We start from the raw sequence: 57,671 nt of genomic DNA, 5'->3' as shown, positions 1-57,671 counted from the left end.
ATCGCTGACTCCACCAACATGTGTAGCATTATATACAGAGATGTTTTCGCGTCTGCCTTCATTGTTCAACAAGTTGTCTTCTAAATACTCAATGGATTGCGAACTAACTCCTTGGATAACTTCAAGATAAAAATCTTGTATAATATTATTGCCAAACTTATTGACTAATTGGGCAGTAATTTTAGTTTCTCCTTCGGGTAAAATATCGTATAGTCGACTCAAATATAGAGACAAGATAGCAGAATCAACGAAGATCGCTGGTCGTCCGTCTAATTCAAAATCTGTTTCACCAGTAATTTTTTCAATAATCAATTTGGCAACATCTTTATCAACAAGTCCTTGTCGAGGTTCCATGATGATAGTGGCTGCTTGTTCTTCATTGATAGGAAGCAAACAGTATCGGTTCAATTTGAGAGAAGGGATGTGAACGGTATTTCGCTCTAAATAGGATAAATAATCCTCGCGTAAAGTAAAAACTACATGAAATAGGTCTTCTGAAAGATAGGAGTTTTTAGTCCTTTGGCGTTCACGTAGTCCTTTAAAAAAGGCTTTTCTGTTGCCGGAATCCCCACAAAAAGACTCATTTTGGTTTTCATTATCAGACAGATAGTCTGGCATAATACCATTAAGAAGATCTGCTACTTGACAAAAAAAAGCAGTAACTCGATGGTGATCTTTTTCTAATGTGAATATTTCTTCAAATTGGTCAAACACCAAAAGAGGAACAATGGGTGTACTATGATCATCGTCCTTCCAGAAACGGTATCGATGCAGATATTCCCAAAGTGTTTCCTCGTGCCCTTCTTTATGTGGTACTATTTCCTCACTATGTCCTCCAGATGCTTGTAACTCATTTTCTATTGCTTGTTGTACCTGTTCAATATAAGGTGCCGTAGGATAGTCAAAGTTGGTAGTATGTTGTAGTCGAATACTTACAGGGAGCATTCCAGCTCGTCTTGCTTTAGGGAATATTCCAGCATTGATAATGGATGATTTACCAATACCAGAACGGCTATATACAACTGTCTGAATATTGTATTCAATACGACTGAACAGTAATTCTATTTCTTCATCTCGTCCATAAAGACGATCTGTTTCTTTATAGGAATCTAGCCCTTTCCATGGATTGTCATTTCTTTTGCTCATAATACGCTTGTAAAGTTCAATAAATGACTAAATATTTGCTAGAAGTTTCTGAATTTCATCAATAAATGGCTCAAAATCAGGATTGTCGGTATCGTAAAGATATGCATTGCATGCTTTCAGGGCATCAGGAATATTACTTCCGTAAAAATCGAAATCTTTTTCACTGATAGGCATAATAAATGTTCGTCCATACCCCGAAGCAAGATCAATGGCAGTCTTCCATTCTGTGCGATAAGGATGATATTCGTTATGTTGTTCTTGAATATTATGTGTCATAATAGGAACAAACAGTTTAGTAGATTTGATGCCTGCAATAATTTCATTCATAAAATTACCTCCCATGCTGATGCTGTTGCGATCGTACCACACATTTATTCCTCGTTCAGACATCGCCTCATAGAGTTTAGCAGTAATCTCTGCATCTGCACGAGAATAACTGATAAACACATCAGTACCCTGTTGTGGCATGTTGAAACGTGTTTTTTGCATTTCTGCCTCTTTTTCTGCGATCAAACTTTCTATTTTGTTAACTACTTCTTCTGCATCGCGTTGAGTGAATGCGTCAATACGTTTCATAAATTGTAGAAAACTATCTTCTGCTATAGGGTCGACAACCATTCCCATGGGTTGATTGTCTATCTTCCCCTTCAGTGAGAAACATATGAAACGGCTGAGCCAGTCAGAGAAACTATTACCTAAAAAGAGCAAGTATTTCGACTGAAGTTCAGCTGCAAGATTCTGTGGTCTTTCTGCCGAGCTGAGCCATGAACGACAAAAAGATAACATATCATAGTCTGTAACTACATATTTCTTTTCAGAGTGGCAAACCTTTCCAAACATATAGTATACTGTAGGCTTGTTGATGTCAGAACGAATACTAATATCATCATTGTGAGAGGGGTCATTCGTGAATTTCATCACACGTAAACAGTCGGCTCCCCAAATTTCCTTCATGGCGTCTTCAACAATGGGAGAAAAAGAGGTGGTGATAACAAAAGGAAATCGCTTGTTTCCCAATAATCGTTTCAATAATTTTGAGGGTTGAAAAAGCGGTTGACTAAAAGCATCACCAAGCATTGCATAGATGTTCTTACGGTCATTGGCATCAAAATCTTTGTCATACAATAGCTCAGAGAAAGACTTAGGATGAGAATTAATCTCGTAGGCCTCAGCCAAATCATCAATGAGTATTTGATGGGGGTTGCTTCCTTTTTCATCGTCCACGAGGAATTCTGGACCTATTACTGGAATAACGTTTCCTTCTAATAATCGTGTTATCAGCAAGTCCCATTGCCTTGTATTTTCGGAATCTTCTTTCCTTATTTTCGTAAATATAGCTGGCATACATTCATTGTATGTTTAGTTCTGATGCAAAATTAGTAAAAATATTATTAAAACAAAAGAAATCAAATATAAATTTTTATTTGGTTGTAGTCCCCGCCCTCTTTACAATGGAATCGTTTACCTGTGGTCCATTATTCTCCCATACGTTACCGGGTCCATTGGCATTCTTCAGGAATTTCTCCTCAGGAGTCCAGTTGTCACGTAAGGTGATGTTAGATGATCCCTCATCGGTATAGAGGTAGAACCAGTGATTGGGGTCGTGGACATATCCCGGTCTGGCAATGTCCCGTACCACATTCTCACTAATGACGGTACCGGGTTGGTTGCCGAGGGTATAGATCCCGGCACAGTCATACATGTGCTGCGCATAGTTGTAAATCAAGTTCGCATGCACCTTATTATCTTTCATGCATACAAGGTCGCGGTTCCAACCCCATCCCAAGGAGATACCTGTGTAACTGACATCATGGATGGTGTTATGCTCAATGGTGATTTCATTGACATAGCCGGCAGCGACGGCAACACATCCCCAGTCCTCGTTCGTCACGTCATAGAACTCCGACTGTGCGATGGTCTGTCCTGTACATACCTCCCGGAAATCGGTGGGCTGATAGGGGAGATGGGTCTCCAGTCCTTCTGGGGAGAAAGAGCCGCAGACATAGCCGTTCATGGCGATATCGGTAAACGTACAGTTCGTCGTCATTCCACGACGACATCCGATGACATAGTCCAGACCAGAGCCTCCTAAGTGCTCGAAGCGACAGCCGTCGAAGTTGATGGCTTCTGTATATCGTAACTCGATAGCAGCGTCGGCGCGTCCCAGCCATCCCTGATTGTCAAGCTTATGGTTGTTGGGACGGTCAATCTGCGGACGTAATTTATACGCCTCCGTCAGATACATGCCAGCCTGCAAGGGGACATGTCCTTTCTCAGAGGGACGCATCCATGTGGTGTGACTAAAAGTGATCCCTTTGAAGGTGATGTTACGGACAGGATGCTCGGCGGTGCCGATGAACTCCACCAGCGTTTCCATCACTGGTACGACAGCCTCTTTGACCGTCTCTCCTTGTTGTGGCAGATAGTAGAGCTTATGTGCTCGGATGTCATGATACCATTCCCCCGGCTCATCCAGTAATTCCTTGGCATTTGTCAGGTAGAAAGGGGAGGGGTGTCCTGTATTGGGTGTCATCGGAGAAGGCCAGGGATGCTCAAACTGTAACTTCGCCTCCGGGTTATGAAAACGGATGGCTGCGGAGTCACCTTGTATCCTGATACTCTTGATACGCAGATTGGAGGTACACCACATCTCGTGCAACACCATCTCTGCATAAGGAGCATTCAGGATTCTCTCCACAGCTTTCTTAGGAACCCATAGTATCTGTCCCTTCTTGTCGTAAGTACGGATACGGAACATCTTCTCAAAGTCACTGACATCGCGAGCTCTGGTAGCTTTCTTTCCATTGACCCATAGCTGGCGGAAGTCGATGGGACGACCGTTGAAGTCGGGGACATCAGCCACCAACAACTTCCCTTGTCGTTTCCATTCCAGGATTTTGATACCACCACTGATGACGGCATCAGTACCCTCGATGGTCAGTCCACTGTCTTCCGGACGCAGACGAAGGGGCTCATATAACCGGTAGACCCCTTTACTCAGATGAATGGTCACAGGTCCGCCTTGTCCCAGTCGTCGCATCTCACGTGCTTTACGTACCGCATCAGTGAGTGATGAATCGGGAGTGACATAAAAGTCTGATGGGGACGCATACGTTGATACGCCCCTCATCAATAAACCTAACAGGATGATGGTGATTTTTCTCATGATGTTATCGTGCTAATGGCAACCAGAGTGACATGTCCTGAATACCTCGGTTGTCCCAGGCATAGTAGGGGATGAGTCTTACCTTTACCTTCTTTGGGGTGACAGAGCGTATCTCCCGATAGAGTGTCTGGTTGTCCCATTGCTCTTGGTTGGTGAGTACAGCCTCTCCTTCCAGGGTCGTCATCTCATGACCGCAGAGGGTCATCTTCTGTTCCGTAAACTGGATATCGGCAGGAATGGCGATGTCGTTGATGCGGTAACCGTCTTCGATATCCTCACCTTCCAGACAATAGACGATGGGACCGCGCATGACGGCAATCTGATTCTTTGCCTCTTCCACCAATGGGTTTGCCTCTACGAGACGCGGATGCATGTCGAGGTTTAGCTCGATGATATCCCCCTTCTTCCATTTACGGGTGATGCGGAGGTCGGCATCCTCTCCATTGACTTTCACGTTATACTTGTCACACCAGTCGGGTCGATGCAGTTGGATTGTCTCTAGGTTCTTTGCCTTCTTGATGGTGAGAGTGATCTTTCCGTTCCAAGGATAATCCGTCATCTGTTCCACTTCCCATTCGTTGGTTTTCAAGTTGTTCTGTCCGTAGAGGTTGACATAGAGTGTTTGTCCATTGACGGCATAGGCATATTCCTGTGCCTGACAGAGAGTACGCAAAGTATTGGGAGGACAACAGAAGCAGGTGATGTAGTGCTGACGGTGTTTGGGCCATCGCATGGTATAAGGAAATTCCTTGGTGCGACGCAGAGCCTCTGTGTAGAAGAAGTCTTTGCCGTCGAGGGAGATACCAGAGAGGATTCCGTTATAAAGCTCGTTCTCGATATTGTCGATGTATTTAGCATCCCCCGTCGTCTGGAACATACGCCAGGAGAAGAGCATCATACCGATCTGTGCGCAGATCTCGTTATGGGCAGCCTCTTGTGGCAGTTGGAACTGTCTTCCGTAAGCCTGGTGGATCTGTTGGATGGAAGGCTGGTTATATGTAGTGCCATCAGGTGACACACCATCGTAGAGAGCCCCGCATCCTCCCATGATATAGATTTTATGCTGGATGATGTCGTCCCATATTGCCGAGAGGTTCTTCATCAACTGTGCCTCTCCCGTCTCCGCATAGAGATCGGCGACACCCGCATAGAGGTAGTTGGCACGGACGGCATGTCCCATCGCCTCATACTGGTCGCGGAACTTATGACGATCCTGGTTATGATCCTCGCCATTTGTCACACTGTCGCGGATAGCGATAAGTCCCTTTGCCAATGTCAGGTATTTCTCTTCCCCTGTCTCACGGTAGATCTCGGCAGCTCCCATATAATGAGAGGGACAGATGGCATTACGTGACAGTTCCGCGGCGTCATTGGTCAAGAAGTTATAAAGGAAGTCCGCTGCTTTCTTGCCACAGTTAAACAAGGTCGTCTTTCCTGTGGCACGCTTATGGATGATACCTGCGGTAATAAGGTGACCGAGGTTGTAGGTCTCGAAATTCAGACGAGAGGCAAAGGCATGCTTTTGGTCTTTACCGATCTCGATACCTGCGGCATTCTCCGTGATGGCATGAGTGTCGATACCAGCGTTGCGCTCAGAGATGACCACAGGGGTATGGATATATCCGTCGGCACGCTGAGCGAGAGCTACTTGCTCAATGAATTTGTCCATCAGCGCATCGAGTTTCGGGTCTTTGGTAATGGCATAAACCGTCGCACACGCTTCCAGCCACTTATACATGTCTCCGTCGTGGAAGGGAGGACCATGATGCTTGCCTTTCACAGTACCTGCGGCAATCTCGAAGTTGCGGAAACCATTACTGCCATGCAGTCCCATGTTATCGATGGTCTCCCAGGGTGTGTTCCAAGTGTCCCACATGTCCCAGATACCCGTTGTGGAGAGCATGTTAAAACGGTCGCCCCAGAAACCGCCAGTCCATCGGACAGCCCCCAGAGGGGTGTTGGTCATTTTCGCTTGCTGACTGTGACTCATGTCGGTGAGTCCGCCTTGTGCCATCACAGTGGTGGCACAACCTATCATGGTTGTAATCAGTAATTTCTTCATAATTGTCCTCCTCTTGCTTTAACACGCTCATACCATGCCTCACGCTCTTTAGTCAGGTCATATCCTCGTTTGGTCAGGTAGTTGTTGATACGTCCTTTGTATTTGCCGAACACCTCATGTTTCTTCTTCGAACTTTCTGCGTCGATAGCCAGTTCACGAGCCTCTTTCAACCAGGCTAGGATCTGTGCTTTCTCCTCATCCTTCAGAGTAGGGATCATGTCACACTGTGCCTCGTAGGTCACCTTCACCACGTTGAAGGTCATCACGTCCTTAACCCGCTCGATATGGTGAGGTTTCAGATACATCGACAAGTCAGTCTCGAAGCCGAAGTGTGAACGGTAGAGCTTGGAGTCACACAATGCCTCGGCGAGTTTCTTGTCCGTCTTCTTGATGGAGTCCCGTTCCGCGTAGATATCGTTAAGCTTGAAGTAGCGGTTGGCGATGATATTGACGACGTTCTGTCCCATGGGTGTCCATGTGATACTCAGTTCGTCAGTAGCTTTCTGGGAACGTCCGATGATGGTCTGTACATATTGAGGATCACGTCCTTCACTGTCGAGTTTGACGGCAGCCTCGGGGTAGGAGTTGAAGGTCTCTTTCAGACAGCGTACATTGGCGCCATAGTTCATCTTCACATTCCGTACCATCTTCACGTCACGGCTCCGTTCTACAAACAGCCATCCCTTCCAGTTCATCTCGTCAAGGGTCTGCTTGATGAGTGGCAGGTTGATAGCGGGATCCTTAGAGATCCACACACTGTCTGTGTTGGAGGCATGGATGGCACAGATGTTCTTGGCACCCAGTTTCTTCATATCCTTGGCGATGTCCCAACCGTTCTCGATGATGGTCTGCCACTTATAGAAGATGGCGATACCGTCGCTTTTGATCTCCTTCAACAGTTTGAGGTTGCCAGCGGCATCTAACGGAGTGTCGATACCAACGACCTTACCTCGTGCTTTTGCAGCCTCACCGATGGCATGCAGCCGACTGACGATCTCTTTCCGTTTCGACTTGTCCGTAGACCAGTCGTTACCACTTCCGCCCAAAGGCAGGAAGGCGACTTTGACATTCCCCATGATATCCATGGTGTTGAAACAGTCGTCCAACAAAGAGAGATAGTTGTCACGCTGAGTGAGGTCCTGTCCGTAGAAACCACTCATGGCAACAGCCCCCACACGGATGCCCAGACTGTCGGCGGTGTGTTTGAAGAGGGCGGCAGCTTCCGGCTCCCGCATCTTGTTGTCGAACATCTCACGCTTGCCCAGTCCTCCCATGTCCATCTCTATACCGTCACATCCTAAGTCCTTGGCGAGTTGGAACTCACCCAGTTTCTGACGTTTCAGTACCATCCAGTCACAGACTCCTACCTGATAACGCTCTTGAGCCATCAGGGAGTCAAGACATGACATACCGCATGTCAGGATAGATAAAAGTAAAATACGCAGTTTGCTCATATTTGATTTGTTATTTAATTCAGTGCTAACGACTGGTGTATAGCAACAAATATCCGCATCTTCAACTCATCCTTTTCTTCTTGGGAAAGGGGTTGGAGAGGCGGGATAATAGAATAAAGTCGTTCTTTCTTCTTGTTTTTTCCTTTTGTTGCCATTATCTTCCTTTTTAATAAGGACGGAATAATGGCAATGGTGTAACCATTGAGGGAGCAGGGGCTTTTATACCGCTTGTTTCATCTGTCCCGCATATTCGCGGAGCCGGCTGATACTACGATGCATCAGGTTACGCACACTCTGGTAGTTGATACCCATAATACGGCAGATATCCTCATATTTACGATGCTCGATATAATAGAGATTGATGATCTGCCGCTGGCGGGGTGACAGCTTCTCGAAGAATTTCTCCACGTTACTCGTGAGTTCCTGTTGCCGTTCCATCCGTTCCTGGTTGTACTCCTCGTATTCTGCGAAAACCTGTGTGTTAGTATCGTTGATCTCGTCGCCTGTCATCTTCCCGTTACGACGGAACTCGTCGTGGATACGGTTGCGCAGGGAGATGAACAAATAGTTGTCCACATTGTCTATCGGACCCAGGTTCTCCCGTCTGGTATATAACTTTACAAAGACATCCTGTATACAGTCTTTCAGCATCTCACGGTCTGTCGTGAAACGGGAACCGAAGGCAAACAACTGGTCAATATGTTTGTTATAGAGCTGTGAAAAGTCTATCATCTTAGTAGTTTGTATTTGAAAGTAGTTCGTTGTCAACTGCAAAATTAATAAATAATTTTGGTAAACAGCTATAAAACGGACATCTTTTTCTTTTTTTCTTAATATTTAATACATTTCACCTTTGTGCGGGATGGAGCCAATAGAGCTTATTCCCCTTGCTGTCATTAGGACGGAAAATGTCCTGTAAGCGTGTTCCTTTCTGCAGAAGGGAGATATCACCCGTCTGCATGTCAATGGTGTAGATATTGTATTTCCCAGATGCAATCGACAGACTCGTCTCTGAGGACGGTGCATATACAAGGTAACCTTTCTGTGGGGCACCCAAGGCGATACAGTTGCTGTCCTCAAGGGGTTTCATCTGACAGATGTCTTTCAAGAGTTGAGCGTTGAGCGTTGAGCGCTGGGCGTTAAGTGGGATGTTGGGAAGGGAACCGCCAGCCAGGAGGATAGCCCATCCGTAGGTGGGATATTGCTGGGAGAAGAAGGTCACTGCCTTCTCCGGGTAACGGTTACGATACTCGGTAACGGAACGGTAGGCTTCCTCAAATCCTGTCTTTCCCACCTTGACCTTACGCATCCACTGTCGTGGTGCCAGGTTACGGCCACCCTCAGGAGCCCATAGCTCTTTGGTGTTGTAATGCCAGTAACGGATATCGATGATGTCGACGACCTTGCGTAGCTTGGGGTCTGCAAGGATACTGTCCTGTACGTCTTTCGTACAGCTGAGGGCGATGAGGGGATGCTGTCCTGTCTCTTCCTCCCATTCCGCTATCATCTCTAGCCAAAAGCGGGTGAAGTGAAGCGGTCCTGTATATTCCGCACTGATGGAGTGTATCACGTTAGGTTGGTCTTTCATCTGTTCCAGACACATGCGGATATACTGTTTGTGCAGTGGACGGAGCACAGGGTTCTGCTCGTTATAGAACTGTTCCGCCATGAAGATACGCTTATCGCCAGCGAAGGGCACAGGCTCTGGGAAGTCCGTGTTATTGATATTGTTGACAGGTCGCCAGGGACAGTCTACCCAGTGGGCACCTGCCTCCAGGATGTTATGCTGGAAATAATGCTCGTTATAGAGGAGGATATACTGACTTGCCGCTTGATACGCAAAATTATTCAGACGGCTCCAGTACCAGCGGTTGGGTTTGGTTAGGTCATAGCGTGACAACCCGTCCCATGCTGTACCTTCACCAGAGCGGGAGAAAGGTTGTTCATAGAAAGGTGCCCATACGTCACCATCGGCACGACGGACACGCTCATGGTCTGTCCTGCGCAGGTCATACCAGAGTCCGTAATTATGATATAAAGAACTATAACGATTATTAGCTAAGTAGTTGACTACCGAGTCGATACGGTCGGTCCATCCCATCCCCTCGCGTCCTGGTACAAAACGTGTGACGGCAGGTTTCGCACCATGCTCTATGAAGTTGTCCTTCACTCTTCCGCTCCACCAAGGGATGGCATATTGGTTGCCTGTCACCAACATCCCGTCAGCAGTCAAATACCCGTTGACAATCGCATATCGCGTTTGGGTATGGGGATGGTTCTGTGGTGCTGTTGTCGTATGCCGGCTGTTAATGGAACCGTTTCCATGAGTATTGGCTGTAAACGGAATACTGTCGAGCCACATCTCCAAGGTGAGTCTCGGCTGGGTCAGTGATTCCTGTGCCAAAGCCATCGCCTGTTCTACTGTCGGCGAACTGGACGCATTGGTAGGACGGGGGAGGATATAAGGTTCGAAGGGTAGTTTCCCTAATCGTTTCTCCAACTGGTCGTAGAACAGACTGCGTGGTGTCACGTGGTCGTTACTGCTGGTCCATTCTCCATTACCAGTGAGAGTACCCCAACAGCCATGAGCACTGGAACGGTTGTCGGCATCCGGGGAGTAGCAGGAGAGGGTAGAGGCGGTACACTGCCACAGCATTGAGTTTGCCGTGTTCCATCCTGTCCCGAACTGAAACTGTTCCAGATTCGCGAAACGGATATCGCTGCCGTCGATATTGACGATGTCGAAGAGCAGTCCTGCCGCCCATGATCCGATACTGCCACTAAACCCCAAAGACTCCTCACCCTCACATTGTACGAAGGCGTTAGGACCTGCGGCACAGTAGCCTGCGGCAAAGTCGTGGATTCCCTGACGGGAGATACAACGCTGGAAAAGCGTCTGTTGTCCGCGAGTCAGGAACACCTGTCGTCGCCAGCCTCCTATCTCTGAGACGGGATGGTGGGCAAGACAGTCTTCTACTGTGATACGACTGGTCTGCTTCTGCAGGTTGACAGCAGAGCCTGCCAGGTGTTGGAATATCACCCTGCGTACCCATCCGTCGCGTACATTATTTATATAAATACCATCCCAGCAGTGGTCCTCATCCTTGGCATTCCAAGCAGCATGCTCAGCGTCGATCGTCAGGTTCTCCACACCACATTCTGTGATCTCTCCTTTGTTGTAGTCATTGACCACGAAAGCTCCTCCGTATGTCTGGGAGAGGGTCGTGGTGACAGGAGCGTCGATGGTGATCGTCGTCCCGTTGATGGCTGTGATGGTGCGATCCCAGATGATATCGATATCCGTTGCCTTCCAACCCGTATAGTCGAGTCCGCCACCGAAGTCATTCATCTTCAGCGACGCAATCCACTCGGTGGTACTGGGACGCTGGATGTTGATACGGCTGCCCACTTGCAGTCCTTTCGTAGACTTCAACGTGAGTTGCGTACTGCCAGCAGGAACTTTCTCGTTGATGACGGCAATGGCGTCACCCTCTGGTTTACCAGACATACCTTCTATATAGATGGCGGCACCACGATCGACACCCGTCTTCATGAGGATGGTCTTCTGCTTGTCGACACCTCTCAGCACGATGCCGGATGTCGTGATACGGATGGCTTTGCTGATCTTGAAGACACCCTCCCCGAGCAGGATACACCCTCGATAGCCGTTCTTGTCAGGCTTCAACAGTGCCACCTCGTCTATCGCTTGCTGGATACGACTGCTGCAGTCGCCTTCCTGCCATACCATATACTTGGTGACGGGGACGTCTGGTATTGCCCGCTCAGAGGCATGATAGCCGCAGGTGGAGTAGTCCATAGGGATATATACTTCCTTCTTGGGCTTGGGAGCACCTGACAGATTCGTTACCATACAGACTGCCGTCAGTAGTGTCATGATGCGAAAATTATGTCGTTTCCTCATTTTGTATTGTTTTAGCGATTAGATGAATATGGGTACAAAGATAGAACAAATTGGGATAATAAGCAAATTTATTAGCATTTTTTCCGAATGCAAGACAAGCAACACGGTTGTTAGTGCCTGTGTAACCGATGTGAAGAGGCAGCCTTCGCGGGTGTTAGAAGCATCCTAACTGGTTGCTGACTCCAGTCAACAGATCTGCCGACTCCAGTCAACAAGTCTGTCGACTCCAGTCAACAGGTCTGCTGACTCCAGTCGACAGATGATAAAAGATAATCTAAACAAAAATCGGATGCACCATTGCGATGCATCCGATAGAGAGATAGATGTGTTTCTGATTACTCAGCGAGTGGGTCGAAGGTACCAGGAGCACCTCCCTTGTTGTAGTCACCCCAACCGATGGTCTGCTCCAACTGCTTGTTCTGGTTCTGTACACCACTGTTGAAACCAAGCAGGTAGTAGAATGGCTGGAACTTGATATACAACTTGTTCTTCTGAGAGTCGTATCCGTCACCCTTCTGCTCCTTGACAGCCAGGTTCTCCTGATACCAAGTCTTCAGGTTAGCCAGGTCGTCAGCCAGTGTGGTACTGTTGAAGTTGATGCCGGCAGGACGAACGCCACCACCCTTCAGCAGAGGATCGCCATCCCATTGTGCAGTACCCAGACCGTATTTGTCAGCAGTACGATACTGCAGCTTCTCACGACGCTGTCCGTTCAGCGGTTTGAAGCCCAGCCAAGTGCAGGTGTTACCACCCCAACCAGTGACAGCCCAAGAGCTCTTGAGGGTAGCTTGTCCCTCACCACCGTCGAAGAGCATCCAGCGACGCATATCGTCGAAACGCTTGCCCTCGTAAGCGAACTCAATCTGACGCTCATACAGGATAGCACTCATACATGCAGCCTGCTCGTCACCATTGAAGTCAGCGGTAGTCCTGTCGGGAACACCAGCGCGCTGGCGGACCTGGTTCAAATAACCCAGTGCGGCACTCACGTCACCAGCACCACATGCAGCCTCAGCTAAGTTCAGCAGTACCTCTGCATAGCGAAGCTCGATGAGAGGAGCGGCAGAGTAGAATGGACCTGCACCTGCTTTCCAACCAGCAGGATTATAGCTGTAGAGTGGTGAGCCGTTCACATCGAGGTCGTCACTCTTCTTACGAACAATAATACTGTTGCCATAAGTACCACCAGCACCTAAGTTATCGGCACCATAGGAGTTTCCACTCTCAGGGTTGCCCTGCTGACTGGATTCTGTATACCATACATAGCTCCACAAGGTATAGTTAGCACCATCTCCTGGGTTGTGTGCGTCATGAATGGAAGCATCACCATTATATGCCCAACGGAAACCAGGGAAGGCGAAGGTACGATAGAAGCGTGGGTCACGATTCATGAACGGATAGTCTGTATCCAGTGCGATGTCGGAAGTCTTCAACTTCGTGTAGTTGTCTGCTGCGGCAGGAATCTTACCGTCAGCCATCGGGAAGAGGTTGAGGATCATACGTGAGGGAGAAGGTCCGTTACCACCTGTGTTGTCAGGACGGATCATACGCTCCCATGTGTTGTTCTTCGCAGCATCGTCAATACCTGTCAGGATGGCGGTGGTGTTATAGAGGGTGAAGAACACAGCCTCACGATTGTTGGTCTTTCCGATCTGTGTGAAGACCTTGGCAAAGGTACTGCCGTTTACGTCATCACTAGAAGTATAGAGACCATAGCCACATGCGTTGATGATAGACAGGTCGTCCTTCATCTCATTGTAGGCTTCCGTCCAACGAGACTTGTCGTTAGCACGGTTGAAGATAGGACTTGCCCACAGCAGCAGGACACGACCTTTCAGAGCCAGTGCGGTACCAGAGGTGACACGTCCGTAGTCTGAACCATCTCTCCATCCACCGTCTGTCGTCTCGTCAGCCAGTAATGTGGCAGCGGCATCTAAGTCTTCCAGGATGAACTCGATGGTCTCCTTGGTGGTAGAGCGTGGGGTATAGTTGCTCTCAACGGGTTCGAGCACTTCCTTTACCAAGGGCACACCACCATACCACTTCACCAGGTTATAGTAGCACCATGCACGGAAGAAGTAGGCCTGTCCCATCAAGACACCTTTCTGTGTTTCTGTCAGAGAACTGCTCTCTATGCCACGGAGGAAGTCGTTGATGTTACGGATACGTCCATAGACAGCCTCCTGGATGTTGTTGGATGTTCCCATGAAGAAGTCAGGAACAGAAGTAGAGGTGGAGTTGTCACTCGACATGATATTCTCAGGGTTAACAAAGTCACTGAAGCCTGCGTATTCCTCTGTTGACTGACTGGCAATATCACTCAGTCCACATGCAGGATACTTCCATGACATTGTAGAAGTAGTGGGAAGACACCAGCCATAGAGGTCGTTGAGTCGTCCGTTCGCTCCATCGTAGTCATTGTACACCTCAGCACCCACCTGGTCGTAGTTCTTCTTCTCCTGCAGGAACTTGTCACTGCAAGCAGAGAATGCTAACATGGATGCAATGCCAAAGCTGAAATATTTAATTGCTTTCATAATTCTTACCTTATTTGTTTATATTAGAAACTCAAGTTGACACCAATCGTCCACTTACGCAGATTAGGATACTTGCCATAAGCACCTGCCAATGGGCTCATGAATCCGTCAGGATACGGATTGTAGAAGTTAAGCAGGTTCTGACCCGTAATGTTCACACGGATGTTCTTGATACCAACAGACTTGTACAGTTTGTTAGGAATAGTGTAGGCAAGAGTCAGACGACTCAGACGGACGGTGGCAGCACTGACACGCCAGAAACTGGAGGCGTTGCTGTTGACGCCGTAAGCAAGGTTAGGATAATGAGCATTGCGGTTCTCTTTCACAACGATATTACCTGAACCATCCTCTACGTCCTGATAAGCATACATGTTATCGGGATTCCAGAAAGAAGGCATATTGTAGAACTCGATGTTGCTACCAGATGCCACACCACGAGCCTCAGCGGGAATCAGTGTGTAACCACCCCAGCTGGCACCCATCTGGGCAGTGAGGGAGATTCCCTTCCACTCTGCGTTCATGTTGATGGTGAAACCATAAGGATTAGAACGGTTAGACAGACATACCTGGTCGTTGTTGGCATCTACGACACCATCAGGACCCTCATACGTCTTGGTCTCCTGGTTATAGGCACCACGTACATCCTTGTAGATCAACATACCTGGACGAACCTGGTCTTTGGTCATACCCATGTAGGTAGTGATGTTGTACTTGGCAAAGTACTCTTCGATATCCTGGAACGAACGGAACATACCGATGCACTGCATACCCCAGGTACCGATGTCTGTACGTCCACCAGGAAGAATCTGACGATAGATGTAGTCGTCCTCAAAGTCCATCACCAGTACCTCGTTGTCGTGGTAACCGGTATTCAAACCAACCTTGTACTTGAAGTCCTTACCAATCTTGTCACGCCAGTTGAGGCTGATTTCCCAACCCCAGCTGTTCATCTCACCAAGGTTGGTGGAGGCTGACTGCGTACCAACAGTAGATGGAACATTCTGGGCGAGGTTCATCAACATCTCGCGGTTCCGCTCCTTGTAGTAGTCAACATTGATACCCAGTCTTCTGTTGAGCACTTGTAAGTCAAAACCGATATTGGTCTTGTATGACTTATCCCAGTGTACGTCACGATTGACGGCAGAAGTATTCTTATTAATAGAGATACGGGTATTCTTACTTGGGTCGAGATTGGTACCCTCACCGAATACGATACTCTTGTTCTTGTCGAGAGTGTAGATCTGCAACCACTGCCAAGGTGTCAGGTTATCACGACCGGTGATACCCCAGCTGGCACGAATCTTCAGGAAGTCAATCCACTTCAGCCATTTCACGTTCTGGAACCAAGGCTCCTCACTGACAACCCAACCTGCGGAGAGAGCAGGGAAGGTTCCCCAGTAGTTCTCTGGAGCGAACTTCGTAGAGGCATCTGAACGGAGCAGGAACTCAAACAGATAACGGTCGGCATAGGAGTAGTTCAGACGACCGATGTATGACAGCGTACCACTCTCAGCACGGTTAAACTGCAAGGACTGGTCACCCTTTGTAGAGTTAGACTGATGGGTAGAGAAACTGTAGGGCTCGTTAGCCTGGCTGAGGTTGTACTCACTCTCTGTCTCAGACTTCTCTATAGAGAACAGGGCACCAACAGTATGCTTGCCAAAGGTGCGGTTGTAGTTGAACGTCAAGTTCATCTGATAGTTGTCTGTACGAACCATCTGGCGACTGCTGTAGTTACCGTTGGCATACTCAATAGGATTGAAGTTGCTGTAGTCCAGATAATTAAAAGTAGGATCATCGCCAGCGGTTGGTGTATAGAGATGCTGACCAGAACCGTAGCGACGTTGCATGGTATAGAGCGTATAGGCAGTACCAAACTCGTTAGTCTTGTCAGTATTGATACTTTTAGAGTAGGAGAACTTCACCTTCAAGCCTTTCAGGATCTTGCTCCATCCGAAGTCGTAGTTAATACTACCACTGATATTGATGGTTGATGTCTTACTCTCTGAGAAGTCACCATTGTCCTGCAGAGTAGCGAAATGGTAGTTCTGGTTCTGGACACGTGCACCATTGGAAGGACCATAGCTTGGTACAGGATAATCGCCAACATACTCAGGCATGTAGCGAGGACGTGTCAGCATCAGGTTGTAGTCTTTCTCTGAATTAGTACCACCGACCTTCAAGAGAGGCTTGTCCTTGGTACCATAGTCACCACTTACCGTCAAGTTGGCACCCAACCACTCACTGATTTTCACGTCAACACCAGCACGGTAGTTCCAACGGTTGTAGTCGAGTTTACCTAAGTTACCATCCTGTGAGAAGTAACTGATGCCGGCAAAGTAATTCACTTTCTCTGTAGCACCACTGACATTGACAGCGTGACGCTGTGTGAAACCTGTCTTCCAGTACTTGTCCAGCAAGTCGTAGTTCAGATTCCTCATCGCAGCCAGCTCGTCAGCCTGGAAGAGAGCTGTCGTGTGGTTCAGACTGGTATTGGTGGGGTCAGCTGCAATCACGGAGTTATACAGACGACCGTAGTCATAAGCACTCAGCATCTTAGCACGAGACACCTCATTGGTGAAACCGAAGGTACCACTATAAGAAATGGTGGGAGCCCCCAGCTTACCTTTCTTCGTAGTGACAAGGATAACACCGTTTGCAGCACGGGAACCGTAAACGGCTGCAGAGGCGTCCTTCAAGACAGAGATGCTCTCCACCTCAGAGGGGTCGAGGTTGTTGAAAGCCTCTTCACCTAAGTTGTGATAGGTACTTCCTACCTTCACATCGTTAGGATAGATATAACCGTCGATAACATACAGAGGAGACTGGGCATTAGATCCTATCTCACCCAGAGAGTTGACGTCACGGATACGCATGGTGGCGTTCTCACCAGGACGGGCATCACCACCGGAAACGGACAGACCGTTTACCAAACCACTCAGTGAGCTGGCAAGACCTCCGTTAGCCAAGTCTTGTACGTCATTCATATCCACGGTAGCCACAGAACCGGTCAAGTGAGCCTTCTTCTGAGTGCCGTAACCTACGACAACGACTTCCTCCAAACTCTGCTTATCCTCTTCCAGCTTCACCGTTCCACCAGGAGTGACGGTCTGGGTCAGATAACCGATATAGGAGATAGTTACTTTTCCACCTTTGGGAATAGTAATCTTATAATTACCATCAAAGTCAGTGATAGTGGCGGTCTTTGTGCCTGCCACCGTCACCGTTGCACCGATAACAGGCTCACCTGCCTCGTCAAGCACGGTACCTGATACCGTTTGATTCTGAGCCAGAGCCGACAGTGAGAACAGTGACATGACAAGGCTCAGACATAAGCTGATTATAAATTTCTTATTCATAATGTATCGATTTATCGTTATTGGGTTTAGTTAAGCCAGCGGGGATCACCGATAGTACTGGAGATGGGACCGCTAGGCTTGAAGTTCAAACCGTAGTTTGGCTGAGTGAAGTCGATCTCCTTAGACAGGTCGTCGACGTTGAAGCCGGGATCTTCCTCCGTACCCCACGTTTCCTTATCGGTACTATCCAGCGTTCCAAAGTAGGCCCATAAGGTATTCCTTTCTTTACTGTAGTCATAGGTACAGTTCTTGTGGAAGAACTTCTGCAGACGGAAACAGTCTACGATGATATTGTCATAATAGGTGATGACATACTTGTCCTGTTGTGGTGTTCGGTCGGCAAAGTTCTTTTTGTCGAAGATACGGACGAACGTGTTGTTCATGAAAGTACAGGTTCCGTCTGCGGTCGGGAAGCAACGGTCAATGTCCTTGTTGCTGAATCGGATGGTGAAGCACTTTTCGTTAGAAACACAGTTGTATATCGTACTCTCAGTAACGGTAATGCCCTTGATACAGCCATACCAGAAATTGCCACCACTTGGAGCAATCCAATCAGAGGAGTAGGCAGAGAAGACGGAGCTGTTGGAATTTTTAGAGCCGTCATTCTTTAACTGGATAATACTGTTCAGCACACGCAAGTCAGCGATACCCCATGAACATCTGCCTACACTGAAGAAACAATTAGGTACGTTCTTGAAGGCACACTCCTGAACGATGATGGGTTCCTGCAGGATGTAACAATCAGCAGGCTTTCCGCTGTTCTTCCCGGCGGCGATGCCCTGTGCCTCTGCGGACTTCGTTGCGGGAGGTTCCGGAGACATCTCAATGACACCCCATTTGTTGGTCATGGCAGAACAGTCGAAGTTGATGAACTTCAGCTTCAGTTGAGATGAGGTATAGATGACGGCACTTTCACCCATGATTACAATAGGATGATTAACCTTGGAACCACGTAATGTCATCTTGTTGTCCATAAAGTCAATCGAACCGTTGCAGGTGTAACTAGCACCAGCCACTAACTCAAAAGCCTGTTCGTCTTCACTTTCAGTCATATTGGCATTAATGAATTCCGCAATGTCATTTCCTACAGGAATCACCTTGGCATCAATCATCGTAGAGTAGGAATATACGGTAGCCTCAGTAGCATCTGTATTATTCAGTTTCTTGTTGCCCAGAGTCCTGACACTAACCATGTATTTGGTGTCCTCTGCCTTGGGAAAGGTAAAGGTAACACCATCAAGGACGCCCTGGACAAGTTCAATTGGATTGTCAGGATCGTCCACATTGTAAGCAGCGTACTCATAGCCACCGGCTCCTAGTACAGCTTTCCATGTCACGACGATACTTTCAGTACCATCGGAATTCGTTCGTGAGCTGAAGTTGTCTTTCGTCAATTCGGGTGATGTCATCTGAGTGTTTGTAACAGGGCTGACAAACGTCTCCTCGTCGAAACCATCCTTAGCGCACGATGTAAGGAAGAGTGCACTCACTCCAATTAGAGCTAATGTGCAGATCTTACTGTACGTAAATAAATGATTCTGTTTCATAAATTAAGTTTTAAGTTATACATGTATAAAAATTAGTAGCTATATAGAGTCTATTTCTTAAAAGACGTTGTATTATCTAAAAAGTAATCAATTCTTATCCGAAATGTACCAATATGCGGAATACCTTGCCAGGATTAGCTGCCCATTGCTCCATAGCAGCAGTGGCTCCCTCAGGAATCACCTCGTTACTGATAAGGCGGTCTACAGGACAAGTACCACGCTCCAGATAATGGATGACCGCACGGAAGTCAGAGGGCTGTGCATTACGAGATCCTCTGATGTCGAGCTCTTTCTGGACGAAATACTTGGTCTGGAAAGACACCTCCGTCTTAGCATAACCGATACATACCACACGACCGGTGAAGGCTACCTCGTCGACAGCCATTTGGTAGGTAGGGGTACTGCCTACTGCCTCGATGACCACGTCGGGACCAAAACCAGAGGTCATCTCCAACAGACGGGCATGGACATCCTCTGTCTTGGTATTGACGACATAGCTGGCACCCATCTGCTTGGCAAGGGTGAGTTTCTCATCGTCGATATCTGCGGCGATGACGGTAGCACCACGCTGGGCGGCACGTACCACAGCTCCCATACCAACCATGCCACAGCCAATCACCATGACGACATCTATGTCGGTTACCTGAGCACGGCTGACAGCATGGAATCCCACACTCATAGGCTCTATCAGGGCACAGGTGCGAGGGGTCAGTAGTCCTGCGGGAATCACTTTCTCCCACGGCAGAACAAGGTACTCACACATGGCACCCCATCGCTGCACACCTAATGTCTGGTTATGCTCACAGGCATTGACCCTGTCATTGCGGCAGGAAGCACACTTACCACAGTTGGTGTAGGGATTGACAGTCACAGTCATACCGGGTTTCAACCCCTCTGGCACATTCTTGCCAATCTTGACGATCTCCGCACCAACCTCATGTCCAGGAACCACAGGCATCTTCACCATCGGGTTGCCACCACGGAAAGTATTCAGGTCGCTACCGCAAAACCCTACATACTTCATCTTCAACAAAACATCATCATCACCCATCTGAGGCTCAGGGATGTCAATGACCTTCATCACAGAAGGCTCAGTAATTTGAATTGCTTTCATATCTAATAACTTCAATTTTTCAATATAATCGGAACATTCGATCCATCATCTGCCATTTCTCATCACTGGTAGCACCCTCACGGCATTGCTGGAACATCGCCATATAGTCTTCCCATTCTTGTTGGCGGGGTAGGGTAGCTAGTTGTTTCATCGCTGTATCCCAGTCGAAGTCGAGGGGTGTCTCCACAATCATGAACAAACGGTTGCCCAAGATATAGATTTCCATCTCCAAGATACCTACAGAGCGGATACCATCCAGTATCTCTTTCCAAGCCTCAGGCTCACTATGGCGACGGCGATACTCAGCAATCAACTGAGGGTCGTCCTTCAAGTCCATCGTCTGGCAGTAACGCTTGACAGGCTGTTGATATTCTTTTGTCTGATATCCGTTTGTCATAAACTTCTCTCTTGATGCATTCTGTAACCGTAGACGGTAACGATAAGGAAACAGATAAAGGGTAGTACGAAGGAGGCATTAGTAGCAGGGAAAGACTCAAAGACTGTCTTCTGGTCAATAATCATTGCCTGCAACGGGGGAAGTACGGAACCTCCGAGGATTGCCATGATCAGACCTGCTGCTCCAAATTTCGCATCATCACCTAAACCATCGAGGGCGATACCATAGATGGTGGGGAACATCAGCGACATACATCCACTGACACATACCAAACAATAGACACCGTATCTGTTCTGGAACATGATGACACCTATTGTGAAAAGCATGGCAAACACACCGAAGATGGCAAGCAATTTGGCAGGCTTCAACCACTTCATGAGGAAGGTGGCAATGAAACGGGAACAGATAAAGAACAGCATGGCATAGATATTGAAACGCTGTGAGAGGACTTCTGCAGACTGCTCGTCCAATCCCTCTGCCATGAAAACCCTCGTGCCATACTGGATGATAAACGTCCAGCACATAATCTGTGCACCCACATAGAAAAACTGGGCAATGACTCCCTCGCGATAGTATTTCAAGGAGAAGATACGCTTCAATGTCGGCAGAAAATGAATATCGTGACTTTGGTCACCATTCTTCGGCATCTTAGCGAAGAAGATAATCAGGAACATCGCCACGATCACCAGTCCTATAATTAAATAAGGTGAGATCAGGATATTCAAGTCTGCGTCTTTCATTGCCTCAAATTCCGCATTCCCTAACAGCGCACGGTCGTCACTACTCATCGGGTTGAGTTTTGCCTGAATGAAGTTCATTGCGACAAACATACCGATGATAGAACCACAGGGGTTGAAACACTGTGCCATATTCAGTCGGCGGGTCGCTGTCTCATCAGGTCCCATTGTGAGGATATACGGATTACATGAGGTCTCTAAGAAAGAGAGTCCACAGGTCATGATGAAATAGGCAATCAGGAAACAGCCATAGAGTCCGATACTCTTGGAGGGGAAGAACAATAACGCTCCTGTGGCATATAGTCCAAGTCCCATCAAAACACCCGCTTTGTAACTGTATTTTCGGATGAAGATAGCAGCAGGGAATGCCATACAGAAATAGCCACCATAGAAAGCGACCTGTACCAAGGTGCCGTCTGTCACACTCATACGGAAAATCTTGGAGAAAGCCTTCACCATAGGATTGGTGATGTCGTTGGCAAAGCCCCAGAGTGCGAAACAGAATGTGACGAGGATAAAGGGGATGAGATAGCTCACCCCATCCTTCGTTATCAGGGAATTGTTCTTGCTCATACCTTATTTATAATATACCTTATTATTTATATATAGGACCGAAGTTGGCACAGGCACGATAGTCGGCACCCTCTTTGTCCATACCGAAGGCATTCCAGCATGATGGACGGAAGATATCCTTGTCGGCAATGTTATGCATGCAAACAGGGATGCGCAGCATCGCACAGAGTGTGATGAGATCGGCACCGACATGTCCGTAGCAGATAGCACCGTGGTTGGCTCCCCAGTTGTTCATCACGCTATATACATCCTTGAAGGCATCCTTCGTCGGGTCAAGACGTGGGGCAAACCAGGTGGTAGGCCATGTGGGATCGGTGCGCTTGTCGAGAATGTCGTGTGTCTTGGGATCCAACTCCACGGTCCATCCTTCTGCCAGTTGCAGTACCGGACCAAGACCAGCTACAAGGTTCAGACGCAGCATGGTCATCGGCATACCGCCCTTTGTCACGAAATGACTCGAATAACCGCCACCGCGGAAATAGTCACGGTCCGCGGGCATCCAACTGGTAGCCTTCAGACAAGCCTCTGTGTCCTCATTAGTCATCTCCCAGAAATGTTTGATGGTTGGATTGCCGTCCTTGTCAGTCATGGCACCTGTAGCATCGAGAGTTGTGGCACCACTGTTGATAAGATGAATGAAACCTTGTGCAGCACCACCTTCCGGACGTTTGCCAGCGACACGCTCCACAGCCTCAGGACTCCAGTAGGTGCGGATGTCAGAGAACATCACACCCTTGTTGGTGAGCAGATGACCGAAGAGCATCGACATACCGTTCAGGAAGTCGTTCTCCGTAGCCAGTGTATAAGCCTCACGAGGACCGTTCCAGTCGAATGATGTACACATCAGTGATTCCGGGAAGTCGAAGTTGGGTTTGTAGTCTGTCCATTGACGCTGTCCTTGTACACCGGCTGCGATGGCATTATGTCCGATAGCCTCTTCCTTATAGCCCATCTCGAGCAGTTTCTTAGAACCTTGCATCAGGTCGCGGATAATCATCATCGTCTTCACGGTGAATTCCCAGTCAGCGTCTTTCTCCTCACGGTTCTTACCCTTTCCCTTTCCGTTGAAAGTCGTCATGGGTACACCAGGGAACAATGGGCGGTCCTCATTATAGTCGTGCCCCTCGTTGGGCTTGCAGTATTTCTCTACCCATGCCATTGCCTTCTGGAACTCCTCCTTGTCATAGATGCCAAAGTCTACACGGCGCAGGATCTCAACCAGCGACACATACTCTGTTCGCATACCCAGATACTGCTGCAGGAAGTCGGCGTTGACAATAGAACCAGCGATACCCATACAGGTATTACCTAGTGAAAGGTAAGACTTGCCACGCATGGTGGCTACTGCTTGGGCGGCACGGGCAAAGCGCAGGATCTTCTCTGCCACGTCAGCAGGAATCGTATTGTCGTTCAGATCCTGTACGTCATGACCGTAAATGCCATAGGCGGGCAGTCCTTTCTGTGCATGGGCGGCAAGGACGGCTGCGAGATATACAGCACCCGGACGCTCCGTACCATTGAAACCCCACACAGCCTTTGGGTATTGCGGGTTCATGTCCATGGTCTCAGAGCCGTAGCACCAGCAACTGGTAACGGTGATGGTGGAACCGACACCCTCACGTTCGAATTTCTCAGCACAGGCTGCTGACTCACCGACACGTCCAATGGTGGTGTCGCTGATGACACACTCTACTTTGGAGCCGTCACCATTGCGGAGGTTGCTCTCAATCAAGTTCTTTACTGCATTGGCAAGAGCCATGGTCTTTTCCTCAAGACCTTCGCGGATGCCCCCCTGACGACCGTCGATGGTGGGGCGGATACCGATTTTAGGATAGTTTGACATATTCTTTATTTGTTTTAGTTTGTTAATTCCTTCAGTAGTTATTCACTCATGTTCTTGACATAAGGAAGATGAGGTAATTTGCCAAAGCCAAAGAATTGTTTGGCATTCTCTCCCAGAAAAAGTCGTTTCTCGTGTTCCGATAGTTCTTGTGTCTTCTGGATGAAGTCATACGACATTCTGTAGGTGATGGCGGTGATGGTACGGGGATAGTCGCTGCCCCACATCAGTTTCTCCATGCCTACCAGTCCTGCAGCTTCCTTGATGGCGTGAACAGCAGAGGGGAATGGATAGAACTCATCGTTAAAGAGCCAGGTGATGCCACCACTTTCAATATAAACATTCTTGTGGCGTGCCAGTTTGATTTGCTCCAACCATCCTGAACGGGTCACCATACCGAAATGTCCGATGGCGATTTTCAGTTTCGGACACTCCTGGATGATTTCCTTCATCTGTCCTACCTGTGCGTCACCATCCATCAATTCGATGCCGAGGATCTTTCCTTCCTGTTCCAGCAAGTGCATCATCTGCATCATCTCATCGTTAAGAAATTGCCGGGGCAGTCTGGCAGCAGGAACTTTGATACCTTTAAACTCTTTGGATAGTTTTTCTGCGTGTCTCAAGAACCCCGGGTGACGGTAGTCTGCCATACCGAAAGTGAAGAAACGGTCAGGATAGCGGTTCTCCACTTGTCTCAGATAACTATTCTGTAGTCCGTCGATAAACTCCTGGGTCACCACTGCTGCAGCCACTTGTGCATAATCCATATTACTTAGGAAACGCTCCGCCGTGTTCTGACCGTCGGTCATGAAGGGTGGCAGCATCTGTCGCTCCTCACCAAAGAACAGTGAGCGGCTGCGGTTAGGCTCCAGCTGGTAGATTGGTTGTCCGTTAACCGATGTGTCCTGGTTCAGCCATAAGTGACTATGGGCATCGATAATCAAGAGTTCTTCCATCTTACAAACATTTGGTCACCGATTATCTCTTGTACTTTCTTTACCAACTCCTCGTCCATCGGCTCGTTGACATACTGGATGTTCTTTAGCACATTCTTCGGGTTAGCACTGCTGAACAGGGTCGTGGCGATGCGCGGATTCAGACTGGTAGAGAACTGAATGGCAAGTTTGTCGATAGGATAGCCTTGCGCTTCACAATAGGCAGAAGCCTTGGCACAAGCCTCTTTCAGTTTCTTACTGGCAGGGTGCCAGTCAGGAGCACCACGTTGTGACAAAAGACCCATGGAGAAAGGGGAGGCGTTGATGACACCCACACCATGTTGCTCAAAGAACCCCAGGTAGTCCGCCAGCAATGTGTCGTTCAGTGAATAATGGCAGAAGTTCAGAATACTCTCCACGGTGCCTTCTTGTACATGTTCTACTATCCAGCGCAGGTTCTCTGGTTGCAGGTCTGTGATACCTACATGTTTGACGATACCTTTGTCACGTAGTTCCACCAAAGCAGGCAGTGTCTCGTCTACGATCTTCTGCAGACCGCCTTCCATGTCGCCTTGGAACTCCACGTCATGGACGTTGATCAGGTCGATATAGTCGATGTTCAGACGTTCCATACTCTCATAGACACTCTCCGTGGCGCGTTTTGCCGAATAGTCCCAGAAATTCTTTCCGTCCTTTCCGTAACGTCCTACCTTCGTGGAGAGATAGTATTTGTCGCGAGGGATGTCCTTCAACGCTTTCCCTAAGACCGTCTCTGCTTTCAAGTGTCCGTAGTATGGTGACACGTCAATAAAGTTGATACCGTTCTCCACGGCAGTGAACACCGCCTGAATACCTTCGTCTTCCTTGATGCTGTGGAAGACGCCACCTAATGAAGACGCGCCAAAGCCTAAGTTTGACACACGCATCCCCGTCTTTCCTATCTCGTTGTAAACCATGATTTGTATTAGTATATTTAGTAGTCTATTTGTTTACGAAGTACAAAGATACACATTATTTTTAAATAAACATATATTTTTCTTAAAAAAATGATGCCGAAGAGGGGGAAGACGTTTTTTCCTCTTAAAAATTTGGTAGTCAATCCCTTTTTTCCTATCTTTGCAGACAGCATTCAACAACCTTAAATGAATAAGATGAAAACTAGACTGCTGTTTTGTGGATGGATGTTGTCGATTTTATTGACAATGGCTTCTTCTATTCATGCCGCGGAGTCCGACCGTTTGTTTCTGGTTCATGATGCTGCTGAGGGGTTGGCGGATAACGGTGCTCAGGTAATCAAGTGTACGAAGACAGGTCGTATGGTTATCTGTTCCATAGGACATATTAATTTCTATAACGGTTCCTCATTCAACCATATTGACGCCAGTCCGGAAGATAGTTATGAATTACCGAAATATGAGGGACATTATCATCTTTATTTCGATAACACTCATCACCTATGGGTGAAAGATAAATATCAGGTGACATGTGTCGACTTGATGACAGAACGTTTTGTCCCTGATGTGCAAGGTCTCTTCAATGAGATGGGGTTCAAGGGGAAGGCTGATGACCTGTTTGTGGACGACGACGGTTGTTTGTTGATATTGACGGGTCAGAACCTCTTTAGTTGTCAAACCAAAAAGTCATATCCTGTGAGGAAAGACAAGAAACTACAGGATATAGGAGAGTATAAAGACCAGTTGCTCCTGTTGTTCTATGATGACAGCACCATGGAGGCTTATAACATGGTGACAGGAAAGTTGGTGTACACGAAGACACTCCTTGACCAGAGCCAGGCGGTAAAATACAACAAGTTCTCCGTGTTACTCTCCTATCAGAAGGGATATTATCAAATCCGTAATGGCAAGCAGGAATCTGTGTTGCTCTATGTGGATGCTTTGTCTGGAGAGAGCAAGGTCTTGATGAGTCAGCCCTACCATATGAACAACATGGCAATACATGGCAGTCTTTTGTATATCGCCTCTCAATATGGTTATTGGACTTACCATCTGGCTACAGGAGAGAAACACCATTATGCGACGCTGACGAGTATCAAATATCAGAAGATCCAAACAGATATTAACGATATCGCCTTTGACCTGCAAGGTGGAATGTGGGTTGGAACGCAGAGGAAGGGATTGCTTTACTCGAAACCATATACCTCCCCCTTTAAGGTATATCCGATAGAAAGTCCTATGGCAAAGAGATACAAGGAGATGATTCAGCGGATGACCGTCCTGTCCGGTGATTCTCTGCCCCGTCGTGTCAACTGTGTCTATCAAGACAGTCGCGGATGGACATGGCAAGGCACCTATATAGGACTTAAACGCTTCAGGTCACCTCGTGACTCACATCCCTTGTTGATCAATAACAGCGACGGTCTGAATAATAATGTGATTCATTCCATCATCGAGGATAACGACCACAATCTATGGGTGAGTACGAGTAATGGTATCTCCTGTCTCGTCTTTGAGAAAGACTCGTTGATGAGGGTGGTCAGCTTCGGGGAGGACGACAATATTCCGGCGTGCTCTTTTGAGAACGGACTTGTCATGAAGTTAGAAGACGGCTCCATCATTATGCAGTCGTTAGACAATATCGTGAAATTTGACCCTGCTGCTTTCCATACGACCAAGCGGATAGATATCAAACTTTATCCAAAGATTATCCGACTGTCCGTAAACGGACGTACCATTCGTCCTGGGATGGAGATAGACGGAGATGTGATCCTTGACCATGCCATCACCCGCACCAAGGATATCAATGTGAATTATTATCAAAACAACATCTCATTGTTAGTCACGGGACTGAATTACTTCCGTCCTTCACAAACCTACTACCGGATACGTGTAAAGGGCTTCAAAAACGAGTGGGAAGTCTATTCGATGCATGATGGTACGGGAAGGGTGGACGAGAAGGGACTGCTTCATTATCCGATAGTCAGTATTCCTCCAGGAAAGTATCAGATTGAGATACAGACCTCTATGACTCCCGATGACTGGGCGGTAGAACCGTTTGTATGGAACCTGACCGTTAAGAAGCCGTGGTGGCGTATGACCATTGTGTACCTGATTCTGGGCTTACTGTTATTAGGAATGCTGATTGCCAATTTCGTGTACTACAACAGGAACACCCGTATGAAACTGAATCGCATGAATATTGAAAGTGGCACCATCAAACGTATCAAGGCTTTTGCGATGATGTGTGAGAACATGCAGGAGGACGAGTTGTCTCCCTCGTTGAATGCGGACTTCAGCTCTACGGATGCTGATGATGCTTTTGCCAATGTGATGGTCAAGGTGATTCCTTATGTGAGTAAGAATTCGACAACCCAATCCATGTCGAGTCTGGCAAAGAAGGCACAGATGGATGTCAAGGCGTTCTATGAGGTGATGACATCCCATCTTTACAAATCACCCAACAGGGTTGTCTTGACCCTTCGACTGCAGCGGGCGGCGGACATGCTCCTTCATACGGATAAGAGTGTGGATGTGATTGCCAAGGAACTGCATTTTTCCTCATCGAACTATCTGATAGCCAGTTTCTATCATCAGTATCATCAAACCCCAGACGACTATCGCGCATCTAATCCCCGATAGCCTACCAGTCGCCATGTGCGACCTCCCAGCTCTTTATAATAAACCAGTACCTGGTACTTGTTGCGGGTCTGGAAGAAGTTACCTTCTGTGGGTGCCGTCTTCCCTTCTTTGTTGACATACTGGTAAGAGTAATAGCCCTGTTTCTGCATGATCTGGGTCTGATAGCACTGTCTGTCAGCATCATATCGTAACTGGTAGGCTGTCTCGTCAGCATTGTTTGTCCATTGTCCTTGCAGGAAGATATCTCCGCAATAGGGAGCTTCGATAGTGTAGTTCACCCATACATAATCACAAGTATAGGCACTCTCTGACCAGTCACTGTTGCGGATGTAAAAAGCGCCGTTGGCAGACTCGTCAGTCAGGTAGTTGCGACGTGTCGTCGTGGTGAAGGGATATGCCTGGTAATGATCCCCGTCCCAATGGATACGGTCGATACCCATGGTCGGGTGACTGACATCCAGGATCTCGAACTTATGGAATTCATTACCAGCTTCAAAGATAAGCTCTCGCTGGTGTTCCCACCGTTGTCCCTGATGGTAGGTGTAGGGAGGACGTGGATTGATACGTGCCGTCTGCTCATTCCAGTTCTGCATCACGACGGTATAGATCTCATCATCGGGACGTACCACCTTCAAATCCTTATACTCCAATGTCATGTTCAGTTGCTGGTGACTCTTGTTGACATCGATATCCGTGTTCGTCGACATGCTGAGTCCGATGTTGACAATCGGTTCCACGACATAGAACTCCGCGTCAAGCACTTTCTCATTGCCATGATCCTCATCATAGATGGTGAGCCGGTAATTGCCGCTCATGCGGATCCTACATTGCTCGTTAGGTATCCTGAACTCATAGTGTGTGTAGTTGACGGTGGTGTTCAGGGAGTTGGTGTAATTGTCAATAGGATAATCATTGAATCCCTGCAGCCAGTCACTCTCAAAGATGTCGGTGGACTCTGTCCAGTCTGCCTCACAATGGGTGAGGTGACAGATATAACGATGGGTGTCATGCGACAACTCGTCGAATCCAATGTGAAGGACATCCCCGCTTCTCAGCTCCATGACAGGTCTGTTCGTCCAGTCGTTATTGACGATGGTTGTCAGTGTCTTGACCGTTGGCGAGTAAATCTTATTACCAGCCTGCACAGTTACAGCTGCGAGAAGGATGGAAAGCAATACATGTCTCATTGCGTGCAAAAATACAAAATAATTATCAATTATCCATTGTATATCCTCAAATATTATCATTTTTATGACATGAATTCATGATACGTTTTCGGTAAAATATTTTACAAGAGACCGCTGTAGTTTTGCGTAAAATCCACCAAGTCCTTACTTGGTTTCAAATTCGCGAAAATAGAGCCGTTATCGTATTTTGTTGACACAGAGCCAGTTGCGGCGTTTTTGTGCTTTTCCAACTCTGAAAAACACCTCAAAACCTACCTATAAGTCCCTTAGAAGTATCTTCTTTTCACAGTAGAAGGCGGCACTTAACGGGTAAGAAGGCGGCACCTAACGGGTAGGAAGGCGGCACCAAACCCCTTCGAAGGTACTGCCTTCCTCCATTTGACCCTCCAACAACCCTGTTTTTTGCTTCCCCCAATCCTAGAAGGTGCAAAAATCCATACATAAATTTCGACCAATTTTCTTTACACTACAAACACTTCTCCTCGTTTCTGCTATAAGGTACTCTCTTTAAATAATCGGTCAAATGCTTTGTGTTTTGCTTGATTTTTCGTAACTTCGCAGGCAATTATGAAGAAGATTGGATATATATTTGTTCTGGCAGTCATGATACTGGCGGCATATTCTTGTGGTAACAGGAAGAGTGCGGCAGACTATGCGGGGATGATAGACAGTATACGCAGGGCAGAGGCAGAGAAGGAGTTGTTGAAGCCTTCCGTGTCTGATCCTGTGGTGGCTTTCTTTGATTCCCTCGCCATGAAGTCCATGCCCATGAAATATTCTCCAGAGTTCGTGGAGTACCTTCCGCAAATGGAAAAGGTGCCGACAGCGTACAACAGTCGTTTTGACTATGAGAGTAATGTCGACCTGTTGGCTTGTAAATTACCACCCCACGGGCATTATCACATGATGCTGGTCGCTGAGAAGCTGGACTCTACCAATGTGTCGCTCTATCTCTGTACGATGAATCAGGAATATGTGCTGGTGGACCGTCTGTGTATCTATGAGCAGAAAATAGAGAACAGAGACGGACGACTGGGTGTGATGCGACAGGATTATTATGTCACGAACCAGTATGAGGTCACACTTGTCAGTTTCTTCCGTGGTGAGGATGACGAGGAGGAGTCCGAGGTGGCAGTCTGCAGGTATGTCATTAACAAGGAAGGTAATTTTGAGGAAGTCATTGTAGAGCTATGATAGAAGTGAAGATCAGTGATGCTCAGTTACGTGAGGCAGCCAATGAGGGAATGGACGCTTTTGTCGGTGTCTTCGTCAAGGCGATCCGTGAGGCTATCGGTCATGCGTTGACTGCGGAGACGATGGCACAGTTGAATGCCGACCAGATCACACTGCTGGCATGGGATACGCTGCATGAGGAGGTCATGGATGGCGGATTCGTACAGCTGATACACAATGGCTACGGACCATTTATCTTCAAGAACCCGTTTGCCAAGGCTGTCAGACTATGGGGCTTGCGTGACCTCTCCAAACTGATATATGAGGCGCATACCCTTTATCTGAAACATCATGAACAAATAGAGCAGGATTGTACGGAAGAGGAGTTTATGGCTTTGTTCGAGCAGTTTCCCGCCTTCGACGACATGGATGATGAGTTCGTGGAGAATGAGGAGGCATGGACTGCGCAGATCGCCGAGTATATAGACGGTCATCTGGAACAGTTTGCTCAGATAGTATAAATCAGGAAATGAATAAGGAAGAAGAGAAAATCAGGAAGAAAAGCCCTGTACAGATACGCAATAAGAAAGCCTCTTTTGAATATTTCTTCATAGAGACAATGACGGCGGGTATCGTCTTGACGGGTACGGAGATCAAATCCATCCGTCTTGGCAAGGCGAGCCTGGTGGACACCTATTGCTTTATTACCAATGGGGAGATATGGGTGAAAGGCATGAATATCTCTCCCTATTTCTATGGCTCGTATAATAACCATGAGATGAAGCGGGACCGTAAACTGTTGCTGACGAAGAAGGAGATACAGAAACTTCATGCCGCCACCAAACAGACGGGTTACACCATCGTGCCGTTATTGGTGTTCATTGATGAGCACGGCCGTGCTAAGATGGACATCGCACTCTGTAAGGGTAAGAAGGAGTTTGACAAGCGTCAGACACTGAAGGAGAAGGAGGACAAGCGTGAAATGGATCGCGTGATGAAACACTATTAACAATAGAAAATTGAACGTTTGGAATTGAAAAGGCTTAACGATATTATCAAGGATAGGATACTGGTTCTCGATGGTGCGACAGGAACGATGATTCAGGGCTTTCATCTGTCTGAGTCTGATTTCCGCGGACAACGCTTTGCTGGTCTTCCCGGACAGATGAAAGGCAATAATGACATGCTTTGCCTGACCCGTCCGGATGTGGTGGAGGAGATCCATCGCAGATACCTGAGGGCAGGTGCTGATATCATCTCTACCAATACCTTCAGCTCACAACGTGTCTCACAGGCGGATTATCATTTGGAGAAATATGCCCGTGAGATGGCTTATCAGGGAGCACGTATTGCCCGTCAGTGTGCTGACGAGTTCTCCTCATCAGAGAAACCCCGCTTTGTGGCTGGCAGTATAGGACCGACCAATAAGACTTGTTCGATGTCACCGGATGTTAGTAATCCTGCGGCACGTGAACTGACCTATGATGACTTGTTGGCAGCCTATAGCGAACAGATCGACGGTCTGATAGCGGGTGGGGTGGACGCCTTGCTCATAGAGACCATTTTTGACACCCTGAACGCGAAGGTTGCCATTGATGCGGCAATGACGGTGATGCAACATTATGGTGTGGAACTGCCTGTCATGCTGAGTGTTACCGTTAGCGATCTTGCTGGTCGTACCCTCAGTGGACAGACCTTGGAGGCTTTCCTCGCCAGTATCAGTAGCTATCCGATATTCTCCGTAGGACTAAACTGCTCGTTCGGTGCCGTTCAGATGCTCCCGTTCCTTCGTCAACTGGCAAAGAAGGCACCTTATTATATAAGTGCTTATCCGAATGCGGGACTGCCCAACTCTATGGGACTCTATGATGAGACTGCTGAGTCGATGGCTCCTCAGATGGGACGGATGGTTGACGAGGGACTGGTGAACATCATCGGTGGATGCTGCGGCACAGACGAGCGTTTCATAGAGAAATACATCCCGTTGGTTCAAGGCAGGAAACCTCATATACCCGCACCGAAGTCACAGACGATGTGGCTGAGTGGTCTGGAACTGTTGGACGTCACTCCTGAGGTCCGTTTTGTCAATGTCGGCGAGCGTTGTAACGTGGCTGGTTCCCGTAAGTTCCTCAGACTGATCAAGGAGAAGAAATATGAGGAGGCGATCTCAATAGCTCGTAAACAGGTGGCGGATGGCGCTCTTGTCATTGATATCAACATGGATGACGGACTGTTGGATGCCCAAACGGAGATGGTGACTTTCCTTCGTATGATTGCCGCGGAACCGGATATCGCCTCTGTTCCTGTGATGATTGACTCGTCCGACTGGAATGTCATCACGGCAGGTCTGAAGTGTGTACAGGGAAAATGTATCGTCAACTCCATCTCTTTGAAAGAGGGAGAAGAGGTGTTCATACAACATGCTAAAGATGTGATGCGCTATGGTGCGGCGGTCGTGGTGATGTGTTTCGACGAGCAAGGACAAGCAACCAGCTATGAGCGACGTATAGAGATAGCGGAACGTTCGTATCGTATTCTTACTCAGTGTGTTGGTATGAACCCGTTAGATATTATCTTCGACCCGAATGTGCTTGCTGTAGCGACTGGAATGGAAGAGCATGATAGTTATGCCGCAGACTTTATCAAGGCTACCGGGTGGATCAAAAATCACCTTCCCGGGGCTCATATCAGCGGTGGTGTCAGCAACCTCTCTTTCTCTTTCCGTGGCAACAATTATATTCGTGAGGCGATGCATGCCGTATTCCTTTATCATGCCATCCAACAGGGAATGGATTTCGGTATTGTGAATCCTGCGACGAAGGTGCTCTATAGTGATATCCCACAAGACCAACTGACGGTGATAGAGGATGTGATCCTGAATCGTCGCAAGGGGGCGGCGGAGACACTGACGGAGTTAGCGAACCGCTTACTGGAGGAACAAGAGAATAAGAAGGATGGTATTCCTGACGCATCATCGCCAGGTGATGCTAAGAACCGCCCTCAGGAGGAATGGCGTTCCGCTGATGTGGACCACCGTTTGCAACACGCACTCATCAAGGGGGTGGGAGATTACCTTCAACAAGATATTGAGGAGGCACTGCGACAATATCCTCAGGCTGTTCAGATTATAGAAGGTCCGTTGATGACGGGTATGAATGAGGTAGGACGTTTGTTCGGAAGTGGTAAGATGTTTCTGCCACAGGTCGTGAAGACAGCACGTACTATGAAACAGGCGGTGGAGATACTTCAGCCTTATATAGAACAACAACAGGAGGGTGAAGGCAGGAAAGCAGGGAAGGTGTTGCTTGCTACGGTGAAGGGAGATGTCCACGACATCGGAAAGAATATCGTTGCTGTCGTCCTTGCCTGCAATGGCTATGAGGTGGTGGACATGGGTGTGATGGTCCCTGCTGAGCAGATAGTGCGCAAAGCCATTGAGGTGAAAGCGGATATTATAGGACTCTCAGGACTGATAACTCCTAGCCTGGAGGAAATGGTGAATGTGGCTCATGAGATGCAACGGGCTGGTCTGGATATCCCTATCATGATTGGTGGTGCTACGACGAGTGAGTTGCATGTTGCCTTGAAGATAGCTCCCGTCTATGGCGGTCCTGTGGTATGGATGAAGGATGCCTCCCAGAATGCTCTGGTGGCTGCCCGCCTGTTGGATAAGAAAGAAGAACAGGAGGTGGAGCGGGAGCTGGATGAGAAATATCAGCATCTGAGGGAGAAATATGAACAGGAACAGCATGAGCTGCTTTCTCTTGATGAGGCAAGAAAACAGAAGAAAAACTATTTTGAGATATGATAAAGACGATTGCTTTTGATTTAGGGGGTGTAATTATCACCATTGACCAGTCGCAGGCTATCCAGCGTTTTAAGGAAATAGGGGCTGTCGAGGTGGAGAAATACCTTGACCCTTATACACAGACTGGTATTTTTGGTGATTTGGAACATGGACTGATTTCCGCAGAGGATTTCCGTAAAGAACTTGGCAGGTTGATGGGAAAGGAGTTTACCGCAGAACAATGTGCATATGCCTGGCAGGGATATGCCAAGGAGGTGCCTCTGCGGAATCTGGATACTGTGACACGACTGCGTCAGCAGGGCTATCGGGTCGTGCTGCTCTCGAATACCAACTCGTATATGATGGAGTGGGCGATGAGTCCGGCGTTTGATGGAAAAGGACATGCTCTTAAGGATTATTTCGATCATTGCTATCTGAGTTACCAGATGAAGATGATGAAACCTTCTGAGGAGATATTCCGTGAGGTACTGCGTCAGGAACAGACTTTTCCCCATGAGGTTCTTTTCGTGGATGACGGTCCCCGTAATGTAGCCAGTGCCAGTCAGATCGGTTTCCGCACATTCTGTCCTGTGAACGGCTCTGACTGGACAGAGGAAATATATAAGTTTTTAGTTTAAAGTTGATAGTTTATTGTTTAAAGTTATGAGGAGATATATTATCGGGATATTGTTGTGCTTGGCAGGGGTGCTGCATGCACAGACTTATCAGGTTCCAAAACGTGAGTTCCGTGCTGCGTGGATACAGTGTGTCAACGGACAGTTCCAGAATATTGGAACGGCGAAGATGCAACAGACACTTACTTACCAGCTTGACGAGTTACAGAAAGACGGTGCGAATGCCATCATCTTCCAAGTACGTCCTGCCTGTGATGCCCTCTATCAAAGTAATATTGAACCTTGGAGCCATTTCCTGACAGGGGTACAGGGAAAAGCTCCATATCCTTACTGGGATCCGCTTCAGTGGATGATAGACCAGTGTCATAAACGCGGTATGGAATTGCATGCATGGATTAATCCATATCGTGCCAAGACGAAGTCTGCCTATGCGCTGGCTCCTGGTCATATCTGTACGCAACATCCGGAACGTGCCTTTGAGTATGACGGTCTGATGATCCTGAATCCTGCCTTGCAAGAGAATCGTGACTATATCTGTACCATCGTGGAGGACATCCTGAAGCGTTATGATGTCGACGGACTGCACATTGACGATTATTTCTATCCTTATCCTGTTCCGGGAGTAACTATCCCCGATGGCGCACAGTTTAGTGCCAATCCTCAAGGGTATACCAATATCGGCGACTGGCGCCGCCATCAGGTTGACTTGCTTATCGAACAGTTGAATGAGACGATTCATCGGGTGAAACCTTGGGTGAAGTTTGGAATAAGTCCCTTCGGTATCTATCGTAACCAGAAAAATGACCCTCGTGGTAGTAAGACGAATGGTCTGCAGAACTATGATGACCTGTATGCGGATATCCTTCTGTGGATAAAGAAAGGATGGATCGACTATAACGTTCCTCAGCTTTATTGGGAAATAGGACATAAAGCGGCTGATTATAAGGAGTTGATACGTTGGTGGAATGAACATGCCTCAGAGCGTCCTTTGTTTATCGGTGAGGATGTGGAGCGTACTGTAAAGAATGCGGATCCGCAGAATCCGAAGAGTCATCAGCTGCCTGCCAAAATGCGGCTTCATCAGGAGAACAAAGGGGTACAAGGTACTGTCCTATGGTATGCGAAGGCTGCTGTCGATAATATCGGCAACTATGGGACTACCCTCCGTAATGTCTATTGGCGTTATCCTGCCCTCCAGCCATTGATGCCTCATATTGACCATAAGGTACCTGGCAAGGTGCGCAAACTGAAGGTCTTCAATATGGGTCAGCAACAGGTGCTGATGTGGACTGCCCCTAAGTGGAAGACATGGGGTGATGAAGCGACAAAATATGTCGTATATTGTTTTAAGCGCGGAGAGGATATCAATACCGATGCCCCTTCCCATATTGTTGCCATCACCACAGACTGTTTTTATGAGATTCCTACCATGTTGGCAGAGGGGAGGTATGTTTATGTAGTGACCGCCCTTGACCGTTTGCAGAACGAGAGTAAGGGAGTCAAGAAGAAGATAAGGTTATAATCTTATGGGTTGTCTATCTTGACGATGACAGGATCCTCCACTTCCCGTCGCCATGTCTTCAGGTAGTTAAACCACTCTTTTGCGGAGTGATAGCCGAAGGTCTCGTTGGCAGAAGTGTAGTTGACTTTATATGCCATGTGCTTGCCGTTGACCTGTAGTACGAAAGCATAGTTGTCTTTGTTGGCAGGCTCCTCGCTGACGATATTCTTCTGAGGCACCAAGACGGCCAGTCCTACCGTCTCACGTTTCCATTTGGTGGTGTCCGCAGCAGGATAATCCGCACCCCAGCAGGCTCTCAGTCCTTTCTTGTCAGAGAACTCCTCTGAGCCTTTCACGTTGATGACACCTGTGGAGAAACGATAGTCGCTGACATCTTTGTTGAAGAACACATCGACATCCGTATCACGATGACCGGCATATTGTGTGTAGCGGATTGTCATGTTGAGGGGAATACGAGGAGTATTGGTCGTGGGTGCTTGCCAGCCACGGTCGAAGAGCTCGACAATGGTGCGGAGTGGTCCATAGCTGATAATACGCTGTGTCCTGCTCCGAACTGGTTCGATATGAGTAGGCTTCTGTCCGTCCCAACCACGAAAGGCACCCAACCCGAATGTCTGTCCGACCCATAGCACGTCATCACCATAACCTTGTGCCTTCTGCTCGTCATTGGTATAGAACTGGGTGTCTTTAAGCTCCAGCCGCTGATAGTATTTACCATAGAGGTCAAGTGTCTGACGGGCATCGAAATAGATACGGATACCGTTCAGCTCACTCTCGAAATCCACACCATGATGGTGTTGGATATGGTAGGCGTCAGCGGCATCACCACGAACAGTGATGGACTCAATGAAGTTGTTCTGGTTGTTCTTGGTCAGTTTCTTGTCACTGGTGTTCCGAAGTACCATCTCCGTAAACACACGGGCAGGGTAGGAGCGAGGCTCTCCTGTCTCATAAAGGGTGACAGTATATTTCTTTTGTTCCTTTTTGTTTAAGTCTACCAGGAAACATAACTCATCGAAGGTCTCGTCCTGGTCAAGATCGTCCAACTGACAGGGTATCTCCTGTCCATTGACGGTAACCAGTGCCGAACGCACCTCACCATAGGGTTTGAGACTGATGACGACAGGCTGGTCTTTTCGTTCCGAACTGATGGGATTGCTGACCAAGACAGAAATAGTGTGGGTTGCCGATGCGGTGATACTACATATACACAGCAAGGAAATACAGATTAGTTTTCTCATAGATGCTCAGTTTGATAGAATGCTTGTATGTTCTTTGCAAATTTCACACAAATAAACGAAAAAGACACCATATTGCACTTTTTTTTATCTTTTTTAGGTTAAAATTTTGTTTTTAAAATATTTTTTAGTACTTTTGCATCGTTATTTAACAGAATTAAAACATTAGTTTGTTGCAAGAAACGTGCGCAAGGTCTATATTTTGCTCGTTATATTGATGCTCATATGTGTTGGCTGTGAGTGGCATTTGAAGTCAAATGAGGAGACTTCAAATGATAATGGTGTGACTATAGAACGATACGATCGCATAGAAAGTCTCTATCTGACAACGGGTGATTATTCTGCTCTCCTGCAGATGAACAAGTCCTATCCGATGCAGACACGGACCTTGATAGAGGATGTGTTGCGTATTGGAAAGGTGAACGAGCCCGATATCAATATCAAGTTCTTAAAGTTCTTTGGCGACTCCATCCTGCAACAACTTATTAATGATGTTCAGGAACAGTATGCCAATATCGATGATATTAATAAAGAGATGACGGATGCCTTCCATCATCTCCGTGAGGCAATTCCGTCATTGGAGATGCCTCAGGTCTATTCACAGATAGGATCTTTCGACCAGAGCATCATTGTTGGTGGTAATTATCTTGGTATCTCCCTGGATAAGTATCTTGGTGCTGACTATCCTTTCTATGTGGAGCATTATTCTGAAGGGCAACGCCGCTTGATGACTCGTTCGATGATTATCCCAGATTGCCTGAGTTTCTATTTGCTCAGTATCTATCCGTTAAAGGTAAAGGAACCGACTCAAGAACAGCGGAATCATCACATGGGGAAGATACAATGGGTTGTTAACCAGGTGACAGACCGTCATGTGTTTGATAATAGTCATGTGGATGATGTGGATAGTATGATGAAACGACATAAGGATATCAGTGTTGAGCAGTTGCTTAACGATACCTACTATTAAACTACTGTAATCATGAAGAAAATCACTGTATACCTGCTGCTGATGCTTGTACCTTTGGCAGCAAGAGGTCTAGATTTAAGATCAATCACTAACGGACAGTATCTGCCTGAGAGTATTCATGGGGTGGAAGCGGCGTCTGATGGTGAGAGTTACACACAGTTAGGAGATGACGGCAAGACCATCGTCCGCTATTCGTTCAAGACAGGAAAGGCTGTTGAGACTCTTTTCGACGCAAAGGGAACGAAGGTCGAGCGTATCAGTGGCTATATCATGAGTCCTGATGGTAAGCGGATGCTCATAGAGACCAACCGCCATTCCATTTACCGTCATTCCTTTACTGCTGATTATTATATCTATACCATTGCGAGTCGTAAAATGGTACCGTTGTCAGCAAACGGAGCACAGCAGACTCCTTTGTTCTCACCCGACGGGACGATGATTGCCTTTGTTCGTGACAATAATATCTTCCTGATTAAACTGCTTTATGATAATGCGGAGAGTCAGGTGACGAAGGATGGTAAGAAAAACGAGGTCATTAACGGTATTCCTGACTGGGTAAATGAGGAGGAGTTCGGCAACAATCGGGCGATGGTGTTCACTGCAGACAGCAAGAAACTCGTCTGGGTACGCTATGACGAAAAGGCTGTCGCTGAGTACTCCATGCCACTTTATAAAGGGTTGGACCCAGAGTTTACAGAGTTCACGGAGTATCCTGGCGCTTATACTTATAAATACCCTGTGGCTGGTGCCGATAATGCCAAATGTACGGTTTGGAGCTTCGATATCGCCAGCAGACAGACTCGTCAGTTACAGGTTCCTGTGGATGCTGATGGTTATATCCCTCGTATCAAAATGACGAGTGATGCCACTAAAGTGCTGGTGTTGACGTTGAACCGTCATCAGGACTGTCTGCGTGTCTATATGGCTAATCCGTTGTCAACGGTTAGTCAGTTGTTGATAGAGGACAAGACTTCGAAATATGTCAAGGAAGAGAGTGTGAGCCAGTTTATGGTGACTGACAAATACATGCTCCTGCCCAGTGAGCGTGACGGATGGATGCATCTTTATCTCTATAACCTTAACGGACAATTGCTACGTCAGGTGGAACAGGGCGAATATGAGGTGAGTGCTGTCTATGGTGTCGACGACCAGACGGGAAACGTCTATTATGCCTCTCATCAGTATGGTGCCACAGACCAGCGTGTCTTTATGACACAGGCTAATGGTAAGACGGTTTGTCTTACTGACAAGGCAGGATGGAGTAGTGCTGTTTTTAGTAGTGACTACAAATCCTTCATCCATGTATGGAGTAACCTGAACACACCTCCTGTGGTGACAATCTGTAACAACATCGGGAAGGTGGTTGCCACTCTCGTTGATAATAAAGAATTACGGGAAAAACTGGCAAAGGAACAGTTAGGAACTCGTGAGCTCTTCACACTGACGACCTCTGAGGGTGTCAAACTCAATGGCTGGATGGTCAAGCCTGCGGATTTTGATACCTCCAAACGTTATCCTGTCATCATGTATCAATATAGTGGACCAGGCAGTCAGCAAGTAAAGGATGCATGGAATATCGGTATGTATAATCAGGGGGCTATCCTCGAACAGTATCTCTGTCAACAAGGTTTCCTCTGTGTCTGTGTGGATGGACGTGGAACTGGTGGGCGTGGTGCCGATTTTGAGAAATCTACTTATCTCCGCTTAGGTGAGTTGGAGGCTCATGACCAGGTGGAGACGGCATTATGGCTGGGTAAGCAGTCTTATGTCGACAAGGACCGTATAGCTATCTGGGGATGGAGCTATGGTGGTTTCAATACGCTGATGTCTATGTCTGAGGGTCGTCCCGTCTTCCGTGCAGGTGTCGCCATCGCCCCTGTCACTTCTTGGCGTTTCTATGATAGTATATATACGGAACGGTTTATGCGTACTCCAAAGGAAAATCCTAATGGTTATGACCGGAACCCCATCAGTCGTGCCAGCCAGTTACATGGTGCTTTGCTACTTTGTCACGGTTCTGCTGATGATAATGTTCATTTGCGTAATACAGCGGAATATACAGAAGCGTTGGTACAAGCGGACAAAGATTTCAGTCAACTTGTCTATACTAACCGTAATCACAATATCAGTGGTGGGAACACCCGTCACCACTTGTTCCGACAGTGTGTGAGTTTCCTTAAGGAAAAAATGAAGTAATCGTCGCAAGAAGCTTTGCTTGCAAAGAATAAAAAAAATGAAGAGTTGAAGTGGGAATCTTCAACTCTTCATTTTTTCAACTCTTCAATTCTTTTTAATAATTCTCTGCTTTCACCTGGAAGTAAGCTTGTGGGTGGTTGCAGACGGGACACTCATCGGGAGCCTTCTTGCCGACGACGATATGTCCGCAGTTGGAACACTGCCAGATGACATCACCGTCCTTGGAGAATACACGCTCCTTCTTTACGTTGTCCAGCAACTTGCGATAGCGAGCCTCATGCTCCTTCTCAATGGCGGCAACACCCTCGAATTTCTCAGCGATCTCGTCGAAGCCCTCTTCACGTGCCTCCTTAGCCATACGGGCATACATATCTGTCCACTCGAAATTCTCACCACTTGCGGCAGCCTCCAGGTTAGAAGCGGTATCCTTGATGGAACCACCTTCTAACAGCTTAAACCACATCTTGGCGTGCTCCTTCTCATTGGCGGCAGTCTCCTCGAAGATAGCAGCGATCTGTACGTAACCGTCTTTCTTAGCTTTGGATGCCCAGTAGGAATACTTGTTACGAGCCATCGACTCACCAGCGAAAGCCTCTTGTAGATTCTTCTCAGTCTTTGTTCCTTTCAGTTCTTTCATAATCGTATTTGTTTTAATTAGTAAATATGTGTCAGCGAAGTTACGAAAAAAATCTGACATTACCAAACAAAAGATGTAGAAAGTTATTCAGACTTGAACAAATCCTTGATACCACCGATGCTTCCTAACAGGTTGGTGGCCTCGTATGGGAGATAGACGGTCTTGGTCTTGTCACCCTGTGCAAGCTCCTGCATCATCTGGATATACTTCTGGGCGAGCAGGTAGTTGGCTGGGTTCGTACTCTTGCCGACAGCCTCGGTAATCAGTTCGATAGCCTTTGCCTCAGCCTCAGCCTTGCGGATACGAGCCTGTGCCTCACCCTCGGCATGAAGGATAGCTTGTTGCTTCTGAGCGTCAGCACGGTTGATGATGGCGGTCTTCTCACCCTCAGAGGCAAGAATCTCTGCAGCCTTCTCACCTTCGGAGGTCAGGATCTGTGCACGCTTGTTACGTTCTGCCTGCATCTGCTTCTCCATCGCGTTCAGTACTGTGGAGGGAGGTACGATATCCTGCAATTCAACACGGTTGACCTTCACACCCCATTTGTCTGTGGCATCATCCAGGACAGCACGCAACTTGGTGTTAATAGTGTCACGAGAGGTTAGTGTCTCATCGAGTTCCAGTTCACCAATGATATTACGCAAGGTGGTCTGAGTCAGTTTCTCAATAGCGTTGGGCAGGTTAGAAATCTCATACACAGCCTTGAAGGGATCTACAATCTGGAAGTAGAGCAGGGCGTTAATCTCCATCTGGATATTATCCTTCGTGATCACGTTCTGTGAGGGGAAGTCATACACCTGTTCACGCAGGTCGATGGAGTTAGAGTAGGCGTAACGTCCACGGTTCAGAACCACAATCTCTTTAGAGCGGTCGATGAACGGGATGATGATGTTGATACCAGGGTTAAGGGTAGCATAGTAGCGACCCAGACGCTCGATGATGCGTGTCTCCGACTGAGGGATGATCACAAGTGCCATCTTGGCGAAGAGAATCACCAGGATTACGATGGCGATAAGTACGTAAGTCATAAATTCCATAAATTATAAAGGTTTAAGTTCGGTATTTCGAGATTTCGAGGATTTCGATATTTCGAGGATTACAGTGCCTCCACAGTGATAATTGTGCTCTCACGTCCGATGACTCGGACCGTGGTGCCAATGGATATGTCACTGTCTGCATGGCTGACAGCTTTCCACATATCACCGTCAATCTGCACATAACCACTTCCGCCGACGGGAATTGTCTCTGTCACTTTTCCCGTACGTCCTAGCAAGGCATCGGCGTTACTTGGTTTGTTTGGCTCATTCTTATGCAGGTAGCGCAGTGCCACAGGACGTACGAACAGTACGCTGAGCAATGAGAAGATGGAGAAAATGAGCAACTGCCAGTATATTCCCAGTCCGAGGACTGCGGCAATGATGCCGAAGACAGCACCGATGGAGAAGCAGATGATGAAGAAGTCACCTGACGAGAGCTCCAGAATCAGACAAATGATGGACACTACTGCCCAGATCTGCCACATGTTTGCGATAAAATAGTCTATCATAATCTTAAATTTTAGTTTCGTTATTTCGATATTTCGGGATTTCGATTTTTCGACATCTTGATTAGATGGAGAGAATAAAATCATCCCAGTCTTTAGTGGACCCTTTCTTGCCGAACACCTTGGTATAGAGTCGGCTGCGGGTAGAGGCGACACTCTCCTTGCTATGTGCTGTGAGAGTAGCTATGTCTTTGGGAGAGACACGTACTTTGATGAGCAGACTCACATAGTAGTCCTGGTGACTCATGTTATAGAGGCTGTACAGTTTCTCCGTAAAACCGGTGTACACCATATTCACCACCTCGGCAAGTTCGTTCCAGTCGCCGTTGTGCATACTCTGTCCCTCATTAATATATTGTTTGATGCGCAAGTATATGGGTGAGGAGAAAATGGTGTTCACATCGTACTCACGTTGCTCAATGACAGCCATCTTCTGCATCGCGTGGATATTGTCCAGACGGCTCTGCAGCAACTGTATCTTTCGTCTGTGGTATTGTATCGTCACTACAAATAAGGTGATGTAGATGACGGCACAGATGACGAGCAGGAATATTTCACGATGGGTGAGTATCATATCGCTTTTCGTTTTTGTTGATGCAAAGATACGAAATAAAATAGTAGCCTCCAAGAAAAAGTGTTTGCAAAAGTGTGCAAAAAGCACATAGAGAACTTTTGCGAATCAATTCTCAATAGTTAATTTTCAATGAACGTCTTTCAATTCTCAATGAAATATCGTATCTTTGCAGCATCATGACAAATCTGCTGGGTATTTTCCCGTTGCTGTTCCGTGCTCGCCGTCCTAGTAAACTGGACAACATGCGGGCCGTGAATCTTCCCTTCTGGATTCGGAAGGGCTACGAGGGGATGACGTTCTTCGGTCATATCATCACTCACAGCAAAGAGGAGGCGGAGCGTTTCAATAACCGATGGGATGAGATGAAGAACCACGAGATGATTCATCTCTACCAGGCACGTTCGACCCACGACTCATGGATTTGTTTCTACTGGAAATACATCATCTATTGGTTGAAAGCATGCCGTTATCGTAAGCATCTGCGTAATGCGGGGTATCTGCTCAATCCTTTCGAGATGGAGGCTTATGGTCACATGTACGACCTGCATTATCTCGACGACAAAGAAAACGGCACCACAGAGTGGCGCCGCTATGTGAGTATGTCGTTAGAGGAACGCTTGCGTCTTTATTTAGCACGGAAACGCTCTGCCTGAGACTGGATCAGTTCCTTGTCGTCGAAATAGTTGATCTGCATGGCGCTGCGTACCTCACTCATCGTCTGGGCAGCAGTCTCACGAGCTTGTTCTGTTCCTTTCCTCAGGATGTTGTAGATCTCCGGGATGTCCTGCTCGAACTCATGACGGCGCTGGCGCATCGGCTCCAGGAATTCGTTGAGAATCTGGTTCAGGAACTTCTTACATTTCATATCTCCCAGACCACCACGACGGTAGTGGTCTTTCAACTCGTCGAGGTTCTGGTATTCTGGCAGGAACTTCGCAAAGTCCTCATCCTTCGAGAAAGCGTCGAGATAGGTGAAGACAGCGTTACCCTCCACATGACCGGGGTCGTTGAGGTTGATATGCTCCGGGTCGGTATACATCGAGCGTACCTTCTGCCAAACGGTATCGGCATCATCAGAGAGATAGATACAGTTGCCGAGTGACTTCGACATCTTCTCCTTACCGTCTGTACCAGGCAGACGACGGGCGGTGGCATTCTCCGGCAACATGATATTCGGCTCTACCAATACTGGCGCATATACTTGATTGAAGCGGCGTACCAGTTCACGAGTGACCTCCAGCATCGGCTCCTGGTCCTCACCTGCGGGAACAGTCGTTGCCTTGAACAAGGTGATGTCGGCAGCCTGTGATACAGGATAGCAGAAGAAACCAAGAGGAATGCTCTCACCCTCGAAGCCACGCATCTTCACCTCCGTCTTCACTGTCGGGTTACGCTGCACGCGACTCACGCTGACTAAATTCATGAGGTAGGTCGTCAACTCAGCGAGTTCCGTAATCTGACTTTGGATGAACAACGTACACTTCTCCGGATTCAGACCGGCGGAGAGGTAGTCGAGAGCCACCTCGATGATGTTCTGACGTATTTTCTCCGGGTTGTCGGCATTATCCGTCAGAGCCTGCACGTCAGCCATGAATACAAACATTTTCTCGTAGTCGCCAGCCTCTTGCAGTTCCACACGACGGCGCAGCGATCCGATATAGTGTCCCAAGTGCAATTTGCCTGTGGGGCGGTCACCTGTCAATATAATCTTTCCCATTGTTTCTCTGTTTTCTTAATTTTGGCTGCGAAGGTACTATTTTTTTTTGATATAACAAAGAATAATGTCAAAGAAATCTCTGGGACGCGTCTGGTCTCATGGGTAAGACACGTAAGCAGATGATATACAGACACCCGATAAAGGCATATATCAGTATGGTTTGTGACAGGTTGGGGTGAATGTCGATGCTAGCATAGGGCAAGGTGGCGATGGCGTCCAAGGTGTGGTGCATGAAGGTGGTGATAGCAGTTAATGCTGTGGCAAGGACAGACAGCCGGATGATGAATAGCAGGAGTGCCCCCATTAGAATAAGGTACGCACAAGGGATGACGACGAAGTTGCTGATGAGGAAATAGGTGGAGAAACGATGGAAATAGAAGGCTACCAAGGGTGCCACACCGATCTGTGCCGACAGTGATAATGCCGTCATCCCCCATAGCCATCGTACCAGTCGGTGCTCCATCAGCCACCGCTCGGAGAAGATGCCGTTGAATAACGGGAAGAACACCAGGATGGCGAGGACGGCAAGGAAAGACATCTGGAAACCGATGTCGAAGAGTGATTGCGGGTGGATGACGAGTAGAACGATGGCTGTGAATGCCAGGACGTTGATACTCATCTTCTGACGATAGCCCAACGACAGTAGTCCGTAGACCGTCAGCATGGTGGCGGAGCGTACCACACTGGGCGTCATCCCCACCAGGAAGGCGAATGCCCAGATCAGTATGATCGTCATCACCTGCGTCACCATCCTCAGACGGAGCCCTCTGACGAGGAGCGACACCATCATATAGAGAATACCGAGATGCAGTCCGCTGATGGCAAGCACATGTCCTGCCCCCGTGATGCTAAACGTCTCACGGATGGTGGGTGTCAATGCCGACTTGTCCCCTAATGTCATTGCCGTTATGATCGCATAGGAATCCTCATCGATACCCCATTGCTGGTATTGCTGAAGCAGTTGCTCTCGGTACTCCAGCATCCGTTCCCCCGTCTTTTGTATGAGGACACTGTCGGGTAACGGATATTGGATGATGATCATTCCTAACAGAAAGGTCGCCAGACAGATTCCTGCCGTCTGCCAACGAGGGTGATGACGTAACAGGAGGGTGACCGTCAGGACACCACAAATGACACCCAGCAAGAGTCCCTCTCCTACGGGATAGTGCCTGCCCGTGATGATTCCGAGAATCAGACAGAGGGCAATAGGAAGTAATGGAGCAATGAATCGTTGATGTCGCATGTGTCAACTCTGATCCGTAAATCGTTCAACGAACTCGTCCTCTGAGAGAATTGGAATACCAAGCTGTTGGGCTTTCTGGTTTTTCCCGGAGGTCGATGTCACGTCATTATTGATAAGGTAGGATGTCGAGCCACTCACAGCCGATGCCACCTTACCTCCCTGCGACTCGATATATGCTTTCAACTCGTTACGGTTCTTGTAATGATGGACATCACCCGTCACGACGAAGGTCAGTCCCTCACACATATTTCCCGTCGGCTCGTTGGATACCTGAGTCACTTGTAATTTCTCCAGCAGATGATGGTAGCGTAGTCTGTTACGGGCATCACGGAACCAGTTGATGAAGGATGCCGACTTCTCCGGACCGATGCCGGCAATAGAGGTGAGTGGGGAGGTGTCTGAGGTAAGAGGAGCGAACAAGTCGGCTTCGACGGCAGGCTGGGGTTGTGTCATCGCAACGAGCTCGTCCAACGGATAAGCACTCAACAGCCGCTTGCAGACATCCAGCCCGCACAAGGGGATGTTCAGCGCATAGAGCAACCGGTGTGCCTCCACATGGGCGGAACGGTCGATGCTGCGCATGATGTTCGACGCCGACTTCTCTCCGAATCCCTCCATGTTGGCGAGCTCACGGATATGCTGGCGCAGGTCGTAGATATCGGCATACTCACTGATCCAGCCGAGGTTGATAAACTTCGACAGGGTCTGTTCTGAGATACCGTCGATATTCATACCTTCCTTCGACACGAAGCGGGCGAACTTCTTCAGTTGCTTGGCGGGACACTCCGTATTGGTACAGTGCAGCGTCTTCGTACCACTTGCCTCACTGACACGTATCTCCGTTGCTGCATGACAGACGGGACATTCGTGGGGGATCTCCAGGACTCCTTCCGTACGGATGACCTTGATGACCTTCGGGATGATCTTGTTTGCCTTGATGACACTGATCTCCGTTCCTTTCGCACCAATTCCTAAACGCTCGCACTCACTGATATTACAGAGTGACGCACGCTTCACGGTCGTACCCTCTAACTCCACAGGTCGGAAGATAGCGACAGGGGAGATGGTGGAGGCGGCACACGACCATTCTATCTCTTGTAATACCGTCTCCGCAGCCTCATCCTGCCATTTGAAGGCGAGTCCGGCTTTGGTGGCATGATGTCCTGTGATACTTCCCGTCCTGGCATACACCGTATCGTCGTAACAGATGACAAGACCATCGACAGGGAAAGGGTTCTTCTTGGAGGTGACTTCCTCTGTGAAGACATCGATGACGCTTTCAACGGAAGAGAGGTCCGGATGTTCGATGAGACGATGCTCTACGGTATGGAAACCCTGCTGCTCTAACCAGTCCATACGGTCACCCCACGAGGGGATGTCGTCATCGAGATACACCAGCGTGAAAGGAATCCATTGGATATGTCGTTGTCTTACTTCCTCCACGTCTTTCAGGGTCAGCGACCCAGAGGCGAGATTGCGGGGGTTAGCATAGTCCTCACCGCTTTCAATGAGGAAACGGTCAAAGTCGTCATAGCTGATGACAGCCTCTCCCCGGATAACGGTATGTCCTTTATATCCAATATTTTGCGGAATACCGTTAATGGCTTTTGAAAGATGGGTGATGTTCGTGCCGATATGTCCGTTACCTCGTGTGACAACCTTTGTCAGTTGTCCGTTGTCATACGTCACGACAAGGGTCAGACCGTCCAGTTTCCAGGATATCCAGATGGGTCGTTCCTCCGACCACTTCACCAGTTCTGCGGGTTGCTTCGTCTTCGCCAGTGAGAGGGCTGCGAACTCATGTTCCTCCTTCTGTCCGGTGATGGTGTCTTCCGATACTTTCTGCGTAGGAGAGTCGGGCAGGGTAGTCCCCGTCTCCTGTTCCAGTCGTTTCAGCTCGTCGAAGCGTGCGTCCCACTCATAGTCGGTCATTCGCTCACCCCGTCCGTTATAGTATGCGTCAGAAGCCTCGTTCAACTCCCTGACGAGTTGTTGCATCCGTGATATCTTGTCGTCTACCATATTTATAGTATTTTATGCCTGCAAAGATACAAAAAATAAAGATTATAGATGAAAAATTAAAGATTATTTCGTACCTTTGCCTGCATGACAGAGAGATTTGAGTTTACATCACAGGAAAGGGAGGATGTCCTCTCATTGTATAACCAGATCAAGCAGGAGATCGGCTCGTCGCTCCTGGAGGGTGACGAGGAGAAGATGCGTCAGTATCTGACAGGCTATATCGAGCAGAACCATATCCATCGTGATGTGTTCGGCTTGAATCCCATGCTGCTCAGTTTCCAGACCGCCTATCTCGTCGTCGAGGAGATAGGTTTGAAGCGTGACGCCGTCCTTGCCGTCCTGTTACATCCTTGTATTGAGGACGACTACCTCACCATCGAGGTGATCAGACGTGAGTTCGGGGAGTCTGTCGCCCGTATCCTGCATGGCTTGCAGCGCATCCAGGAACTCTACAAGAAGAATCCTGTCATCGAGACGGAGAATTTCCGTAACCTCCTCCTTTCCTTTGCGGAGGATATGCGTGTCATCCTCATCATGATTGCCGACCGTGTCAACCTGATGCGTCAGATCCGTGATGTGTTATTAGAGTCAGGAGAGAGTAACCCGGAGGAGCAGGGAAAGAGGAGAGAGGAGAGGGAGCAATACCGAAAGGAGGTCAGCGAGGAGGCTGCCTATCTCTACGCTCCCCTTGCCCACAAACTCGGACTCTATAAGTTGAAGAGTGAGCTCGAGGACTTGTCGCTGAAATACCTGGAGCATGACGCTTACTATCATATCAAGGAGAAGCTGAGTGAGACGAAGAAGAGCCGTGACGCGTATATCCAGCGTTTCATCCAACCGATCCGTGAGCACCTGGAGGCTGCGGGTCTGAAGTTCCATATCAAAGGACGCACCAAGTCTATCCACTCCATCTGGCAGAAGATGAAGAAGCAGAAGTGTGACTTTGAGGGTGTCTACGACCTCTTCGCCATCCGTGTCATCCTCGACTCCCCTGTGGAGAAGGAGAAGATGCACTGCTGGCAGGTATACTCCATTGTGACGGATATGTATCAGCCGAACCCCAAGCGGTTGCGCGACTGGCTGAGTGTGCCGAAGTCAAACGGTTACGAGAGTCTGCATATCACAGTCCTGGGTCCTGAGAAGAAATGGGTGGAGGTACAGATCCGTACGGAGCGTATGGATGAGATCGCGGAGCGTGGTGTCGCCGCCCACTGGCGTTACAAGGGTGTGAAAGGTGAGTCTGGCTTGGACGAGTGGCTCACGAATATCCGTTCGATGCTGGAGACGAGTGACGGCTTGGAGGCGATGGATCAGTTTAAGATGGATCTTTACGAGGACGAGGTCTTCGTGTTCACTCCCAAGGGCGACCTGTATAAGTTTCCCAAGGGTGCCACCGTCCTTGACTTCGCCTATCATATCCATTCCAAGATCGGTAACACCTGTACCGGTGCCCGTATAAATAATAAGGTGGTGCCGCTCCGTCAGGTCCTGCAGAGTGGCGACCAGGTGGAGATCATGACCTCGTCCACACAGAAGCCCCGTCAGGAGTGGCTTAACATCGTCAAGACCTCTCGCGCGAAGTCGAAAGTGCGTCTTGCGTTGAAGGAGACACAGGTCAAGGAGGCTCTCTTCGCCAAGGAGACGCTAGAGCGTAAGTTCAAGAACCGTAAGGTGGAGCAGGAGGAGTCCACCATGCAGCATCTCATCAAGAAACTGGGTTTTAAGGAGACCAGTGATTTCTACCGGCAGATAGCGGACGGTACCCTCGATGTCAACCATGTTATTGATAAGTATGTGGAGTTGCAGCAGGGTGAGCAACCCGTCACGGGTAATAATATCGCACAGACGGCAGCCGACTTCGTCCTGGACAACGCTCAACTCTCAACGCTCAATGCTCAACTCTCAGATGATGTCCTCGTCATCGACCGTAACCTGAAAGGTATCGACTATCAGCTGGCTCGCTGCTGTCAGCCTATCTATGGCGACAAGGTGTTCGGTTTCGTGACGGTCAGCGGTGGTATCAAGATCCATCGTGAGGACTGTCCCAATGCCGCGGAACTCAAGAAGCGGTTCGGCTATCGTGTCGTCAAGGCTCGATGGAGCGGCAAGGGCTCGTCACAGTATGCCATCACCCTGCGGGTCATCGGTAATGATGATATCGGTATTGTCAACAACCTCACCAGTATCATCTCTAAGGATGAGAAACTCGTGCTCCGCAGTATTAATATCGACTCGCACGACGGTTTGTTCAGTGGCAACCTCGTCATCATGATCAACGACAACACCCACTTGGAGTCTCTCATTAAGAAACTCCGTACAGTGAGGGGTGTCAAACAAGTGAGTAGGCTATAGTGGTGAGGTGTCGCCTGGTCAGAATCTCAGGTTGACACCTCCCATAAAGGTGGCACGTGGCATAGGATAGCCCAGGTTGATCTCGTAACTTTGTGCCAGCAGGTTCTCCCCATGCACCCATAACGTGAGGTATTTCGTCAACGCATAATTGACGGAGGCGTTCAGCAGACAGAAGTTCTCTTTCTGCTCCGCGTCCCCGACAGCCGTATACAGTCCACTGATATATTGCAGTCCTGCTATGACGCTCCATTTGTCACAGTTGTAATTGGCACCCAGGAATCCCTTATAAGTGGGAGCGGCGATGACGTGATGCTCCATGTGCAGCAGCGAGTGGTTGGTGCTCACTGCCCAGTGGTTGCTGATACGCCAGTCTGCCTCCAGCTCCATACCGTAGTTCTTGATCGCTCCCGTGTTCACATTCTGCCGGTTGACGGTCTGGATCATGTTGTCTCCTTTGATGTAAAAGAGGTTGGCGCCATAGTTGAAGGCTCCCAGACGATGCTTCCATGATAACTCGTAGTTCCACAGACGCTCTGGCTTCAGCTCCTCATTGGAGGGAGGGTAGAGGTACATCTCACGCATCGTGGGGTTACGGAAGCCCTTGCTCACCATCGCCTTGATCTCTCCTGTCTGGATGGGACGGACGACGACACCTGCCTGTGGTACCCATTCCGTACCTACCACGGAATGATGATCGACACGCAGTCCCGCGTCGATGGTCAGCCACGATGTGAGGTCCTGACGGAAGTCCACATAGCCGGCTATCTCATTACGGTAGCTTTTGCCACTTTGTTTGTTGGGGGTGTCAAGTACCTCACCGGTCTGTTTTGAGGTATAGTAGGCGTGACCATAGATATGCTGGTAGTCGACACCGACAGTCAGTCGGTTACCCTCGAAGAGCTGTGCGCTCTGATACCAGGAGACTCCTATCAGCGCGTCTTTGGAACGGAAATAGCGTTGGGTGGGCTGCTCGGGATTCGCTGTCCCGTCGTCAATCTTGTGTCGTCCGAAATTGGTGTAGACACTCAGTGCTCCGCTGGTGCGGTTATAGTGGTTCTCAAGGGCTGCGGAGACTACTCCACGGGTGATCCACTGGTCTGCGTCATAGAGGGGACTGCTGACAGTTCCGGGATAGGAGGCGTTGAAGTGGGTCAGGTTGGCGTCGATATAGGTATTCCAGTGGTTATTGATGTCGTAACCCAGTTTCAGGTAACCTCCATACTGCTCGAACCCCATACGGGGACGGTGGTTGTCGGTACGACTGTATTGCGCTGACAGGGTGGAGGAGAACTTACCGCTCCGCAACTGGTTGGAGGCTTCTGCCTGGATGGTGCCGTAGCTGCCAACACCCAGGTCGACTGTCGTCCTCACTCCGTTCTCCCGCATGGAACGGGTGACGATATTGAGTACTCCACCCATCGCGTTACTGCCATAGAGAACGGAGGCTGGACCGCGCAGCACCTCCACACGCTCTGCCATCAGGGTCTGGTAGCTGTCGGCGATGGGGTGCCCGTAGATGCCGTTATATTGCGGATGACCGTCAATCAGGACGAGCAACTGTCCCGCACCTCCTGTGATACCACGAAGGTTGATGCCGCCGGCGGCTCCTGTGGATACGGCATAACCCATCATGGAGCGACTGGTGACGAAGAGTCCGGGCACTTGTTGCATCACGGTCGGTAATACGGATGTCTGGTGCTGTTCCGTCAACTTCTCTCGCTCGATGACGGTCACTGTCATCGGCAGATGACGGATGTCGGTGGCGTTGCGTGTTCCTGTCACCACGACTTCTTCCAACGACAGGGAGTCGGTGACATCTTCTGCCGCTACAGGGGTCACGGATAGGAAAGTACTGATCATCGACAGTACTAAAATCTTACTTTTAATGTCCATGACAATTCTAAAAACTTTTTAAATCTCGATGCAAATTTAATGATAATTCATGAAATTTCCCTATTTTTGTGGCATAATTTGCGTTTTATCCCAACATAACATGACAAAAAAATCAGAAAGAATATGAGAAAGATGTTTTTCACCGTATTGTTCGGCGTCATCTCAGCGAATGTTGCCAACGCACAGGTTCCTGGTGTGGATGGTGATAAATATGTACCTTACGACCAGCGTACGGGTAATGAGTCGGTGGTGTATTTCACTCGTAACCTCTCTGCCGAGGGGCTCATCAAAGCCTATGAGCAGGTCTGTGGGCATATCAGCGGACGTGTGGGCGTGAAACTGCATACCGGCGAGAAGAACGGTCCTAACATCATCCCCCGTGAGTGGGTGAAGGCACTGGTGAACAAGGATCTGCCGCAGGCTCATATCATTGAGACGAATACGTACTATGCCGGCGACCGCTATACTACTGAGCAGCACCGCCAGACACTGGAGGTGAACGGCTGGACGTTCTGTCCTGTGGACATCATCGACGAGCAGGGCACCACGACGCTCCCTATCCGTGGTGGCAAGTGGATGAGGGAAATGTCTGTCGGCTCTCACCTCACCAATTATGACGCGATGGTGGCTCTGACGCATTTCAAAGGTCATACGCAGGGAGGCTTCGGCGGCTCTAATAAGAATATCGGTATCGGATGTGCCGACGGACGTATCGGAAAGGCGTGGATCCATACCACCCCGAACCAACCGAACCAGTGGGACATCGCCAGGGAGGAGTTCATGGAGCGTATGACGGAATCCACCAAGGCTACCATCGACCATTTCGGCAGTCATGTCACCTATGTCAACGTGATGCGTAACATGTCGGTGTCATGCGACTGTGAGGGCTTGGGAGCGGCTCCTGTGGTAACTCCTGATGTGGGTATCCTCTCCTCGACGGACATCCTTGCCGTCGACCAGGCTTGTGTCGACCTGATCTATGCGATGACTGCCCAGGAGCATAAGGATATGGTGCGGCGCATCGAGTCCCGTCACGGACTGCGCCAGTTGTCGTATATGAAGGAGCTGGGCATGGGTAACAACCGCTATGTACTTATCGACCTCGACAACGGTGGCAAACGCATCACCGCAGCCGAGGCCGTGAAAGGTCTGAAGCCTTTTGTGAAGGAGTGAGGTGATCACTTCGTGATATCAATAATAAAAACCATATACCTATGAGACAAATATTATTCGCGTTGTTTGTAGCGTTATTTTGCGTTACGGCAGTGGAGACCAACGGTCATGCTTCGGCACAGACCCGTCGACAGCTATTCGATGCTGGCTGGCAGTTTACCCGTGACGGCAAGACCATCCATGTGGATTTACCTCACGACTGGGCTATTGCTTATGCACCAGACCCGGCTACTGGTGCTTCTGGTACCGATGGCGGCTGGTATCCTGGTGGTAAGGGAAAGTATCGTAAGTCGTTCGCCACACCTGATGGCGAGAGGATAAGACTCCACTTCGAGGGTGTCTATCAGAAGGCGGAGGTGTTCATTAACGGTGTTAAGGCTGGACAGCATGCCTATGGCTATACTCCGTTTACTGTGGATATCACTCCTTATCTTCATAAGGATAAACAATTGAACGAGGTACTTGTCTCTGTGGATAACTCCGAGCAACCTAACTGCCGTTGGTACACTGGCTCGGGTATATATCGTCATGTATGGCTGGAGACGATGCCTGCCCTGCATATCGCTGAGAACGGTGTGTTTGTCACAACTCCTGAGGTGTCGTCAGACAAAGCCGTTGTACACGTGGAGACAACGGTCGAGAATGAGTCGGACCGTGATAGGAATGCCTTGGTGACAATAGGTGCCGGACAGATGATGGTCAGTGTGCCTGCTCGTCAGTCGAAGACCGTTTCTACTTCATTTGTTGTGGGGACTCCTCATCTGTGGTCGCCTGATGATCCTTATCGCTATGAACTGAAAGCTGAGCTGAAGGAGGATGGTGTCGTCATCGACCGGAAGTCTGTGAGCTACGGCATCCGCTCGTTCTCGTTTGATGCAGAGAATGGTTTTATACTGAACGGCAAACCGCTGCTCATCAATGGATGCTGTGTGCATCATGATGACGGGGTGTTGGGAGCGATGGCTTTCGATGCGGCGGAGATTAGAAAGGTGCGACAGATGAAGGAGGCTGGTTTTAACCTTATCCGCACCAGTCATAACCCTACCACTCGTGCCTTCCTCGACGCTTGTGACTCGATGGGAATGCTCGTTATCGGTGAGGCTTTTGACGGTTGGCGTACTGCCAAGAAACCTTACGATTACTCAACGCTAATTGACTCGTGCTATCGTGAGGATATCCGTGCGATGGTGGAGCGTGACCGCAACCATCCCAGCATCATCTGTTGGAGTATTGGCAATGAGGTGATAGAACGTAAGGATATCCGTGTCATCACCACAGCCCGTCAGTTGAAGCAAGCTATCCTGGATTATGACAAGACGCGTCCTGTGACGGAGGCTCTCTGTGCATGGGATAGTGACTGGGAGATTTACGACCCGCACTTCGATGTGCTTGACATCGGTGGTTATAACTACATGATCTTCAAGCATGCTACCGACCATCAGCGTAATCCCAAACGGGTGATGTGGCAAACGGAGAGCTTCCCGCGTGATGCCTTCAGGAACTGGCAGTTTGTACATGACTATCCCTACATCGTGGGTGACATCGTTTGGACGGGTCTCGACTATCTGGGGGAGTCTGGTATCGGACGTAACTATTACGACGGGGAACGACCTGGTGAGCACTGGGTTGATGGCGGTATGCCGGAATGGCATGGTGCCTATTGTGGTGATGTGGATATCACAGGCTGGCGTAAGCCCATCAGTCACTATCGTGAGATATTATGGAAAGACTCTCATGATTTGTATATGGCTGTCCGCGAACCGGATGGCTATCATGGGAAGATCAACACGACCTCCTGGAGTGTGTATCCCACATGGGAAAGTTGGAATTGGTCCAATTGGAAAGGCAGACCTGTCGAAGTGGAGGTCTATACCAAAGCACCTGAGGTGACGCTGTATCTGAACGACAAACAGGTTGGTCGGCAGAAGGTGGACCGCAGTACGGAGTTCAAGGCTGTGTTCAGCGTACCGTACGAGGAGGGCACATTATGTGCGGTGGCTGGCGAAAAGCGTGTGACACTCAGTACTGCGGGGGAACCGGCTCATATCCGATTGACCGCTGACCGTCCTGTGATCTCTGCTGATGGTCAGGACTTGTCATTTGTCACTGTAGAGGTTGTGGATCGTGAAGGACGTGTCTGTCCTGATGCTGCCATCCCTTGTGAGGCGATCGTAGAAGGACAGGGTAAGATGATGGCATTTGCTACAGCTGACTTGAAAGATCGTGAGCCCAAGACTTCCTCACGTGTCACTACGTGGAAAGGTCGTGCGCTATTGGTGATACGCAGCAGCCAGTCTAAAGGTAAGGCGCATGTGAGAATAAAAAGTAGTCTGCCTACCGCTGCCATCACCATTAAGACCAAGTAACGATGAGAATACATCAAAAACTTGCTCGAGCTATGCTGAGCCGCAGCCCGCAATCGCACTTGACCTCATTGTCAAGTGCAAAGGTACAACATTCCCATTGCGGTCTACGAATTTTCAGGTGTGTCTTTTTTTAATTTTTTTGAAAGTGGTCACGAAGGTCATGAAGGTCATTTGTCATTAAGGATTTCGGATTTTTACTAAGATAAGTATAATAATATATATATTATATATAATATATATATTATTAACTAAAAACACCCATTTTTCAAAACTCTTAATGACAAATGACCTTCATGACCTTAATGACCCACAAACCCATAACCCATAACCCTTAACCCTTAACTTGAACCCTTAACCTTAACCTTTACCCCTCTTTCCAGTATCTTATAAGATGTATTCCAGTATCTGATATAGGGGTATAACAGCCTTTAGTATCAGTCATACTAGGCTTTAGTACAAGTGATGGAAGATACTGGAGTGGGGGATAGAAGGCATCGGAATCAAATTGCCCCATACTTTTGCGTGACAGTGACAGTTGTGACAGTAATTTTGGTTGAATTTTTAACAGTTTAACAGTTTAACAGTTAACAGTTAGCGAAAATCAATCTCAAATCTCAGTTATTTGTTTTTAATGCAACTATATCAAATATCAAATATCAGTTTAATGAAAGTAAACATACAAAGACTGAATATTTTATATATTTATATCATTAGTGTCCACTAAATAAAATTAAGAGTCAATTGACCATCATCAGCAACATACTCAGGTTCCTTGGTAAAAAGTTCCTTGATTGGAGTCTTATCCAACAGCGAAGCGCTCAAAATTCTCAACACTTCGTAGGTGCTCCTGTGCAGTTTGAGGTCGTGCTCAACGATAGCCACCATGCAATATGCGGTGATGGCAGAGTATATCTGGATTCTGACAGCAGTCTCTGTCGTACCCCAAAAGGACTTAATCTTAAGATGCTGCTTAATCCATTTAAAGAAGAGTTCTACACGCCAACGATATTTGTAGAGAAGAGCGACCTGCGTGGCAGGCATCTCCATATTGTTGGTCA

At 48.3% G+C, this 57,671-nt stretch carries 40 protein-coding genes (1 of these 40 running past the window's edge); 13 read left to right on the top strand and 27 right to left on the bottom strand.

The genetic code is table 11. The features are described from left to right. The 16 genes from BM257_RS05585 to BM257_RS05510 form a co-directional block, all read right to left on the bottom strand. On the bottom strand, positions 1–1,146 hold the start of the coding sequence (locus BM257_RS05585) for an nSTAND1 domain-containing NTPase (protein WP_092069491.1). The gene continues 2,361 nt to the left of window position 1, outside the view; the window shows 1,146 of its 3,507 coding nt (coding positions 1–1,146); its start codon is at positions 1,144–1,146; its stop codon lies beyond the left edge, outside the window. Positions 1,147–1,173: 27 nt separating this feature from the next. Next, entirely contained in the window at positions 1,174–2,490 is a 1,317-nt protein-coding gene (locus tag BM257_RS05580) for a toll/interleukin-1 receptor domain-containing protein (RefSeq protein ID WP_092069488.1), read from the bottom strand. A gap of 76 nt (positions 2,491–2,566) precedes the next feature. Next, complete coding sequence (locus tag BM257_RS05575) at positions 2,567–4,312, bottom strand: right-handed parallel beta-helix repeat-containing protein (protein ID WP_092069485.1); 1,746 nt, start codon at positions 4,310–4,312, stop codon at positions 2,567–2,569. 4 nt (positions 4,313–4,316) lie between these two features. Further along, complete coding sequence (locus BM257_RS05570; RefSeq protein ID WP_092069482.1) at positions 4,317–6,374, bottom strand: glycoside hydrolase family 127 protein; 2,058 nt, start codon at positions 6,372–6,374, stop codon at positions 4,317–4,319. After that, complete coding sequence (locus BM257_RS15260) at positions 6,371–7,723, bottom strand: DUF3826 domain-containing protein (protein WP_369821311.1); 1,353 nt, start codon at positions 7,721–7,723, stop codon at positions 6,371–6,373. Before BM257_RS15260 ends, BM257_RS05570 begins: the two co-directional genes overlap by 4 nt. Before the next feature lie 324 nt (positions 7,724–8,047). Continuing rightward, positions 8,048–8,560 carry an RNA polymerase sigma factor gene (locus BM257_RS05560; RefSeq protein ID WP_092069479.1) on the bottom strand — a complete coding sequence of 171 codons (513 nt, stop codon included), beginning with the start codon at positions 8,558–8,560 and terminating at the stop codon, positions 8,048–8,050. Between the two features lie 115 nt (positions 8,561–8,675). Further along, entirely contained in the window at positions 8,676–11,750 is a 3,075-nt protein-coding gene (locus BM257_RS05555) for a DUF6298 domain-containing protein (RefSeq protein ID WP_092069476.1), read from the bottom strand. 335 nt (positions 11,751–12,085) lie between these two features. Then, positions 12,086–14,287, bottom strand: coding sequence for a RagB/SusD family nutrient uptake outer membrane protein (locus BM257_RS05550; RefSeq protein ID WP_092069473.1), 2,202 nt, complete (start codon positions 14,285–14,287; stop codon positions 12,086–12,088). Between the two features lie 23 nt (positions 14,288–14,310). Then, entirely contained in the window at positions 14,311–17,646 is a 3,336-nt protein-coding gene (locus BM257_RS05545; RefSeq protein WP_092069470.1) for a SusC/RagA family TonB-linked outer membrane protein, read from the bottom strand. Between the two features lie 26 nt (positions 17,647–17,672). Beyond that, positions 17,673–19,193, bottom strand: a complete 1,521-nt coding sequence (locus BM257_RS05540) for a DUF4992 family lipoprotein (protein ID WP_092069467.1) — start codon at positions 19,191–19,193, stop codon at positions 17,673–17,675. A gap of 94 nt (positions 19,194–19,287) precedes the next feature. After that, positions 19,288–20,307, bottom strand: a complete 1,020-nt coding sequence (locus BM257_RS05535; protein ID WP_092069464.1) for a zinc-binding alcohol dehydrogenase family protein — start codon at positions 20,305–20,307, stop codon at positions 19,288–19,290. A gap of 19 nt (positions 20,308–20,326) precedes the next feature. Further along, the gene (locus BM257_RS05530) at positions 20,327–20,704 is read right to left on the bottom strand and encodes an L-rhamnose mutarotase (protein WP_092069461.1); all 378 of its coding nucleotides are present in this window, start codon (positions 20,702–20,704) and stop codon (positions 20,327–20,329) included. Next, positions 20,701–22,014 (bottom strand): L-fucose:H+ symporter permease, encoded by a 1,314-nt coding sequence (gene fucP, locus BM257_RS05525; RefSeq protein ID WP_092069458.1) that lies wholly within the window; start codon positions 22,012–22,014, stop codon positions 20,701–20,703. The genes BM257_RS05530 and fucP overlap by 4 nt, the downstream gene beginning before the upstream one ends. A 22-nt stretch (positions 22,015–22,036) precedes the next feature. After that, on the bottom strand, positions 22,037–23,857 hold the full coding sequence (locus BM257_RS05520) for an L-fucose isomerase (protein WP_092069455.1): 1,821 nt from the start codon (positions 23,855–23,857) through the stop codon (positions 22,037–22,039). A 38-nt stretch (positions 23,858–23,895) separates the two neighbouring features. Next, entirely contained in the window at positions 23,896–24,810 is a 915-nt protein-coding gene (locus tag BM257_RS05515; RefSeq protein WP_092069453.1) for an amidohydrolase family protein, read from the bottom strand. Continuing rightward, the gene (locus tag BM257_RS05510) at positions 24,795–25,745 is read right to left on the bottom strand and encodes an aldo/keto reductase (RefSeq protein WP_092069450.1); all 951 of its coding nucleotides are present in this window, start codon (positions 25,743–25,745) and stop codon (positions 24,795–24,797) included. Before BM257_RS05510 ends, BM257_RS05515 begins: the two co-directional genes overlap by 16 nt. A 195-nt stretch (positions 25,746–25,940) precedes the next feature. Here BM257_RS05510 and BM257_RS05505 point away from each other — a divergent pair, with 195 nt between their 5' ends. Continuing rightward, on the top strand, positions 25,941–28,385 hold the full coding sequence (locus BM257_RS05505) for a helix-turn-helix domain-containing protein (RefSeq protein WP_177216026.1): 2,445 nt from the start codon (positions 25,941–25,943) through the stop codon (positions 28,383–28,385). Here BM257_RS05505 and BM257_RS05500 read toward each other — a convergent pair. Then, entirely contained in the window at positions 28,361–29,572 is a 1,212-nt protein-coding gene (locus BM257_RS05500) for a type IX secretion system plug protein (protein ID WP_092069444.1), read from the bottom strand. The genes BM257_RS05505 and BM257_RS05500 overlap by 25 nt on opposite strands. 567 nt (positions 29,573–30,139) lie before the next feature. Here BM257_RS05500 and BM257_RS05495 point away from each other — a divergent pair. The 6 genes from BM257_RS05495 to BM257_RS05470 all read left to right on the top strand — a co-directional run bounded on the left by BM257_RS05495 (position 30,140) and on the right by BM257_RS05470 (position 36,689). Further along, positions 30,140–30,766, top strand: coding sequence for a hypothetical protein (locus tag BM257_RS05495; RefSeq protein ID WP_092069441.1), 627 nt, complete (start codon positions 30,140–30,142; stop codon positions 30,764–30,766). Then, positions 30,763–31,266: a DMP19 family protein gene (locus BM257_RS05490; protein WP_092069438.1), complete on the top strand. Its 504-nt coding sequence runs from the start codon at positions 30,763–30,765 to the stop codon at positions 31,264–31,266. The genes BM257_RS05495 and BM257_RS05490 overlap by 4 nt, the downstream gene beginning before the upstream one ends. A gap of 8 nt (positions 31,267–31,274) precedes the next feature. Next, positions 31,275–31,754, top strand: coding sequence for an SsrA-binding protein SmpB (smpB, locus tag BM257_RS05485; RefSeq protein WP_092069435.1), 480 nt, complete (start codon positions 31,275–31,277; stop codon positions 31,752–31,754). 87 nt (positions 31,755–31,841) lie between these two features. Beyond that, entirely contained in the window at positions 31,842–34,553 is a 2,712-nt protein-coding gene (gene metH, locus BM257_RS05480; RefSeq protein WP_369821310.1) for a methionine synthase, read from the top strand. Then, positions 34,550–35,170 (top strand): HAD family hydrolase, encoded by a 621-nt coding sequence (locus BM257_RS05475; RefSeq protein ID WP_092069432.1) that lies wholly within the window; start codon positions 34,550–34,552, stop codon positions 35,168–35,170. Before metH ends, BM257_RS05475 begins: the two co-directional genes overlap by 4 nt. Positions 35,171–35,195: 25 nt before the next feature. Continuing rightward, positions 35,196–36,689, top strand: coding sequence for a glycoside hydrolase family 10-like protein (locus tag BM257_RS05470; protein WP_092069430.1), 1,494 nt, complete (start codon positions 35,196–35,198; stop codon positions 36,687–36,689). 2 nt (positions 36,690–36,691) lie between these two features. Here BM257_RS05470 and BM257_RS05465 read toward each other — a convergent pair whose 3' ends face one another. Then, positions 36,692–37,930: a DUF4861 domain-containing protein gene (locus BM257_RS05465; protein WP_092069427.1), complete on the bottom strand. Its 1,239-nt coding sequence runs from the start codon at positions 37,928–37,930 to the stop codon at positions 36,692–36,694. A 214-nt stretch (positions 37,931–38,144) separates the two neighbouring features. On the opposite strand from BM257_RS05465, the gene BM257_RS05460 reads away from it, so the two are divergent. Continuing rightward, a complete protein-coding gene (locus BM257_RS05460; protein ID WP_092069424.1) occupies positions 38,145–38,897 on the top strand; it encodes a gliding motility protein GldB-related protein in 753 nt (250 codons plus the stop codon). A gap of 12 nt (positions 38,898–38,909) precedes the next feature. Next, on the top strand, positions 38,910–41,093 hold the full coding sequence (locus BM257_RS05455) for a S9 family peptidase (RefSeq protein ID WP_092069421.1): 2,184 nt from the start codon (positions 38,910–38,912) through the stop codon (positions 41,091–41,093). 94 nt (positions 41,094–41,187) lie between these two features. Here BM257_RS05455 and rbr read toward each other — a convergent pair whose 3' ends face one another. The 4 genes from rbr to BM257_RS05435 all read right to left on the bottom strand — a co-directional run bounded on the left by rbr (position 41,188) and on the right by BM257_RS05435 (position 43,847). Beyond that, a complete protein-coding gene (gene rbr / locus BM257_RS05450) occupies positions 41,188–41,730 on the bottom strand; it encodes a rubrerythrin (protein WP_092069418.1) in 543 nt (180 codons plus the stop codon). A gap of 83 nt (positions 41,731–41,813) precedes the next feature. Then, complete coding sequence (locus BM257_RS05445; RefSeq protein ID WP_092069415.1) at positions 41,814–42,767, bottom strand: SPFH domain-containing protein; 954 nt, start codon at positions 42,765–42,767, stop codon at positions 41,814–41,816. 59 nt (positions 42,768–42,826) lie between these two features. Further along, entirely contained in the window at positions 42,827–43,276 is a 450-nt protein-coding gene (locus BM257_RS05440; RefSeq protein ID WP_092069412.1) for an NfeD family protein, read from the bottom strand. Positions 43,277–43,337: 61 nt separating this feature from the next. Beyond that, complete coding sequence (locus tag BM257_RS05435) at positions 43,338–43,847, bottom strand: hypothetical protein (protein ID WP_092069409.1); 510 nt, start codon at positions 43,845–43,847, stop codon at positions 43,338–43,340. Between the two features lie 176 nt (positions 43,848–44,023). Between BM257_RS05435 and BM257_RS05430 the strand changes: the two genes are divergently transcribed. Then, entirely contained in the window at positions 44,024–44,500 is a 477-nt protein-coding gene (locus BM257_RS05430) for a hypothetical protein (protein ID WP_092069406.1), read from the top strand. Here the strand turns inward: BM257_RS05430 and trpS are convergent. The 3 genes from trpS to ligA form a co-directional block, all read right to left on the bottom strand. After that, positions 44,473–45,564, bottom strand: a complete 1,092-nt coding sequence (gene trpS / locus BM257_RS05425) for a tryptophan--tRNA ligase (RefSeq protein WP_092069403.1) — start codon at positions 45,562–45,564, stop codon at positions 44,473–44,475. The genes BM257_RS05430 and trpS overlap by 28 nt on opposite strands. A 67-nt stretch (positions 45,565–45,631) precedes the next feature. Next, complete coding sequence (locus tag BM257_RS05420) at positions 45,632–46,807, bottom strand: ComEC/Rec2 family competence protein (RefSeq protein ID WP_092069401.1); 1,176 nt, start codon at positions 46,805–46,807, stop codon at positions 45,632–45,634. 3 nt (positions 46,808–46,810) lie between these two features. Beyond that, positions 46,811–48,829: an NAD-dependent DNA ligase LigA gene (gene ligA / locus BM257_RS05415; RefSeq protein WP_092069398.1), complete on the bottom strand. Its 2,019-nt coding sequence runs from the start codon at positions 48,827–48,829 to the stop codon at positions 46,811–46,813. A gap of 84 nt (positions 48,830–48,913) precedes the next feature. On the opposite strand from ligA, the gene BM257_RS05410 reads away from it, so the two are divergent. Further along, complete coding sequence (locus tag BM257_RS05410; RefSeq protein ID WP_092069396.1) at positions 48,914–51,181, top strand: RelA/SpoT family protein; 2,268 nt, start codon at positions 48,914–48,916, stop codon at positions 51,179–51,181. Between the two features lie 18 nt (positions 51,182–51,199). On the opposite strand, the gene BM257_RS05405 is transcribed toward BM257_RS05410, so the two are convergent. After that, positions 51,200–53,068, bottom strand: a complete 1,869-nt coding sequence (locus BM257_RS05405; RefSeq protein WP_369821309.1) for a TonB-dependent receptor plug domain-containing protein — start codon at positions 53,066–53,068, stop codon at positions 51,200–51,202. A gap of 129 nt (positions 53,069–53,197) precedes the next feature. On the opposite strand from BM257_RS05405, the gene BM257_RS05400 reads away from it, so the two are divergent. Next, positions 53,198–54,247 carry a DUF362 domain-containing protein gene (locus BM257_RS05400; RefSeq protein ID WP_177216024.1) on the top strand — a complete coding sequence of 350 codons (1,050 nt, stop codon included), beginning with the start codon at positions 53,198–53,200 and terminating at the stop codon, positions 54,245–54,247. Between the two features lie 41 nt (positions 54,248–54,288). Next, positions 54,289–56,613 (top strand): glycoside hydrolase family 2 TIM barrel-domain containing protein, encoded by a 2,325-nt coding sequence (locus BM257_RS05395; protein WP_092069390.1) that lies wholly within the window; start codon positions 54,289–54,291, stop codon positions 56,611–56,613. A 720-nt stretch (positions 56,614–57,333) separates the two neighbouring features. Here BM257_RS05395 and BM257_RS05390 read toward each other — a convergent pair. After that, the coding region (locus tag BM257_RS05390; RefSeq protein ID WP_143096762.1) for a transposase at positions 57,334–57,671 on the bottom strand (338 nt) is incomplete at its 5' end.

Source organism: Prevotella sp. tf2-5, assembly GCF_900115435.1.
Taxonomy (GTDB): domain Bacteria; phylum Bacteroidota; class Bacteroidia; order Bacteroidales; family Bacteroidaceae; genus Prevotella.
Note: the sequence above shows the minus strand (reverse complement) of the source record. Positions and strands in the feature narration are given on the sequence as shown.

Bases quoted from the DNA above. Each gene is read 5' to 3' on its own strand.
- BM257_RS05580 (WP_092069488.1), bottom strand. From the start codon at position 2,490: ATGCCAGCTATATTTACGAAAATAAGGAAAGAAGATTCCGAAAATACA.
- BM257_RS05575 (WP_092069485.1), bottom strand. From the start codon at position 4,312: ATGAGAAAAATCACCATCATCCTGTTAGGTTTATTGATGAGGGGCGTA.
- BM257_RS05570 (WP_092069482.1), bottom strand. From the start codon at position 6,374: ATGAAGAAATTACTGATTACAACCATGATAGGTTGTGCCACCACTGTG.
- BM257_RS15260 (WP_369821311.1), bottom strand. From the start codon at position 7,723: ATGGTACTGAAACGTCAGAAACTGGGTGAGTTCCAACTCGCCAAGGAC.
- BM257_RS05560 (WP_092069479.1), bottom strand. From the start codon at position 8,560: ATGATAGACTTTTCACAGCTCTATAACAAACATATTGACCAGTTGTTT.
- BM257_RS05555 (WP_092069476.1), bottom strand. From the start codon at position 11,750: ATGAGGAAACGACATAATTTTCGCATCATGACACTACTGACGGCAGTC.
- BM257_RS05550 (WP_092069473.1), bottom strand. From the start codon at position 14,287: ATGAAAGCAATTAAATATTTCAGCTTTGGCATTGCATCCATGTTAGCA.
- BM257_RS05545 (WP_092069470.1), bottom strand. From the start codon at position 17,646: ATGAATAAGAAATTTATAATCAGCTTATGTCTGAGCCTTGTCATGTCA.
- BM257_RS05540 (WP_092069467.1), bottom strand. From the start codon at position 19,193: ATGAAACAGAATCATTTATTTACGTACAGTAAGATCTGCACATTAGCT.
- BM257_RS05535 (WP_092069464.1), bottom strand. From the start codon at position 20,307: ATGAAAGCAATTCAAATTACTGAGCCTTCTGTGATGAAGGTCATTGAC.
- BM257_RS05530 (WP_092069461.1), bottom strand. From the start codon at position 20,704: ATGACAAACGGATATCAGACAAAAGAATATCAACAGCCTGTCAAGCGT.
- fucP (WP_092069458.1), bottom strand. From the start codon at position 22,014: ATGAGCAAGAACAATTCCCTGATAACGAAGGATGGGGTGAGCTATCTC.
- BM257_RS05520 (WP_092069455.1), bottom strand. From the start codon at position 23,857: ATGTCAAACTATCCTAAAATCGGTATCCGCCCCACCATCGACGGTCGT.
- BM257_RS05515 (WP_092069453.1), bottom strand. From the start codon at position 24,810: ATGGAAGAACTCTTGATTATCGATGCCCATAGTCACTTATGGCTGAAC.
- BM257_RS05510 (WP_092069450.1), bottom strand. From the start codon at position 25,745: ATGGTTTACAACGAGATAGGAAAGACGGGGATGCGTGTGTCAAACTTA.
- BM257_RS05505 (WP_177216026.1), top strand. From the start codon at position 25,941: ATGAAAACTAGACTGCTGTTTTGTGGATGGATGTTGTCGATTTTATTG.
- BM257_RS05500 (WP_092069444.1), bottom strand. From the start codon at position 29,572: ATGAGACATGTATTGCTTTCCATCCTTCTCGCAGCTGTAACTGTGCAG.
- BM257_RS05495 (WP_092069441.1), top strand. From the start codon at position 30,140: ATGAAGAAGATTGGATATATATTTGTTCTGGCAGTCATGATACTGGCG.
- BM257_RS05490 (WP_092069438.1), top strand. From the start codon at position 30,763: ATGATAGAAGTGAAGATCAGTGATGCTCAGTTACGTGAGGCAGCCAAT.
- smpB (WP_092069435.1), top strand. From the start codon at position 31,275: ATGAATAAGGAAGAAGAGAAAATCAGGAAGAAAAGCCCTGTACAGATA.
- metH (WP_369821310.1), top strand. From the start codon at position 31,842: ATGATTCAGGGCTTTCATCTGTCTGAGTCTGATTTCCGCGGACAACGC.
- BM257_RS05475 (WP_092069432.1), top strand. From the start codon at position 34,550: ATGATAAAGACGATTGCTTTTGATTTAGGGGGTGTAATTATCACCATT.
- BM257_RS05470 (WP_092069430.1), top strand. From the start codon at position 35,196: ATGAGGAGATATATTATCGGGATATTGTTGTGCTTGGCAGGGGTGCTG.
- BM257_RS05465 (WP_092069427.1), bottom strand. From the start codon at position 37,930: ATGAGAAAACTAATCTGTATTTCCTTGCTGTGTATATGTAGTATCACC.
- BM257_RS05460 (WP_092069424.1), top strand. From the start codon at position 38,145: ATGCTCATATGTGTTGGCTGTGAGTGGCATTTGAAGTCAAATGAGGAG.
- BM257_RS05455 (WP_092069421.1), top strand. From the start codon at position 38,910: ATGAAGAAAATCACTGTATACCTGCTGCTGATGCTTGTACCTTTGGCA.
- rbr (WP_092069418.1), bottom strand. From the start codon at position 41,730: ATGAAAGAACTGAAAGGAACAAAGACTGAGAAGAATCTACAAGAGGCT.
- BM257_RS05445 (WP_092069415.1), bottom strand. From the start codon at position 42,767: ATGGAATTTATGACTTACGTACTTATCGCCATCGTAATCCTGGTGATT.
- BM257_RS05440 (WP_092069412.1), bottom strand. From the start codon at position 43,276: ATGATAGACTATTTTATCGCAAACATGTGGCAGATCTGGGCAGTAGTG.
- BM257_RS05435 (WP_092069409.1), bottom strand. From the start codon at position 43,847: ATGATACTCACCCATCGTGAAATATTCCTGCTCGTCATCTGTGCCGTC.
- BM257_RS05430 (WP_092069406.1), top strand. From the start codon at position 44,024: ATGACAAATCTGCTGGGTATTTTCCCGTTGCTGTTCCGTGCTCGCCGT.
- trpS (WP_092069403.1), bottom strand. From the start codon at position 45,564: ATGGGAAAGATTATATTGACAGGTGACCGCCCCACAGGCAAATTGCAC.
- BM257_RS05420 (WP_092069401.1), bottom strand. From the start codon at position 46,807: ATGCGACATCAACGATTCATTGCTCCATTACTTCCTATTGCCCTCTGT.
- ligA (WP_092069398.1), bottom strand. From the start codon at position 48,829: ATGGTAGACGACAAGATATCACGGATGCAACAACTCGTCAGGGAGTTG.
- BM257_RS05410 (WP_092069396.1), top strand. From the start codon at position 48,914: ATGACAGAGAGATTTGAGTTTACATCACAGGAAAGGGAGGATGTCCTC.
- BM257_RS05400 (WP_177216024.1), top strand. From the start codon at position 53,198: ATGAGAAAGATGTTTTTCACCGTATTGTTCGGCGTCATCTCAGCGAAT.
- BM257_RS05395 (WP_092069390.1), top strand. From the start codon at position 54,289: ATGAGACAAATATTATTCGCGTTGTTTGTAGCGTTATTTTGCGTTACG.